Source organism: Empedobacter sp. UBA3475 (assembly GCF_002378465.1).
In the GTDB taxonomy this organism is placed as follows: Bacteria; Bacteroidota; Bacteroidia; order Flavobacteriales; family Weeksellaceae; genus Empedobacter; species Empedobacter falsenii_B.
In genome coordinates this window covers 29,670-85,546 of sequence record NZ_DFRA01000051.1, presented here as the reverse complement: position 1 = coordinate 85,546, position 55,877 = coordinate 29,670, and the positions used below count along the sequence as shown (strand labels likewise).

General features: G+C 32.8%; 70 protein-coding genes, 1 other RNA gene, 1 pseudogene and 1 riboswitch (1 of these 73 only partly in view). Of the genes and pseudogenes, 55 read left to right on the top strand and 17 right to left on the bottom strand.

Translation table 11 applies throughout. From position 1 onward, the window contains the following. A protein-coding gene (locus tag B3I31_RS11705) for a hypothetical protein (protein ID WP_221853947.1) crosses the window boundary here: on the bottom strand, window positions 1-197 show its beginning. Its footprint begins 319 nt before the window's first position; only the first 197 of its 516 coding nucleotides appear in the window; its start codon is at window positions 195-197; its stop codon lies beyond the left edge, outside the window. A 105-nt stretch (window positions 198-302) separates the two neighbouring features. Between B3I31_RS11705 and B3I31_RS11700 the strand changes: the two are divergent. The 3 genes and pseudogenes from B3I31_RS11700 to B3I31_RS11690 form a co-directional block, all read left to right on the top strand. Next, a pseudogene (locus B3I31_RS11700) lies at window positions 303-470 on the top strand (glycosyltransferase); the annotation flags it as partial. Between the two features lie 16 nt (window positions 471-486). Next, on the top strand, window positions 487-1,236 hold the full coding sequence (locus B3I31_RS11695; protein WP_312081786.1) for a CpsD/CapB family tyrosine-protein kinase: 750 nt from the start codon (window positions 487-489) through the stop codon (window positions 1,234-1,236). Window positions 1,237-1,241: 5 nt separating this feature from the next. After that, entirely contained in the window at window positions 1,242-1,817 is a 576-nt protein-coding gene (locus tag B3I31_RS11690; RefSeq protein WP_221853946.1) for a sugar transferase, read from the top strand. A gap of 53 nt (window positions 1,818-1,870) precedes the next feature. Here B3I31_RS11690 and B3I31_RS11685 read toward each other — a convergent pair whose 3' ends face one another. The 4 genes from B3I31_RS11685 to glmM all read right to left on the bottom strand — a co-directional run bounded on the left by B3I31_RS11685 (window position 1,871) and on the right by glmM (window position 7,115). Then, window positions 1,871-3,499, bottom strand: a complete 1,629-nt coding sequence (locus tag B3I31_RS11685) for an acyl-CoA carboxylase subunit beta (protein ID WP_291060046.1) — start codon at window positions 3,497-3,499, stop codon at window positions 1,871-1,873. A gap of 63 nt (window positions 3,500-3,562) precedes the next feature. Further along, the gene (locus B3I31_RS11680) at window positions 3,563-4,156 is read right to left on the bottom strand and encodes an ACP phosphodiesterase (RefSeq protein ID WP_038335367.1); all 594 of its coding nucleotides are present in this window, start codon (window positions 4,154-4,156) and stop codon (window positions 3,563-3,565) included. A gap of 104 nt (window positions 4,157-4,260) precedes the next feature. Beyond that, window positions 4,261-5,640 carry a tetratricopeptide repeat protein gene (locus B3I31_RS11675; RefSeq protein ID WP_291060047.1) on the bottom strand — a complete coding sequence of 460 codons (1,380 nt, stop codon included), beginning with the start codon at window positions 5,638-5,640 and terminating at the stop codon, window positions 4,261-4,263. A gap of 92 nt (window positions 5,641-5,732) precedes the next feature. Then, complete coding sequence (glmM, locus tag B3I31_RS11670) at window positions 5,733-7,115, bottom strand: phosphoglucosamine mutase (RefSeq protein WP_221853943.1); 1,383 nt, start codon at window positions 7,113-7,115, stop codon at window positions 5,733-5,735. Between the two features lie 119 nt (window positions 7,116-7,234). Here glmM and B3I31_RS11665 point away from each other — a divergent pair, with 119 nt between their 5' ends. Beyond that, window positions 7,235-7,549, top strand: a complete 315-nt coding sequence (locus B3I31_RS11665; RefSeq protein ID WP_180905890.1) for a GlsB/YeaQ/YmgE family stress response membrane protein — start codon at window positions 7,235-7,237, stop codon at window positions 7,547-7,549. Window positions 7,550-7,615: 66 nt separating this feature from the next. On the opposite strand, the gene B3I31_RS11660 is transcribed toward B3I31_RS11665, so the two are convergent. The 4 genes from B3I31_RS11660 to ffs form a co-directional block, all read right to left on the bottom strand. Next, window positions 7,616-8,182, bottom strand: a complete 567-nt coding sequence (locus tag B3I31_RS11660; protein ID WP_291060049.1) for an acetate uptake transporter — start codon at window positions 8,180-8,182, stop codon at window positions 7,616-7,618. A 213-nt stretch (window positions 8,183-8,395) separates the two neighbouring features. After that, window positions 8,396-10,240 carry a membrane protein insertase YidC gene (yidC, locus tag B3I31_RS11655; RefSeq protein ID WP_291060051.1) on the bottom strand — a complete coding sequence of 615 codons (1,845 nt, stop codon included), beginning with the start codon at window positions 10,238-10,240 and terminating at the stop codon, window positions 8,396-8,398. Continuing rightward, window positions 10,218-11,870: a CTP synthase gene (locus B3I31_RS11650; RefSeq protein WP_221853939.1), complete on the bottom strand. Its 1,653-nt coding sequence runs from the start codon at window positions 11,868-11,870 to the stop codon at window positions 10,218-10,220. Before B3I31_RS11650 ends, yidC begins: the two co-directional genes overlap by 23 nt. Window positions 11,871-11,951: 81 nt before the next feature. Further along, window positions 11,952-12,050: signal recognition particle sRNA small type (gene ffs, locus B3I31_RS11645), an RNA gene on the bottom strand. A gap of 198 nt (window positions 12,051-12,248) precedes the next feature. Here ffs and B3I31_RS11640 point away from each other — a divergent pair. The 4 genes from B3I31_RS11640 to B3I31_RS11625 are packed head-to-tail and all read left to right on the top strand — an operon-like array spanning window position 12,249 to window position 16,231. Further along, window positions 12,249-12,818, top strand: a complete 570-nt coding sequence (locus B3I31_RS11640) for a DUF4199 family protein (protein WP_038335421.1) — start codon at window positions 12,249-12,251, stop codon at window positions 12,816-12,818. A gap of 3 nt (window positions 12,819-12,821) precedes the next feature. Then, complete coding sequence (locus tag B3I31_RS11635; protein ID WP_280049177.1) at window positions 12,822-13,784, top strand: glycosyltransferase family 2 protein; 963 nt, start codon at window positions 12,822-12,824, stop codon at window positions 13,782-13,784. Window positions 13,785-13,801: 17 nt separating this feature from the next. Next, window positions 13,802-14,506: a GIN domain-containing protein gene (locus B3I31_RS11630; protein WP_291072400.1), complete on the top strand. Its 705-nt coding sequence runs from the start codon at window positions 13,802-13,804 to the stop codon at window positions 14,504-14,506. A 9-nt stretch (window positions 14,507-14,515) separates the two neighbouring features. Beyond that, window positions 14,516-16,231, top strand: a complete 1,716-nt coding sequence (locus B3I31_RS11625) for a phospho-sugar mutase (protein WP_291072399.1) — start codon at window positions 14,516-14,518, stop codon at window positions 16,229-16,231. Between the two features lie 84 nt (window positions 16,232-16,315). On the opposite strand, the gene B3I31_RS11620 is transcribed toward B3I31_RS11625, so the two are convergent. From B3I31_RS11620 to B3I31_RS11610, 3 genes are all read right to left on the bottom strand, one after another. Further along, window positions 16,316-17,413 (bottom strand): inorganic phosphate transporter, encoded by a 1,098-nt coding sequence (locus B3I31_RS11620; RefSeq protein ID WP_114999000.1) that lies wholly within the window; start codon window positions 17,411-17,413, stop codon window positions 16,316-16,318. Between the two features lie 101 nt (window positions 17,414-17,514). Continuing rightward, window positions 17,515-18,621, bottom strand: a complete 1,107-nt coding sequence (locus B3I31_RS11615; protein WP_291058720.1) for an inorganic phosphate transporter — start codon at window positions 18,619-18,621, stop codon at window positions 17,515-17,517. Between the two features lie 22 nt (window positions 18,622-18,643). Then, complete coding sequence (locus B3I31_RS11610; protein ID WP_019974212.1) at window positions 18,644-19,288, bottom strand: DUF47 domain-containing protein; 645 nt, start codon at window positions 19,286-19,288, stop codon at window positions 18,644-18,646. Window positions 19,289-19,654: 366 nt separating this feature from the next. Between B3I31_RS11610 and B3I31_RS11605 the strand changes: the two genes are divergently transcribed. From B3I31_RS11605 to rpsN, 24 genes are all read left to right on the top strand, one after another. Continuing rightward, complete coding sequence (locus B3I31_RS11605; RefSeq protein ID WP_291058716.1) at window positions 19,655-20,314, top strand: hypothetical protein; 660 nt, start codon at window positions 19,655-19,657, stop codon at window positions 20,312-20,314. A gap of 223 nt (window positions 20,315-20,537) precedes the next feature. Further along, window positions 20,538-20,687: a hypothetical protein gene (locus tag B3I31_RS11600; protein WP_291058714.1), complete on the top strand. Its 150-nt coding sequence runs from the start codon at window positions 20,538-20,540 to the stop codon at window positions 20,685-20,687. A 21-nt stretch (window positions 20,688-20,708) separates the two neighbouring features. Beyond that, a complete protein-coding gene (locus tag B3I31_RS11595) occupies window positions 20,709-21,068 on the top strand; it encodes a PAS domain-containing protein (protein WP_291058712.1) in 360 nt (119 codons plus the stop codon). Between the two features lie 23 nt (window positions 21,069-21,091). Further along, the gene (locus B3I31_RS14635) at window positions 21,092-21,301 is read left to right on the top strand and encodes a histidine kinase dimerization/phospho-acceptor domain-containing protein (protein ID WP_312350007.1); all 210 of its coding nucleotides are present in this window, start codon (window positions 21,092-21,094) and stop codon (window positions 21,299-21,301) included. Next, window positions 21,228-21,431: a hypothetical protein gene (locus B3I31_RS11590; protein ID WP_291058710.1), complete on the top strand. Its 204-nt coding sequence runs from the start codon at window positions 21,228-21,230 to the stop codon at window positions 21,429-21,431. The genes B3I31_RS14635 and B3I31_RS11590 overlap by 74 nt, the downstream gene beginning before the upstream one ends. 1 nt (window position 21,432) lies before the next feature. Further along, a complete protein-coding gene (locus B3I31_RS14630) occupies window positions 21,433-21,675 on the top strand; it encodes an ATP-binding protein (protein ID WP_409516648.1) in 243 nt (80 codons plus the stop codon). A gap of 239 nt (window positions 21,676-21,914) precedes the next feature. Further along, window positions 21,915-22,298, top strand: coding sequence for a 30S ribosomal protein S12 (gene rpsL / locus B3I31_RS11585; protein WP_019974211.1), 384 nt, complete (start codon window positions 21,915-21,917; stop codon window positions 22,296-22,298). Window positions 22,299-22,310: 12 nt separating this feature from the next. Then, window positions 22,311-22,787: a 30S ribosomal protein S7 gene (rpsG, locus tag B3I31_RS11580; RefSeq protein WP_019974210.1), complete on the top strand. Its 477-nt coding sequence runs from the start codon at window positions 22,311-22,313 to the stop codon at window positions 22,785-22,787. A gap of 6 nt (window positions 22,788-22,793) precedes the next feature. Beyond that, window positions 22,794-24,917 (top strand): elongation factor G, encoded by a 2,124-nt coding sequence (gene fusA / locus B3I31_RS11575; RefSeq protein ID WP_219034156.1) that lies wholly within the window; start codon window positions 22,794-22,796, stop codon window positions 24,915-24,917. 10 nt (window positions 24,918-24,927) lie between these two features. Next, window positions 24,928-25,233 carry a 30S ribosomal protein S10 gene (gene rpsJ, locus B3I31_RS11570; protein WP_019974208.1) on the top strand — a complete coding sequence of 102 codons (306 nt, stop codon included), beginning with the start codon at window positions 24,928-24,930 and terminating at the stop codon, window positions 25,231-25,233. A gap of 248 nt (window positions 25,234-25,481) precedes the next feature. Next, window positions 25,482-26,111, top strand: coding sequence for a 50S ribosomal protein L3 (rplC, locus tag B3I31_RS11565; RefSeq protein ID WP_038335606.1), 630 nt, complete (start codon window positions 25,482-25,484; stop codon window positions 26,109-26,111). Further along, on the top strand, window positions 26,102-26,731 hold the full coding sequence (gene rplD, locus B3I31_RS11560) for a 50S ribosomal protein L4 (RefSeq protein WP_038335460.1): 630 nt from the start codon (window positions 26,102-26,104) through the stop codon (window positions 26,729-26,731). The genes rplC and rplD overlap by 10 nt, the downstream gene beginning before the upstream one ends. A gap of 10 nt (window positions 26,732-26,741) precedes the next feature. After that, window positions 26,742-27,026 (top strand): 50S ribosomal protein L23, encoded by a 285-nt coding sequence (gene rplW, locus B3I31_RS11555; RefSeq protein WP_038335466.1) that lies wholly within the window; start codon window positions 26,742-26,744, stop codon window positions 27,024-27,026. Between the two features lie 15 nt (window positions 27,027-27,041). Then, window positions 27,042-27,866 (top strand): 50S ribosomal protein L2, encoded by an 825-nt coding sequence (rplB, locus tag B3I31_RS11550; RefSeq protein WP_038335472.1) that lies wholly within the window; start codon window positions 27,042-27,044, stop codon window positions 27,864-27,866. Window positions 27,867-27,869: 3 nt separating this feature from the next. Next, the gene (gene rpsS, locus B3I31_RS11545) at window positions 27,870-28,148 is read left to right on the top strand and encodes a 30S ribosomal protein S19 (RefSeq protein ID WP_019974202.1); all 279 of its coding nucleotides are present in this window, start codon (window positions 27,870-27,872) and stop codon (window positions 28,146-28,148) included. Window positions 28,149-28,157: 9 nt separating this feature from the next. Continuing rightward, window positions 28,158-28,574, top strand: coding sequence for a 50S ribosomal protein L22 (gene rplV / locus B3I31_RS11540; RefSeq protein ID WP_019974201.1), 417 nt, complete (start codon window positions 28,158-28,160; stop codon window positions 28,572-28,574). Between the two features lie 4 nt (window positions 28,575-28,578). Continuing rightward, window positions 28,579-29,301 (top strand): 30S ribosomal protein S3, encoded by a 723-nt coding sequence (gene rpsC, locus B3I31_RS11535; protein WP_019974200.1) that lies wholly within the window; start codon window positions 28,579-28,581, stop codon window positions 29,299-29,301. A 36-nt stretch (window positions 29,302-29,337) separates the two neighbouring features. Beyond that, window positions 29,338-29,757 (top strand): 50S ribosomal protein L16, encoded by a 420-nt coding sequence (rplP, locus tag B3I31_RS11530; protein WP_038335490.1) that lies wholly within the window; start codon window positions 29,338-29,340, stop codon window positions 29,755-29,757. A gap of 22 nt (window positions 29,758-29,779) precedes the next feature. Next, window positions 29,780-29,968: a 50S ribosomal protein L29 gene (rpmC, locus tag B3I31_RS11525; protein ID WP_038335494.1), complete on the top strand. Its 189-nt coding sequence runs from the start codon at window positions 29,780-29,782 to the stop codon at window positions 29,966-29,968. A gap of 16 nt (window positions 29,969-29,984) precedes the next feature. After that, the gene (rpsQ, locus tag B3I31_RS11520) at window positions 29,985-30,239 is read left to right on the top strand and encodes a 30S ribosomal protein S17 (protein ID WP_019974197.1); all 255 of its coding nucleotides are present in this window, start codon (window positions 29,985-29,987) and stop codon (window positions 30,237-30,239) included. 8 nt (window positions 30,240-30,247) lie between these two features. Further along, on the top strand, window positions 30,248-30,616 hold the full coding sequence (gene rplN / locus B3I31_RS11515) for a 50S ribosomal protein L14 (RefSeq protein WP_019974196.1): 369 nt from the start codon (window positions 30,248-30,250) through the stop codon (window positions 30,614-30,616). Between the two features lie 9 nt (window positions 30,617-30,625). Further along, the gene (rplX, locus tag B3I31_RS11510; protein ID WP_038335509.1) at window positions 30,626-30,940 is read left to right on the top strand and encodes a 50S ribosomal protein L24; all 315 of its coding nucleotides are present in this window, start codon (window positions 30,626-30,628) and stop codon (window positions 30,938-30,940) included. 1 nt (window position 30,941) lies between these two features. Continuing rightward, window positions 30,942-31,505: a 50S ribosomal protein L5 gene (gene rplE, locus B3I31_RS11505; RefSeq protein ID WP_038335516.1), complete on the top strand. Its 564-nt coding sequence runs from the start codon at window positions 30,942-30,944 to the stop codon at window positions 31,503-31,505. Between the two features lie 6 nt (window positions 31,506-31,511). Further along, complete coding sequence (rpsN, locus tag B3I31_RS11500) at window positions 31,512-31,781, top strand: 30S ribosomal protein S14 (protein WP_019974193.1); 270 nt, start codon at window positions 31,512-31,514, stop codon at window positions 31,779-31,781. Between the two features lie 71 nt (window positions 31,782-31,852). Here rpsN and B3I31_RS11495 read toward each other — a convergent pair whose 3' ends face one another. The 5 genes from B3I31_RS11495 to thiM are packed head-to-tail and all read right to left on the bottom strand — an operon-like array spanning window position 31,853 to window position 35,382. Further along, on the bottom strand, window positions 31,853-32,488 hold the full coding sequence (locus B3I31_RS11495; protein WP_125349695.1) for an HAD family hydrolase: 636 nt from the start codon (window positions 32,486-32,488) through the stop codon (window positions 31,853-31,855). Next, window positions 32,473-33,135, bottom strand: coding sequence for a thiaminase II (gene tenA / locus B3I31_RS11490; RefSeq protein ID WP_291058707.1), 663 nt, complete (start codon window positions 33,133-33,135; stop codon window positions 32,473-32,475). Before tenA ends, B3I31_RS11495 begins: the two co-directional genes overlap by 16 nt. Beyond that, a complete protein-coding gene (gene thiD / locus B3I31_RS11485) occupies window positions 33,119-33,955 on the bottom strand; it encodes a bifunctional hydroxymethylpyrimidine kinase/phosphomethylpyrimidine kinase (protein ID WP_038335524.1) in 837 nt (278 codons plus the stop codon). Before thiD ends, tenA begins: the two co-directional genes overlap by 17 nt. Continuing rightward, window positions 33,930-34,589 carry a thiamine phosphate synthase gene (thiE, locus tag B3I31_RS11480; RefSeq protein WP_038335526.1) on the bottom strand — a complete coding sequence of 220 codons (660 nt, stop codon included), beginning with the start codon at window positions 34,587-34,589 and terminating at the stop codon, window positions 33,930-33,932. Before thiE ends, thiD begins: the two co-directional genes overlap by 26 nt. Beyond that, window positions 34,579-35,382, bottom strand: a complete 804-nt coding sequence (gene thiM, locus B3I31_RS11475) for a hydroxyethylthiazole kinase (protein WP_221853935.1) — start codon at window positions 35,380-35,382, stop codon at window positions 34,579-34,581. Before thiM ends, thiE begins: the two co-directional genes overlap by 11 nt. Before the next feature lie 82 nt (window positions 35,383-35,464). Then, window positions 35,465-35,557, bottom strand: a riboswitch (TPP riboswitch). A gap of 287 nt (window positions 35,558-35,844) precedes the next feature. Between thiM and rpsH the strand changes: the two genes are divergently transcribed. From rpsH to B3I31_RS11360, 23 genes are all read left to right on the top strand, one after another. Then, a complete protein-coding gene (gene rpsH, locus B3I31_RS11470; protein WP_019974187.1) occupies window positions 35,845-36,246 on the top strand; it encodes a 30S ribosomal protein S8 in 402 nt (133 codons plus the stop codon). 22 nt (window positions 36,247-36,268) lie between these two features. Continuing rightward, window positions 36,269-36,814 carry a 50S ribosomal protein L6 gene (gene rplF, locus B3I31_RS11465; protein ID WP_219034155.1) on the top strand — a complete coding sequence of 182 codons (546 nt, stop codon included), beginning with the start codon at window positions 36,269-36,271 and terminating at the stop codon, window positions 36,812-36,814. Between the two features lie 13 nt (window positions 36,815-36,827). Further along, window positions 36,828-37,181: a 50S ribosomal protein L18 gene (rplR, locus tag B3I31_RS11460; protein ID WP_114999013.1), complete on the top strand. Its 354-nt coding sequence runs from the start codon at window positions 36,828-36,830 to the stop codon at window positions 37,179-37,181. A 16-nt stretch (window positions 37,182-37,197) separates the two neighbouring features. Beyond that, window positions 37,198-37,719: a 30S ribosomal protein S5 gene (gene rpsE, locus B3I31_RS11455; RefSeq protein ID WP_114999014.1), complete on the top strand. Its 522-nt coding sequence runs from the start codon at window positions 37,198-37,200 to the stop codon at window positions 37,717-37,719. Window positions 37,720-37,730: 11 nt separating this feature from the next. Continuing rightward, window positions 37,731-37,910: a 50S ribosomal protein L30 gene (gene rpmD / locus B3I31_RS11450; RefSeq protein WP_038335538.1), complete on the top strand. Its 180-nt coding sequence runs from the start codon at window positions 37,731-37,733 to the stop codon at window positions 37,908-37,910. A 30-nt stretch (window positions 37,911-37,940) separates the two neighbouring features. Next, entirely contained in the window at window positions 37,941-38,396 is a 456-nt protein-coding gene (gene rplO / locus B3I31_RS11445; protein ID WP_114999016.1) for a 50S ribosomal protein L15, read from the top strand. Between the two features lie 15 nt (window positions 38,397-38,411). Beyond that, on the top strand, window positions 38,412-39,782 hold the full coding sequence (gene secY, locus B3I31_RS11440; RefSeq protein WP_038335544.1) for a preprotein translocase subunit SecY: 1,371 nt from the start codon (window positions 38,412-38,414) through the stop codon (window positions 39,780-39,782). Window positions 39,783-39,804: 22 nt separating this feature from the next. After that, window positions 39,805-40,020 (top strand): translation initiation factor IF-1, encoded by a 216-nt coding sequence (gene infA / locus B3I31_RS11435; RefSeq protein WP_019974180.1) that lies wholly within the window; start codon window positions 39,805-39,807, stop codon window positions 40,018-40,020. Window positions 40,021-40,095: 75 nt separating this feature from the next. Beyond that, window positions 40,096-40,212 carry a type B 50S ribosomal protein L36 gene (gene ykgO, locus B3I31_RS11430; RefSeq protein ID WP_013598490.1) on the top strand — a complete coding sequence of 39 codons (117 nt, stop codon included), beginning with the start codon at window positions 40,096-40,098 and terminating at the stop codon, window positions 40,210-40,212. A gap of 12 nt (window positions 40,213-40,224) precedes the next feature. Beyond that, window positions 40,225-40,602, top strand: a complete 378-nt coding sequence (gene rpsM, locus B3I31_RS11425) for a 30S ribosomal protein S13 (protein ID WP_038335547.1) — start codon at window positions 40,225-40,227, stop codon at window positions 40,600-40,602. An 11-nt stretch (window positions 40,603-40,613) separates the two neighbouring features. Further along, window positions 40,614-41,003 (top strand): 30S ribosomal protein S11, encoded by a 390-nt coding sequence (gene rpsK, locus B3I31_RS11420; protein WP_019974178.1) that lies wholly within the window; start codon window positions 40,614-40,616, stop codon window positions 41,001-41,003. A 47-nt stretch (window positions 41,004-41,050) separates the two neighbouring features. Then, window positions 41,051-41,653 (top strand): 30S ribosomal protein S4, encoded by a 603-nt coding sequence (gene rpsD, locus B3I31_RS11415; RefSeq protein ID WP_038335550.1) that lies wholly within the window; start codon window positions 41,051-41,053, stop codon window positions 41,651-41,653. Between the two features lie 22 nt (window positions 41,654-41,675). After that, a complete protein-coding gene (locus tag B3I31_RS11410; protein ID WP_291058705.1) occupies window positions 41,676-42,668 on the top strand; it encodes a DNA-directed RNA polymerase subunit alpha in 993 nt (330 codons plus the stop codon). A 12-nt stretch (window positions 42,669-42,680) separates the two neighbouring features. Next, window positions 42,681-43,154 carry a 50S ribosomal protein L17 gene (gene rplQ / locus B3I31_RS11405; protein WP_038335555.1) on the top strand — a complete coding sequence of 158 codons (474 nt, stop codon included), beginning with the start codon at window positions 42,681-42,683 and terminating at the stop codon, window positions 43,152-43,154. Window positions 43,155-43,384: 230 nt separating this feature from the next. After that, window positions 43,385-44,455, top strand: coding sequence for a DUF6263 family protein (locus B3I31_RS11400; RefSeq protein ID WP_286495357.1), 1,071 nt, complete (start codon window positions 43,385-43,387; stop codon window positions 44,453-44,455). 1 nt (window position 44,456) lies between these two features. Then, entirely contained in the window at window positions 44,457-44,714 is a 258-nt protein-coding gene (locus B3I31_RS11395; RefSeq protein ID WP_286495358.1) for a hypothetical protein, read from the top strand. Further along, window positions 44,704-47,349, top strand: a complete 2,646-nt coding sequence (locus B3I31_RS11390) for a YfhO family protein (RefSeq protein WP_291058702.1) — start codon at window positions 44,704-44,706, stop codon at window positions 47,347-47,349. Before B3I31_RS11395 ends, B3I31_RS11390 begins: the two co-directional genes overlap by 11 nt. Window positions 47,350-47,356: 7 nt before the next feature. Beyond that, window positions 47,357-48,658 carry a glycosyltransferase gene (locus tag B3I31_RS11385; protein ID WP_291058700.1) on the top strand — a complete coding sequence of 434 codons (1,302 nt, stop codon included), beginning with the start codon at window positions 47,357-47,359 and terminating at the stop codon, window positions 48,656-48,658. Between the two features lie 59 nt (window positions 48,659-48,717). Next, complete coding sequence (locus B3I31_RS11380; RefSeq protein ID WP_188319627.1) at window positions 48,718-49,563, top strand: GLPGLI family protein; 846 nt, start codon at window positions 48,718-48,720, stop codon at window positions 49,561-49,563. A gap of 148 nt (window positions 49,564-49,711) precedes the next feature. Next, entirely contained in the window at window positions 49,712-49,936 is a 225-nt protein-coding gene (locus B3I31_RS11375; RefSeq protein ID WP_125349688.1) for a hypothetical protein, read from the top strand. 55 nt (window positions 49,937-49,991) lie between these two features. Then, window positions 49,992-50,813 carry a GLPGLI family protein gene (locus tag B3I31_RS11370; protein WP_185144170.1) on the top strand — a complete coding sequence of 274 codons (822 nt, stop codon included), beginning with the start codon at window positions 49,992-49,994 and terminating at the stop codon, window positions 50,811-50,813. Continuing rightward, window positions 50,810-53,437 carry a carboxypeptidase regulatory-like domain-containing protein gene (locus B3I31_RS11365; RefSeq protein WP_291058695.1) on the top strand — a complete coding sequence of 876 codons (2,628 nt, stop codon included), beginning with the start codon at window positions 50,810-50,812 and terminating at the stop codon, window positions 53,435-53,437. Before B3I31_RS11370 ends, B3I31_RS11365 begins: the two co-directional genes overlap by 4 nt. A 143-nt stretch (window positions 53,438-53,580) precedes the next feature. Beyond that, complete coding sequence (locus B3I31_RS11360) at window positions 53,581-55,845, top strand: NADP-dependent malic enzyme (RefSeq protein ID WP_291049321.1); 2,265 nt, start codon at window positions 53,581-53,583, stop codon at window positions 55,843-55,845. Window positions 55,846-55,877: the final 32 nt, after the last annotated feature.

Here is a 55,877-nt window from a genome sequence, read left to right as displayed (position 1 = left end):
GGTTTCGAAAATTCTTTGATTTTCTCATCTCGATATTCTTCATAGTCAATTTCAATATCTTTGATGATTTCATCTTGGCGATACTCATATTCAAAACCAAACTCATCATTAAAGTAAACAAAATCACCTTTCAATTTGGAAATTGTTCCCGAAATATTATCATCTATCACTTTAACTTTTGTACCAATTTTGAACATTCGACTACTTTTTCTGCAAAATTAAGAATTATTTTATGAGTTTTTAAGTTGTTGTATTATTCAATTCAAACTCAATGTTGTATTTTTGTTTATTAAACTAACCAAATGTCAAATCAACATAGAAAAATAAAAGTACTTTTTAGGCTTCGTTCATTAGAAATGGGTGGAGTTCCAATAGTAGTTTTAGATTTGTTGCGAAACTTACCAAAAGATAAATTCGACTTTACTTTGATGCTTAACTTGTATCAAGGCGAATTGATTAAAGAAATTCCTATAACCTTTAGTTGTAATCAACAATCCAAAATCAGGAATTTCTGAATCGTTTAGATCAATTCGTTCTAATCTGAAATATTTATACAAGAATCCAGGACTTGAAGATGATAACAAAACGATTTTAATGACATCATTTATTGGAGGTGAAGGTAAAATTTTCAATGCGATGAATATTGCGAGTTCACTTGGTTCTATGGATAAGAAAACGGTTCTGATTGGATTAGATTTACGTCAACCAAAAATCTTTGATGATTTTAACATTAATAATAAAACAGGTGTAACAGACTATGTTGCGGATGATTTAGAGTTAAATCAAATTACACAACGTACAATTTTACCAAATTTAGATATTATTTCAGCAGGTCCAATTCCTCCAAATCCTTCAGAATTGATTTTGAGTAATCGAATGGATCAATTATTTGCTGAATTGAAAGAGAAATATGAATTCGTAATTATAGATTCACCGCCAATAGGATTAGTAACAGATTCGTACGATTTGATGCTTAACGCAGATTGCACATTGTATGTAACACGTTACAACTATTCGGAGAAAAACTTTATCCATGCAATTTCGAATAAATATGATGAAGGTGAGGTTTCGAATGTCGGAATTATATTCAACGATTTCCAAATTAAAACTGGCTACGGTTACGGATATGGTTACGGCTACGGCTACGGATATTTTGCTGGAGATGAGAATTTTGATAATTCATCATTCGGAAAAATAAAATGTTTAGCTTCTCGAAATAAAAGTAAATTCTTTTAATTGAAATGATCTTAAAGAACATATTTGATTATATACTTGCATTAATCCTACTAATATTTTTAGTTGGGTTAATTGTTTTGTTAATTATCATAAGTTCTATAGATACCAATCAATTTGGCGTTTTTACACAAAAAAGAGTTGGGAAAGACGGAAGATTTTTCAATATTTATAAAATCAGAACGATTAAAGGGGTTTCTAAATCGACAATAACAACCGATCAACATCAAATTACCAAAATTGGAAAGATTCTTCGAGATTATAAATTAGATGAATTACCTCAATTATTCAATATTCTAATAGGGGAAATGAGTTTTGTTGGACCTCGTCCTGATGTCGCTGGTTATGCAGATAAATTGGTTGGAGAGGATAGATTGGTGTTGAAAGTTAAACCTGGAATTACTGGTCCTGCTCAATTGAAATATTGTAAAGAAGAAGAAATTTTATCCAATGTAAATGATCCAATCAAATATAATGATGAAATTCTTTGGCCAGATAAAGTTAAGATCAATGTAGAATATGTAAAGAATTGGAGTTTTCGACAAGATTTGATTTACATGTTTCAAACAATATTCAAAAAATAAAAAGAGAATCCTAAATTGGATTCTCTTCTATTTTTAAAAATATTTTCGTTTTTCTAAACTTGGATAACACCTAAATTAAATTGTTTTTCAATCGGAGCATGATTCGCAGCTTCAATTCCCATCGAAATCCATTTACGCGTATCCAAAGGATCAATAATTCCATCTGTCCACAAACGTGCCGCAGCATAATAAGGACTTGTTTCATCATTGTATTTTGCTGTAATTTCGTTCAAAAGTTCTTGCTTTTTCACTTCATCAACTTCTACACCTTGCGCTTTCAAAGTCGCTTCTTTTATTTGTAGCAAAACTTTCGCCGCTTGCTCACCTCCCATAACTGCCAATTGAGCCGAAGGCCAAGCCGCAATTAATCTAGGATCATAAGCTTTTCCACACATAGCATAGTTTCCTGCACCATAAGAATTACCAACTATAATCGTGAATTTTGGAACAACAGAATTCGAAACTGCATTTACCATTTTCGCACCATCTTTGATAATACCACCATGTTCAGATTTAGATCCAACCATAAAACCAGTCACATCTTGTAAGAAAACTAACGGAATTTTCTTTTGGTTACAATTCGCAATAAAACGAGTCGCTTTATCCGCAGAATCTGAATAAATCACACCACCGAACTGCATTCCGTCTTTTTTAGACTTCACGATTTTACGTTGATTAGCTACAATTCCAACCGCCCAACCATCAATTCGAGCATAAGTACAAATAATTGATTTTCCATAATCAGGCTTATATTCGTCCAATTCTGAGTTATCAACAATTCTGTTAATAATCTCATACATATCGTACTGCTCAGAACGAGATTCAGGTAAAATACCATAGATTTCTTGCTCATCTAAAGCAGGCTTTGCTGCTTCAATTCGATTAAATCCAGCTTTTTCATAATCACCAATTTTACCAACAATAGATTTTATTCTATCCAACGCATCTTTATCATCTTTTGCTTTATAATCAGTCACGCCAGAGATTTCGCAATGTGTTGTTGCTCCACCTAAAGTTTCGTTGTCAATATCTTCTCCAATTGCTGCTTTTACCAAATAACTTCCTGCCAAGAAAATAGAACCTGTTTTGTCTACAATCATTGCTTCGTCGCTCATAATTGGTAAATATGCTCCACCAGCAACACAACTTCCCATCACAGCAGAAATTTGAGTAATTCCCATTGATGACATGATTGCATTATTGCGGAAAATTCGACCAAACATTTCTTTATCAGGAAAAATCTCATCTTGCATTGGTAAATAAACACCTGCGCTGTCCACCAAATAAATAATTGGCAATTTATTTTCCATCGCAATTTCTTGAGCACGCAAATTCTTTTTACCTGTAATTGGGAACCAAGCACCAGCTTTTACTGTCGCATCATTTGCAACAACAATACACTGTTTACCAGAAATGTAACCAATTTTCACAACAACACCTCCCGAAGGACATCCGCCGTGTTCTTTGTACATTTCATCTCCTGTTAAAGCACCAATCTCTATGTTCGGTTTTTTTTCGTCCAAAAGATAATCAATACGTTCCCTTGCAGACATTTTTCCTTTGCTATGCAACGCATCAATTCTTTTTTGACCTCCGCCAAGGTAAACTTGTTTCAGTTTTTGGCGTAGTTTAGAAAGTAATAATTTGTTATGATCCTCTCTTTTATTAAAAGTTAAATCCATTGTGGTTTTCTGTTTGTTTACAGCCCTAAACTAATGAATTTTATCGAATTCTTAAAATGAAATTTAGACTTGAGAATCAATGAATACAAAGTTCTTGCAATGCGTTTGGATTTGAGGAAAAAATGATAGAAAATCAGTTTCGAGATTAGAATAATTTTTTTCAAATTCGGGAATGATTTGATGTAAATTATTCTCAAATTTTGCTCGACTTCCGATTCCTTTTAATGTTTTTTGAACGCCTTCTATGGTCGAATAATTTTCGAACCAATCATATTTCAACAAATAAAAAATGATTTCTTGTAGTTTTTTTGGAAGCGAATTGTATTCATCCTTAAATAATTGATAACAATCTGATTTGAATTTTTCGAAAGGAGTTTCAGAATAATTATTCCAATATTTAATCAAAAAATAATCATAAATCACATCAATAATAATTGGTGCAAATTTGTGTTGTGTTTCGTGAAAATAACTTGAACTTTGTTTGACAGTTTCGTGAGAATCTGTAAATGTATCAATTGAACGATGCAATAAAATGCCTTTCTGAATATCTTCTGGAAAATCTAAATATTGTTTTCCCTTTACAGTTTCACCAAGCAAATTTCCAATTTGAAGCGATTGATTTCCGAAAGATAAATATTGATGTGCGACAAAGTTCATAAGGCTTGTTTAGTATCATAAAGTTAAGTTTTTTTGAATAAACCTGTGTTATTTTACTGTGAAGAAAAAAGCCATCTAAAAAAGATGGCTTAAGAATTATATTTTTATTCGTTATTTCCAGAAATTTGATTGATTTTTTCTTCTAAAATCGGATAATATTCGATCATAGAATCTTTTAAATTTCGATCCAAACTTAATGCATTTTGCAACGCTTCATTTCCTAATTGATCTTGCTCTGTAATATAATAGACATTACTCAATTGATAGAAAAATTCGGCACGATTAAAATTCTTTAAAGCGCCTGTTAATAAGACTGCAATCGCTTCCTCGTATTCGCCAACAGCAATTAAAGTTTCGACGTAAGCAAACCAAGTATGGAAAACTAAAGGCTTTAATTGAACCAATTTCGAAAGGTTTTTTATAGCTTCTTCAAACTTCATTTGTTTCAGAAAATAGTAAGTTGAATCTGTATAATATTCGTAACTATCGCCATTCAATTCTATTGCACGCTGAATGTAATATTCGGCTTCCTCTATATTTCCTAATTTGTTGTAAAGCGAAGATGTTTTTGCCCAAACTTTATCCAATTGCGGATCTTCTTTTATCGCAATATGATAAGCTTTCAATGCTTTTTGTGGTTTCTCTAACTTTTCGTACAATTCACCAATTTTCATATGCGTAACAGCGGGCGAATCATCAAATTCTAATGTTTCTTCTAGCGTTTCTATTGCTTTATTATATTCTCCTAATTCTTCCAATGAAAGCGCTTTGTTAGCATGACCAACAATAGAGTTAGGATTAATCGCGAGCACGTAATCCAATGCATTTATAGCTTCGTCATACATTTTTTTGTGATTGTACAACAGACCAAGTTGCAACCAAGAAACTTCCGAATATGGATTATCGTCAATAAAATCTTTTAAAAATTCGATGCATTCATCAGGATTATGAATTTCTTCGTAGCATTGAATAATAGAGTAGAAAGTATAATCGTTTTCTGGATTGAATTTCAATGCTTTTTTGAAAGCAATTAACGCAGAATGAACTTCATCTAAATTCAAATATTCATTTCCGATACAATTGCAAATAAAATCAGTTTCTTCTTCGTCTATTTGCAAAGCTTCTTCATAAAAATTTATCGCTTTTCGAGGCATATTTTTCAATCCCCAAAAACGTGCTTGTACAAGAAGGTAATCTAATTCGTTTGCAGCTAAATCTTTTAAATCTTTGATGAGTTTTGCAGCTTTTTTTAAATCCTCAGTTGTAAGAAAATATTCGATTCTCTTGATTTTGATATCTATATTCTCGGGATGCATTTTTTCTGCAAAATCCAACGAACGTTTTGCATATTCGCTATCATTTACTTCAAGATAGAACTCAATAATTTCGACCAAATCCTCCGAATCGTAATACTTATATTCACGATTATCAAGCATTTGCTCAAAACCTTCAATTAGCTCGTTATTAAAAAAATCTTCGTCCATAGTGATAGACTAATTTACAAAATAAAATGTGCAAAAATCATAACGAATTGTTAGAGTTTTGCACATTTGTTAAACAATTAAAATAGATTGTTTTAGATGATATTTTTTATGCTTTCGATCATTTTATCCGCTAATTTATTTGCATTTTCTTCTGAGGTACTTTCAGTATAAATACGAATAATTGGCTCTGTGTTTGATTTTCTTAAATGAACCCATTCTGTAGGGAAATCAATTTTAACTCCATCAACCGTATTGATTTCTTCGTTTTTGTAAACTTCTTGAATTTTCACTAACAATTCGTCAACATTGATTTCTGGTGTTAATTCTATTTTCTTTTTCGCCATAAAATAAGCAGGATAAGAAGCTCTAATTTCAGAAACTGATTTATTTTGTTCAGCCAAATATGTCAAGAATAAAGCAATTCCTACTAAAGAATCGCGTCCGTAGTGCAATTCTGGATAAATAATACCACCGTTTCCTTCTCCACCAATTTTAGCGTCAACTTTTTTCATTTCAACTACAACATTCACTTCTCCAACTGCTGATGGCGAATATTTTTGACCATATTTTTCAGAAATATCGCGTAAAGCACGAGAAGATGATAAGTTAGAAACTGTTGCTGAAGGCGTTTTTGATAATACATAATCTGCGACTGCAACTAATGAGTATTCTTCTCCAAACATTTCACCTTTTTCGTCGATAATTGCTAAACGGTCAACATCTGGATCTACCACAATTCCGAAATCAGCTTCTTCGTCGATTACTTTTTTACAGATATCACCTAAATGTTCTTTTAAAGGCTCTGGATTATGAGGAAAATGTCCGTTTGGCTCGCAATACATATCGTAATGAATTACACCTAAACGTTGTAATAACTTAGGAATTGCAATTCCTCCAGTTGAATTTACTGCGTCAATCGCAACTTTGAAATTTTTCTCTTGAATCGCTTTTGTATTCACTAATGGCAAAGCCAAAATTTTCTCGATATGTAAATCAATTGCATCATCAAAAGTTTCATAAGAACCTAAATCATCAACTTCTGCAAATGTATAATCATCTTTATCTGCGAAAGCTAAAATTTGTGCGCCGTCTGCAGCAGAAACAAATTCTCCTTTTGCATTCAATAATTTCAACGCATTCCATTCTTTTGGATTGTGAGAAGCAGTTAAAATAATTCCTCCATCTGCATGCAAATGTGTCACCATAACTTCTACAGTTGGCGTTGTAGATAAACCTAAATCGACAACATTAATTCCTAATCCTTGTAAAGTTGAACAAACTAATTGAGAAACCATTTGTCCAGAAATACGAGCATCACGCCCTACAATTACTTTATATTCTGATTGATTTGATTGATTCTTAAGCCAAGTTCCGTAAGCAGCTGCGAATTTTACAGCGTCTATAGGAGTTAAATTATCTCCCGGTTTTCCTCCGATTGTTCCACGAAAACCTGAAATAGATTTGATTAGAGACATAAATTTTATTTTATAGTGTTACAAATTTACAAATTACAAAAACTTTTCTTATCTTTTTGGAACGATTTTAGTTAAGATTTACTTAACAATTTTTAAAACCATAAAAAATACTATTAATTATGATGACAACTTCATTTATTATGTTAGGTATTACCGGAGTTTGGAGCTTTTTGGTATACTTAGTGTTCGGTTTAATTTGTGCTGGAATTGCTAAAGCAATAATGCCAGGTAAAGATCCGGGAGGATTTTGGGTAACTGCACTTATAGGTATTGTTGGTGCATATTTAGGAGCTTATATGCGTACAATTTTAGGAATTTCTCATGATGGAGAAGTGAGTTTTTTCAGTCCGTTGGATTGGATTTTTTCAATTTTAGGATCATTAATTTTATTATTTATCTGGAAAAAATTATTAGCACCAATGTTTAATAAATAATTCATTACAATTATAAAAAAAATCCTTTATCAGTCTCTGATAAAGGATTTTTTTTATTCATATTATTTATAAAGGAAGAATTGCTTTTTCGTATTTCTGATTAATCATAATTGCAGAAGCTTCGTAAAAAGCAATAAATCCGCAGATGATTCCTGTCCAACCAGCAAAATGTAAAATACTTTGACTTCCTGTAAAGTTACCTGCTGCTAATAACAAGAATAATAAGGTTAACGAACCAAATAATAATTTTCCGACCAAATTACCTTTTAGTGTTTGGAAAAAGTTGATTAATGTAAATAATCCCCACATTCCTAAATAACATCCCATCGCATTTCCGTCTGGTTTTTCTACGCCAAACATTGGTGCTAACCATGTAAATACAAGTGTTAACCAAAAAGCGCCATAAGACATGAATGCAATACTACCAAAGTTGTTTCCTTTTTTCCATTCCATAACGCCAGCCACAAATTGTGCTCCGCCTCCAAAGAAAACACCCATTCCCATAATCATACTATTAACAGGGAAAAAACCTGCATTGTGTATGTTTAATAAAATAGTTGTCATTGCAAAACCAAATAATCCTAAAGGTCCAGGATTTGCTGTTTGGTCTTTAATTGAGTAAATATTGTTCATGTTATTTATTATTTTAAGACAATAATAATCTGAAAATAATAAATAAAAAAGAATTTATTCATAAAAAGTGTATAACTTACACTGTAAAAATATTTTTAAGTGAATATATTATTGATAATAAGTAAATTGAATACTTAATTCTTTATTGTCTCGAATAAATAAAAAATCCGTTAATTATCATTAACGGATTTTTGAATTTGAAATATAGTTAGATTATTTCTTTTTGTTTTTTTGTTGTTGCTCTTGCATTTCTTGAGCTTGTTTCATCATTTCTTGCATTTTCGAAGCAAACTTACCTGTCTTTTTAGGTTTTGTTTTATTTGTTTCGATGATTTGATGAATCTTCGCTTCGTGAATCATATATTTCTTAATATATAACACGATGAAAATATTAATCGCATTGGATACTAAATAATACCAAGATAGACCAGAAGCATAATTGTTAAGGAATACAAAGAAGAAAACTGGCATTACATACATCATGTATTTCATGAATTGCATATTTGGCATTCCTTCTTGTTGTGGCATTTGGAAATTATCCATAGATCCAGAAACTTTAAAATAAATCATCATTGCAACAATGTATAATAAAGCGAATACACTTAAGTGACCATTAAGGAATGGAACCCATTCTGGTAATTTGATTAAATCATCGAATGCTGTTAAATCGTCTACGAACCAGAAAGGAACACCTCTCAAGTCGATTAAGTTCGGGAAGAAACGGAACAACGCATAGAAAATAGGAATTTGTAATAATGCTGGTAAACATCCCGCTAACGGATTGATTCCTGCATTACGATAAATTGCCATTGTTTCTTGTTGCTTCTTCATCGCATCTTTCGGATCCTTGTATTTTTCGTTAATTTCATTCAACTCTGGACGAACAACTTTCATCAATGCAGATTGACGGTATTGTTTGTACATAATTGGAGATAAAATCAATTTTACAACGATTGTCATCAAGAAGATTACCCATCCGTAAGTGATTCCTACAGAAGCTAACCATTTGAAAACGTTCAAGAAGAAATATTTATTCAACCAACCAAATAATCCCCAACCAAAGTCAATTAAGTTTTGAAATCCTTTGTCGTTGTAATCTTTCAACATTTTATAATCCAATGGAATAAAATCCCACGTGAATTTTGAATTGATTTCACTATTTTTTAACTCTAATTTAGAGTTTAAGTGATAGTGTTTACTATAAGTTAAATCCTCTTTATCAGAGTTTTTAGAACCACCTTTTGTTGTTTTAAACCCTTCATCATTTGATAAAACTGTTGCAAAGAATTGTTGTTTGTTGGCTACCCAAGAAATAGCTTCCTCTTCTTCCCATTCGTCAGAACCAAATAATTCGTATTCGATGTCTTTGTTTCCTTTGAACTGAAAATAAGTATGTGACCAATATTTTTCTTGATCTTTTCCTTTCTCAGTACTGAAACCGTCCATTGTCCACGCTAAATCTACATTTTTATCAGAAGTGATGTTAGATAAACCTTGCGTTTTAACTTCGAAATCGACACCATAAGAATCTCCTAATGTATAGATGTATTGAATTTGACTATTTTGAGCATTTGCTGTAAACGTCACAATTGTATTGTTCGCATTTTTCTGTACTTGAGGCACAAATACCAAATCCGAAACATTAAGAACAGCTCCTTGTTTTGTTTTGAATGATAAGTTGAACTTACTTGATCCATCTTTTACTAAATGTAAAGGATCTTTGTGTCCATCTTTTTTGTCATTGTAAGCTGTATATCCAACGATTTGTACGTCAGAAATTTGAGCTCCTTTTGGCGAAAAAGTAACTTTTAATTTATCATTACTAACTTCAACATCTTTTGCTAATGTAGGATCTACAGTTTGAAAAGCTTGTGTTGTAGCTGTTTTATTTAATTGTTCCTGTTTTTTCGCTTGCTCTTGCTTTTGAACTAATTCTTTTTTCTGTGCTTCGACCTCCGCTTCCGAAGGTTTGTTTAGAAAATAGAATACGCCAAAAAGAATTGCAATTAAAATAAAACCAATCGTTTGGTTAAAATCAAATTTTTTCTCTTGTTGCATTTAATAAATCATTTTGTTTATTCAATAAAGAAGCTTCGATAAAACTTATAAATAAAGGATGTGGCGAAGCAACTGTACTTTTATATTCCGGGTGGAATTGTACACCTATATAATATGGGTGTTGATTATGTTCTAAAATTTCTACTAATTCTGTTTCAGGATTTTTACCAACTGGAATAAAATTGTTTTCAACAAATTCATCGTAAAAATCATTGTTGAATTCATATCTATGGCGATGACGTTCTAAGATTTCGGTTGTGTTGTAAATTTTCTCAATTTTTGAATTAGGAGTTAATTCACATTTCCAATTTCCTAAACGCATTGTTCCTCCTTTGTCCGAAACATCTTTTTGATCTTCCATCAAACTGATAACAGGATAAGGCGTTGTTAAATCCATTTCTGCTGAATCTGCTTTCTCGTAACCTAAAACATTACGCGCAAATTCGATTGCCATAATTTGCATTCCCAAACAAATTCCTAATGTTGGAATATTATTTCTTCGTGCGTAATTTGCAGCAATTATTTTACCTAAAATACCACGATCTCCAAAACCTGGCGCGATCAAAATTCCCGAAACTCCTTTCAATTGCTCTCCAACATTGTCTTCTGTAATATCGCCAGAATATACCCAACGAACTTTTACATTCGTTTCGCAAGTTGCAGCAGCATGTGTAAATGCTTCTGTAATTGATTTATAAGAATCGTGTAACGAAACGTATTTACCAACTAAAGCAATTTCGATTTCGTTTTTAGGATTTTTATGATTTGATAAGAATTTGTTCCAAACTGTAAAATCTGGTTCTTGATCAGTTGGCAAATCTAAGCCTTTTAAAACAACTTCGTCAAAATTTTGTTCATGTAATAAGAATGGAACCTCATAAATTGTGTCTGCATCCATACTTTCGATTACATTTTCTTTGCGAACATTACAGAATAAAGCCAATTTAGCTTTTACATCCTTTGGTAAATGACGCTCCGTACGTGTAACTAAAACATTGGCATGAATACCATTCTCCATTAATGTACGAACAGAATGTTGAGTAGGTTTTGTTTTTAATTCACCTGCAGCAGCTAAATAAGGGACTAATGTTAAGTGAATAACAGAAGAATTATGTTCTCCTAATTCCCAAGTTAACTGACGGATAGATTCGATGTAAGGTAAAGACTCAATATCTCCAACCGTACCTCCAATTTCAGTAATAATTATATCATAATCACCTGTATTACCTAATAATTTGATACGACGTTTGATTTCGTTTGTTATATGAGGAACAACTTGAACTGTTTTTCCTAAATAATCTCCACGACGTTCTTTTTCTATAACTGTTTGATAAATACGACCTGTAGTAACTGAGTTAGCACGAGATGTTGCGCGGTTCAAGAAACGCTCGTAATGTCCTAAATCTAAATCGGTCTCTGCACCGTCTTCCGTAACGTAACATTCACCATGCTCGTAAGGATTAAGTGTTCCTGGGTCTACATTTATATAGGGATCCAATTTCTGAATTGTTACTCTATATCCTCTTGCTTCTAGTAGCATTCCTAATGATGATGCTACGATTCCTTTTCCTAACGACGATGTTACTCCTCCGGTAACGAAAATGTACTTTGGTGCTTTGTTTGTTTCCATTGAATCTTTAAATCAATGGTTGCAAATTTACGAATAAATAATGGGGTAAAAAAAAGAGGGAGTGAAATTTAGAGAAATAAAAATAGGCAAGCGATCTACATCACACCGCTACGACCGTATACCTTTGCTACGTTCCCGTCCTGGAGGATTCAACAGGAGCTGGTTGTGTAGGACTTGCCTGATGCAAAGGTAAGAAAGTTTTGTAAAAATAAAAGGGTTTAGGTGAAAGTTTTTTATATTGACACTTGTTCTTGAAGTTTTTTGTTTCATTATGAATAGATTAAATCTAAAAATATTTTTAGAAATTAGATAAAATCACACCTTTAAATCATATAAAATAATGTATTATAGAATAAAGGATATAATTATCTTTGCAGAATGATTAGTTTTAATAGAATTTTCAAAAACTCTTTGGTGCTTACAGCAATTACATTAGCATTGTTTTTCGCACTTTACTTTTATTTTTCGTTGAACGGAACAGTTTCTGTAAAAGATTATTACACTTACAGCTTTATGATTTGCTGTTTTATTGTATTACCTTTATATGCATTATATTGTTTCTTGACAATTTTCAATTTATCGAAAAATAAAGCAAAAAATCATCAAACTTCAGAAGAATTAATGACTTTCAAAGAAGGTTTCAAAGTTGGTTTCTACACAATTTTCTTCGCAGGAATCATGAGTTTGATTGTTATTTTTGTATTCTTCAATACTTATGGAGAATGGGCACAAGATAGTTTGAAACAAGGATTGTTAGACACTTTTACGTCTAATATGTCTGATCCAAAAGTCGCAAAAGATATCGAAACATTCAGAAATTCGGATGATTATAAAACACTTAATTTATTTACTGTGAAAAACTTCTTCGGATTATTCTCAATTTTCTTATCTTTCTACATCGCAATTGCAGCGATGTTTTCACAATTCTTAAAAAAACGTGTTTTTTAACATATGGATATTTCAGTTGTTGTTCCTTTACTGAACGAACAAGATTCCTTAGAGGAATTATTCTACAGAATCAAAAAAGTCTGTGAACAGAATGATTTTACATTCGAAGTTATTTTCGTTGATGACGGGAGTACAGATGATTCGTGGCAAATTATAGAGTATATTGCCAACTTCAATACAGAAGTGAAAGGAATTAAATTCCGTAAAAATTATGGTAAGTCTCCAGCACTTAGCGCGGCTTTTAAAGAAGTGAAAGGTGATGTTGTGATTACTATGGATGCAGATTTACAAGATTTTCCTGAGGAAATACCGTCGTTATACAAAATGCTGAAAAACCAAAAAGCAGATATTGTTTCGGGTTGGAAAGAAAATCGTCAAGATAATAAATTGACAAAAAATCTTCCTTCGAAATTATTCAATGGTGTTGCCCGTAAAACGTCTGGTGTAAAATTGCATGATTTTAACTGTGGTTTGAAAGCTTATCGTTGGGAAGTAACGCAAAATATCGAATTGTATGGAGATATGCACCGTTATATTCCTGTTTTAGCGAAAAACGCAGGATATTCGAGAATTATTGAGAAAAAAGTAAAACATCAAGCGCGTAAATATGGTGTTTCAAAATTTGGAGCAAATCGTTTTGTAAATGGTTTCTTGGATTTGATTACACTTTTCTTTGCATCAAGATTTGGGAATAAACCAATGCATATTTTCGGTTTATTGGGAACATTGATGTTTATTTTAGGATTTTTCGCTTCATTTTATTTAGGAATTGAGAAATTATACAAAGTTTATATTTCGCATACACCAGCTAGATTAATTACAGATAGTCCTTATTTTTATATCTCGTTAGTTTTTATGATTTTGGGAACGCAATTATTTTTGGCGGGATTTTTGGGCGAGTTAATTGTTCGTAATAATCGCGAAAAACAATTGTATTTAGTTCAAAAAGAATTGAATTTAAACTAATCAAATAACCAACTACTATGAAAAAAATAATTTTATTAGGATTTTTAGGTTTAGTTGCAACTTCGTGTTCATCATCAATTGATGGAGAAGGCACTGCAACGGCTCAAAAAGAATATACGGCTGACAATATCAAAGATTTGAGCGTTTCGTGTAATTGTAATGTTATTTTGGTTCCGGGAAACAAATCTGGAGTTAAAGTAGAATCGCATCAAAATATTATTGATAATTTAGAAGTTGAAGCAAAAAATAATGCGGTTACAATCAAAGAGAAATCAAATGTAGACCATTATAGCGCCTATGATTTGTACGTTTATGTGACACGAGATTTGGAAAAAATCGATGTGAATAAACAAACTTCTTTGACAACTTCTGGAACATTAAATGTAGATGAATTGACAATGAATGCGAAGGATCAAGCGCGAATTAATCAAACTTATTTGATTACAAACAACTTTGATTTGAAAGCAGATGATCAATCAAATATAATGTTAGAAGGAACTGCTGGAACTATGAAAGTGAAAGCTTATGGCGAAGCACAGTTGAATTTGTTCAAATACGAAGTTAACGAAGCTGATTTTACAACAGATGATAACGCTTTGTTAGATATCAATGCGCGCCAAACGCTTTATGGTTCTGCAAAAGGAAACTCAATCGTTAATTTTATGGGCGATCCAAATAAGGATACAAAAATTGCCGACCGTGCCCAAGTACTAAAAAAATAAAAAATAAGAATGACTTCAAGTTTAGACAATGCTAAATTATGGCTTTCTGACGCTTATGATGCGGAAACAAGAAAGGCTGTTCAAGATTTAATTGATAATAATCCAACCGAATTAGACGATTCTTTTTATAAAAACCTTGAGTTTGGAACAGGAGGGATGCGAGGTATAATGGGAGTAGGAACAAATCGTTTAAACAAATATACACTTGGTGCAGCGACGCAAGGTTTAGCAAATTATATCAATCAACAATTTCCGAATAAAGAGAGAAAAGTTGCGATTGCATACGATGTTCGTCACAATTCGGATACGTTTGCAAAAATGGTTGCAGATGTATTGACCGCGAATGGAATCAATGTTTATTTGTTCGAATCTTTTCGTCCAACACCAGAATTGTCTTTTACAGTTCGTCATTTAGGTTGTGATGCTGGAATTGTGTTGACAGCTTCTCATAATCCTCCAATTTACAATGGTTACAAAGTTTATTGGAATGATGGTGCGCAAATTGTTCCGCCTCAAGATGGAGAAATTATCAACGAAGTAAATAATGTAAAGGTTGAAGAAATCAAATTTCAAGGAAACGACGCATTGTTAACGTATATCGGAAAAGAAATTGATGAAGCTTTTATTGATGCTTGCGTAGCGAACGGAAGTTTTACGCAAGAAGGTAAAAAAGATATCAAAATAGTTTTCACTTCTATTCACGGAACTTCGGTTGCAATTACGCCAAAAGCTTTTGAAAAAGCTGGTTTTACTCAAGTTCATCAAGTTGCTGAACAAGCTATTCCAAGTGGAGATTTCCCAACAGTAAAATCGCCAAATCCGGAAGAACCAGAAGCGTTAACTATGGCTGTTGCTTTAGCGAATGAAATTGGTGCTGATGTTGTGATTGGAACAGATCCTGATGCGGATCGTGTAGGTGTTGCAACGCGTAACAATGAAGGCGAAATTGTTTTATTAAATGGTAACCAAATGAATACTGTTTTGACTTATTATTTATTAGAAAAATGGCAAGAAGCAGGTAAATTAGTAGGAAAAGAATTTATCGGTTCGACAATTGTAACGTCTGATATTTTCTATGATATAGCAGCTAAATTTAATGTTGATTGTAAAGTTGGATTAACAGGTTTCAAATGGATTGCTGATATGATTCGCAAATTCGAAGGCAAAGAAAGTTTTGTTGGAGGAGGAGAAGAATCATTCGGATTTATGGTTGGAGATTTTATCCGTGACAAAGATTCAGTTACAACAGCTTTATTGGTTTCTGAAATTGCAGCTGTACAAAAAGCGAAAGGAAGTTCTCTGTACAATAAATTAATGGAAATTTATCTTGAAATCGGAAAAGCGTATCAAGAAGATTTAATTAGTATTGTAAAACCTGGAAAAGAAGGTGCAGAGTTAATTGCTAAAATGATGGTGGAATTTAGATCAAATCCTCCAAAAGAATTAGCAGGTTCTAAAGTTGTTCGTGTAAAAGATTTTCAATCTTCTATCGACAAAGATTTAATTTCTGGTGAAGAAAAAGCGATTGAAATACCAAAGTCAAATGTATTGATTTTCTATACTGAGGATGGAAGTAAAGTTGCTTGTCGACCTTCTGGAACAGAACCAAAGATTAAATATTATTTCTCTGTAAATGCTTCACTTTCTAACAAAGAAGATTATCCAGCTGTTCAACAAGCGTTGTTAGCGAAAATCGATTTATTGAAAGAAGATTTTAGCAAATAATCATTCAAGAATAAATATGATAATAAATAGAAAATGGCTGTCAATTTTGACAGCCATTTTTTTTATATGATTAAATTTTTAATGTTAGAAAAACATCGAAAATAGATAATAAAATCCTGTTGCAATAAGTGCAGAAACTGGAATTGTCAAAATCCAAGCCCATAATAAACTAATTGTAACTCCCCAACGAACAGCAGAAACTCTTTTTACCATTCCAACACCAATAATAGAACCTGTAATTACATGCGTTGTAGAAACTGGCATTTTGATGTGTTCTGTGAAAAATAACGTGATTGCTGAAGCTGTTTGCGCTGTGAAACCTTCGATAGGAGTAATTTTTGTGATTTTATTTCCCATCGTTTTTAAGATTTTCATTCCGCCACCTAAAGTTCCTAAAGCAATTGCAGAGAAACACATAATCGGAACCCAATCGTGAATATCTGTACTACTTGTTGTGATGAACCAATGTTTCCAATTGAAAACATCATTCAAAATCCAATCATTCATATCAGTATTAACAATCGCAGTTTGATTGGCAAGTAAAGCAAACGTGATCACTCCCATTACTTTTTGAGAATCATTCAAACCATGACCAATACTCAACATTGCAGAAGAAACCAATTGCAATTTCTTGAACCAAGCATCTGCTTTATGTGGTTTTGCATTTCGACAAAGATTCAGCGTGATGATGTAAATAACATTACCAGCGACTAAACCAATAATTGGTGCAACCAAAATAAAAGCGATAATCGTTAAGATAATTGTACTGTTAATCGCAGAAAAATCATAACCTGTTGCAGCTAATGCACCTCCAGCTAAACCACCAATCAATGTGTGAGATGAAGAAGAAGGAATTCCTAATTTCCAAGTTAAAATATTCCAAGTGATTGCTGCAGAAAGTGCTGCCATAACAACGACAGATGGATTAGAGCCAAATGCGACGACAACATCTTCTTTGATAATTTTAGCGATTGTGTCTGCAACTCCGAATTCTCCAATGATAAATTTAGCAATGAAGAAAGCAACAAAATTGAAAAATGCAGCCCATATAACGGCTTGAATAGGAGTTAAAACCTTTGTAGTAACAACGGTTGCAATAGAGTTTGCGGCATCGTGAAAACCATTTAAGAAATCAAATAAAATGGCTAAGCCGATAATGATAAATAATACAGTTAATTGCATGGCGCAAATTTAAAACTTTATTAAACTTATCATTTATCAATTCGAAAATTATTTCAAAAATAAAAAAGGAGCTTAATTTAAGCTCCTTTAGAAATGATATTTTAAATAAATAACGTTACAACATAATAGATTAATGCAGCTAATAATGCTGAGACAGGAATAGTAAGTATCCACGCCCAAAGTAAACTAATTGTTACTCCCCAACGAACTGCAGAAACACGTTTCGTTAAACCTACACCAATAATAGAACCAGTAATTGTATGTGTTGTAGAAACTGGAATCCCGAAATGTTCAGAAATATAAAGCGTCATTGCTCCAGATGTTTCAGCAACTACACCTTCTAATGGCGTTACTTTTGTAATTTTAGAACCCATTGTTTTGATGATTTTCCATCCACCACCCATTGTACCTAATGCGATAACGATGAAAGATGTAATGGGAACCCATCCCCAATGTTCTACGAAATATTGAAATTTATCTTCAGCTTTTAAATATTCAGGATCAAAATCTACATTCATATGGTAAAAAATAACCGCAGCACCAATAATTCCCATTACTTTTTGCGCATCATTCATACCGTGTCCTAAAGAGAAAAGAGCAGAAGAAACTAATTGCAATTTCTTGAACCACCATTCTGCTTTTGCAGGTTTGGCTCTTTTACATATATGAAGCGTGATGATGGTTAATATAGAGGCGATAATCATCCCAATTAATGGTGCTAATACGATAAAACAAACAATTGGAATTACTTTTTTGTAAACAATTACATCTTCTCCACCGGCAGAAAAACCACCAGCGTGAGCCAATGCTGCTCCAATAAAACCTCCAATCAATGTATGAGAAGAAGAAGAAGGGATCCCGAACTTCCATGTTAATAAGTTCCAAGAAATGGCAGCGATAATTCCAGCTAATATTACTTCTAGTGTAATAAAATGCTCGTTAACCGATTTTGCAATCGTATTCCCAATCTTAAATTCTCCAATCCAATAGACCGAAATAAAGTAAGCTGCAAAGTTGAATGCTGCAGCCCAAAGTACAGCTTGAAAAGGCGTTAAAACCTTAGTAGCGACAATGGTAGCAATAGAATTTGCTGCGTCGTGAAAACCATTTATATAATCAAAAACAAAAGCTAAGACGATAATAGTAATCAATAAGATTCCTGGCGTTGACGTAAGCATGCTCGAAAACGCTGAAAAAAATTCTGTCATAATCTTTTAGATTAAGTTCTGGTTATGAGTGTTTTACCGCTACTGCTTCCAATACATTTGCAACACTTTTACATTTATCTGTTGCAGATTCTAATGAAGATAAAACTTCCTTGTATTTGATGATGTTTTTGGCATCAGTTTCGTTCTCAAAAATTTCTTGAACCGCTTTATCAAAAATACGGTCCGATTTATTTTCTAATTTATTGATTCGTTCACATATTTCGTAAATACGATTTACGTTTCTCAAATCTTTCAATTGCTCAATTCCTTCACCGATTAATTGACAAGCCTCTAAGTTAACAGCTGTAATTTTGCGGATAGATTTTGTAATTTTATCTACTTGATAAATATTGATACGATTCGCTGCACCATTTAAATTATCTGCAACATAATCGATAGATTTTACTAATTGATAAATATCTTCTCTGTCAAAAGGCGTGATAAAGTTTTTGCTTAACTCTAAATTTGTTTTTTGAGTAAGATATTCAATTTTACTTTCAATTTTAGAAATTTGTGCGATGTAATCTTCGCGTTCCTCAACTGGTGCGTTTACACATTCATGTAACAATTCAGCTAATTTGATTAAACTTTTTGAAGCCTCCTCGAACAAAGGATAGAAAACTTTATCCTTTGGAGTAAATAATTTAAAAAATGAGTTTACCGACATTTAATAATGTTTTGAAGTGCAAAATTAATTTTTCTAATGTAAAATTAACATTAAATAAATGTTTACACGAAATAAACTTGATAATCTTTTCAATTTTAATTGCTTAAAATTAAATTTTTTTTCACTCGATATAAAATGATTAATATTTAATGTTTTATTAATTAAAAATAGGTAAAATTATAACAGTCCATTATTATCGAATGAAACCTCTACGTCCTCAATATAAATCTCATATTCTATCTACAAGTTTTGTGGATCAAAGTCCTATAGGTTTCACTCAATTTTTTGGTAATGAATTGTTATTATCTTATGCAAATTCAAATTTCAATATTTTTTTAGGCTTGCAAAATAATGAAATTGAGATTAATGCAAAATCAATTTTTTGAAAATGATCAGTTTCATGAAATTTATACAATGATTACAAAAGCTTATGATTGTAATGATGTCTCGAAAGAAGTAAAGGTTGTAAATGTAAAACATGGAGATAGAGAAAAATGTAATTTTTTGGAATTTGTTGTTTCATCCGTTATTAATCAAGAAAATAATTGTGTAGAAAGTGTTTCTGTTGTTGTAATGGAAATTATTCAACAAAATTATTACGAGAACCGATTGATGAATATGCTTACAAATTTTGATTACATCGTTTCTAATTCTTTAACGTCTACTATTGTTCTTACAGGAATTGATCCAATTATTGAAGTGGTTAATCAAAAAATGATTGACTTTTTGGGAAGAGGAAACGCTATTTCCGGAAATAGATTTTTTGATGTTTTGTCAGAATTGGAAACTGACAATGTAATTCAATTATATCACCGGGTATTTGAAGAGAAAAAAGAACAAGAAGAAAAAGAATTTAAAGTAGAATATTTTTATAATAACCTTCTTTATACTAAGTTTTTGCATTTGCTACTTCGTCCAAAATTGGATAATAATGGAGAGGTAAGTTCTATTATCGTTTCATCTATTGATATTACAGATTCGATAGAAACACGAGAAAAACTTAAAAAAAAATTGAGAATTTATTAAAAGCATTTTTGGATCATGTACCTGTTTCGATAAATGTTTTAGAAGGAGAAATTTTTAGATATAGATTATCAAATAAATTATCGAATAAAATTTGGGGGCACGATATCAAAATAGATTCTATTCTAGAAGATACGGTTTCATATATAAAAGATCGTCCTATTTACAAAGAATTACAATTAGTTTATAAAACAGGTGTGCAAATTGAAAAAAGAGGGCATCAGTTTTGGATAGAAATGGTGATACAAAATATATCAATTATATTTTGCAACCAATCAAAGATGAAGAAGATAAGGTAGAATATATTTTGACATTAGGCTATGATGTTACCAATGAAATTGAATATAAAAATAAATTAGAAGCTAACGAAAAATGATTCAAAATTTTAGCAGATTTTATGCCTCAATTTGTTTGGACTTCAGATAAAGATGGTGTTGTAACATATTTTAATAAAAATTGGTACGATGCTTTCGGTTTAGGAGTTGATACCGATCCTGACAAAAGTTTTTGGAGTTTAATGCATCCGAATTTTCTTGATAAAGTTAGAAATAGCTGGATGGATGCAGTTCATCAAAATTCTACTTATGAGGTAGAATATCAATTAGTGAATCCAATTACCAATATTAGCAAATGGTATTTAGCACGTGGAAAAAGAGTTTGTAATGATATGACGAAACCGAACTTTGGATTGGAACTTGTACAGATATTGATGATTTCATACAATTACAGAAACAAAAAGACGATTTTATTGGAATAGCTAGTCATGAACTGAAAACGCCTTTGACAAGTTTAAAATTGTATGCACAATCTGTAGAAATAAATCTTCGGAAACAAGGAGATGAAAAAAATGCTGAAGTTGTTAAGAAAATGGAAACACAAATTAATAAACTGAATAAGTTGATTTCAGATTTGTTAGATGTTACCAAAATCCAAAGTGGACGAATGGTTTTACAAGATTCTATTTTTTTTGATGGAAGATTTGGTTGCTGAAATTGTAGAAGAGCAGCAGATGTCTACAAAAACACATACAATTATTTTGACTAAAGAAAGTGCTGGATATATACGTGGTGATAGGGATAGAATAGGGCAAGTTTTGAGAATGTTATTAACAATGCAGTGAAATTTGGCCAAATGCAAAAGTTTCAATAAAAGACAACGGTTTTGGAATTCCTCAAAATAAAATTCACCAAGTTTTTGATCAATATTTCAGAGTAGGTAGCGAATATGAACAAGGAATTAATGGTTTTGGATTAGAATTGTTTATTTGTGCTGAAATCATAAATAAAAGCAATGGTCAAATCTATGTCAAATCAGAATTACATAAAGGTTCTACTTTCTGTTTTGAGTTGGCAATTCTCAAATAATTTTTTCAATTATTCGCGATTATTATCATTTTTCAAATAAAAGATTTTACCATTATTGATTTTCTTGGTGAAATCTTTCTCCTATATTAAAATACTGTAAAAAAATACTTAGCGAATTATAAAATTTTATAAATCAATGCAAAATAAATGTCTAAATATTTTTTTTTGCTAGAATATTTTGTAGTTTTGCATGCCCAAAAAATGGGTTTAATCCAAATTTAAAAGGAAATTTAATTAGTATGCCAACAATTCAACAATTAGTTAGAAAAGGTAGAAAAAAACTAACCAAGAAGAGTAAATCGGCTGCATTGGAATCATGTCCACAACGCCGCGGTGTTTGTACACGTGTTTACACTACAACTCCTAAGAAACCTAACTCAGCAATGCGTAAAGTTGCTCGTGTTAGATTAACAAACGGGAAAGAAGTTAACGCGTACATCGGTGGTGAAGGTCATAATCTTCAAGAGCACTCGATAGTATTGGTTAGAGGAGGTAGAGTTAAAGATTTACCAGGTGTGCGTTACCACATTGTACGTGGAGCGTTAGATACTGCGGGAGTAAACGGACGTACTCAACGTAGAAGTAAGTATGGAGCGAAACGTCCTAAAGATGCTAAAAAATAAATTTAAGGTAAGATGAGAAAGACAAGAGCTAAAAAAAGACCTTTACTTCCAGATCCTAAATTTAATGATCAGTTAGTAACTCGTTTCGTAAACAACTTAATGTACGACGGAAAAAAATCTGTAGCATTCAAAATTTTCTATGATGCGTTAGAAATCGTAGATTCTCGTAAAGAAGATGCAGAAAAAACTTCATTAGACATTTGGAAAGAAGCATTATCTAATGTAATGCCTCACGTAGAAGTACGTTCTCGCCGTGTTGGTGGAGCTACATTCCAAATTCCAATGGAAATTCGTCCAGACCGTAAAATTTCAACAGCAATGAAATGGTTAATCAAATATTCTCGTAACAGAAACGAGAAATCGATGGCTCAAAAATTAGCTGGAGAAATTATTGCAGCTGCTAAAGAGGAAGGATCTGCCGTTAAAAAACGTCAAGATACTCACAAAATGGCAGAAGCTAACAAAGCATTCTCTCACTTTAGATTCTAATACACGATGGCAAGAGATTTAAAATACACAAGAAACATTGGTATTGCTGCTCACATCGATGCAGGAAAAACTACAACGACAGAGCGTATCTTATTCTATTCAGGTAAGAATCACAAAATTGGAGAAACTCACGAAGGATCAGCTACAACTGACTGGATGGAGCAAGAAGCTGAAAGAGGTATTACAATTACTTCTGCAGCTGTAACAGTAGATTGGACATTCCCAACAGAACAAGGTAAACCATTACCAGACGCTAAAGGATACCACTTTAATATTATTGACACTCCTGGTCACGTTGACTTTACAGTAGAGGTAAACCGTTCTTTACGTGTTTTAGATGGTTTAGTTTTCTTATTCTCAGCAGTTGATGGAGTTGAACCTCAGTCTGAAACAAACTGGCGTTTAGCAGATAACTATAAAGTTCCTCGTTTAGGTTTCGTTAATAAAATGGACCGTCAAGGAGCTGATTTCTTAAATGTTTGTCGTCAAGTACGTGAAATGTTAGGATCAAACGCTGTTCCTATCGTTTTACCAATCGGAGACGAAGCAGACTTTAAAGGAGTTGTAGATTTAATTAAAAACCGTGCAATTGTATGGCATGATGAGAATCATGGTTCTACATTTGATGTTGTTGAAATCCCAGCTGATATGGTTGACGATGTAAGACAATTCCGTGGTCAATTAATTGAAGAAGTAGCTGCGTATGACGAGAACTTATTAGAGAAGTACATGGAGGACGAAAACTCTATTACTGAAGAAGAAGTTCACGCTGCATTACGTGCTGCAACATTAGATATGTCTATCATCCCAATGACTTGTGGATCTTCGTTCAAAAACAAAGGTGTACAATTCATGTTAGATGCTGTATGTCGTTACTTACCATCACCAAGTGATAAAGAAGCGATCCCAGGAACTGACCCAAAAACTGACGAGCCTATCTCAAGAAAACCTTCAGTTGATGAGCCATTCGCAGCATTAGCATTCAAAATTGCTACTGACCCATTCGTAGGTCGTTTAGCATTCTTCCGTGCTTATTCAGGTGGATTAGACGCTGGATCTTACGTATTAAATACTCGTTCTGGTAACAAAGAACGTATTTCTCGTATCTTCCAAATGCACGCTAACAAACAAGAGCCTATCGAGAGAATCGAAGCAGGTGATATTGGGGCTGCAGTAGGTTTCAAAGATATCAAAACAGGAGATACTTTATGTGATGAAAAAGCACCTATCGTATTAGAGTCTATGGACTTCCCAGATCCAGTAATTGGTATCGCAGTTGAGCCTAAAACGAAAGCTGACGTTGATAAATTAGGTATGGCTTTAGCTAAATTAGCTGAAGAAGATCCAACATTCCAAGTAAAAACTGATGAGGCTTCTGGTCAAACAGTTATTTCTGGTATGGGTGAGTTACACTTAGATATCATCGTTGACCGTTTAAAACGTGAATTTAAAGTAGAGGTTAACCAAGGTGAGCCTCAAGTAGAGTACAAAGAATCATTCTCTCGTCCAGCTAATCACCGTGAGGTTTACAAAAAACAATCAGGTGGTCGTGGTAAATTTGCTGATATCGTTTTCGAAATGGGACCAGCAGATGAAGGAAAAGTAGGTTTAGAATTCGTTTCAGAAATTAAAGGTGGTAACGTTCCTAAAGAATTTATCCCTTCTATTGAGAAAGGTTTCAAAGCTGCAATGAAGAATGGACCTTTAGCAGGATTCGAAATGGATTCGTTAAAAGTTACTTTAAAAGATGGATCTTTCCACCCTGTGGATTCTGACCAATTATCTTTCGAGTTAGCTGCTCAAATGGGTTACAAAGCTGCTGCAAAAGCTGCTGGTGCTCAAATCTTAGAGCCTATCATGAAGTTAGAGGTTTTAACTCCAGAAGAAAACATGGGTGATATTGTAGGTGACTTAAACCGTCGTCGTGGTCAAGTATCAGGAATGGATGACAGAAATAACGCTAAAGTTATTAAAGCTATGGTTCCATTAGCAGAAATGTTCGGATATGTAACTTCATTACGTACATTATCTTCTGGTCGTGCTACATCTACAATGGAATTCGATCACTACGCTCCAGCACCAACAAACGTGTCTGAAGCTGTAATTGCTAAAGCAAAAGGTAACGCTTAATTCAAGAAAAATGAGTCAAAAAATTAGAATAAAATTAAAATCTTACGATTATTCTTTAGTTGATAAATCAGCTGAAAAAATCGTAAAAACTGTAAAAGCTACAGGAGCTGTTGTTAATGGACCAATTCCATTACCAACTCACAAAAGAATCTTTACAGTTTTAAGATCTCCACACGTTAACAAAAAATCTCGCGAGCAATTTCAATTATCAGCTCACAAAAGATTATTAGACATTTATTCTTCTTCATCTAAAACAGTTGATGCTTTAATGAAGTTAGAATTACCTAGTGGTGTTGAAGTAGAAATTAAAGTATAGTTAGCTGTATTTTAAATAAATATAAACCCTGAGACGTGCACATCTCAGGGTTTTTTTATGAATTGCTATTAAGAATGCTTTGATTGATATTTTTCGCTGTTTGTAAACTTTTGAAAAATAATCAATTGAAAGTTTGTTGTTTACAAATTAATTCATACATTTGCATGCTAATTTTAGAGAAGATCTCTAGTGGTCGAAAGTCCACATTCTCTGAAATATTAAACAAATTATTAACATATTTTAATCAAATGTCAGGTATCATTGGTAAAAAAATCGCGATGACTAGCTTATTTGATGAGAACGGGAAAAATATTCCTGTGACAATCGTAGAGGCTGGGCCATGTGTGGTTACTCAAGTCAGAACCGTAGAGAAAGATGGGTACGTTGCTGCTCAACTTGGTTTCGATGACGCAAAAGAAAAAAACACGACTAATGCTTTAAAAGGTCACTTTAAAAAAGCTGGAACTACTCCAAAGAGAAAGTTAGTTGAGTTTTACGGTGAAGAATTCGTGAACTCTTTAACTCTAGGAGGAGAAGTTAACGTTGAATTATTCAACGAAGGAGAATTTGTAAGTATTACAGGTACTTCAAAAGGAAAAGGTTTCCAAGGTGTTGTTAAACGTCATGGTTTCGGTGGGGTAGGTCAAGCTACACACGGTCAACATAACCGTTTAAGAGCTCCAGGTTCTATCGGTGCTGGTTCAGATCCATCTCGTGTATTCAAAGGAATGCGTATGGCTGGAAGAATGGGTGGTAAACAAGTTACTGTTCAGAACTTAAAAGTACTTAAAGTGGATACTGAGAAAAATCTTTTAATTGTTAAAGGTGCTATCCCAGGTCCTAAAAATTCATACGTAATCGTTAGAAGATGGAAGTAGTAGTATTAAACATCAAAGGTCAAGAAACTGGAAGAACAGTATCTTTAGACGAGGCAGTTTTCGGAATTGAGCCTTCTACACACACAGTGTACTTAGAAGTTAAACAATATTTAGCAGCTCAACGCCAAGGAACGCACAAAGCAAAAGAAAGAGCTGAGATTGCGGGATCAACTCGTAAAATCAAAAAGCAAAAAGGAACAGGTACAGCTCGTGCTGGTTCTATCAAATCTCCAGTGTTTAGAGGAGGAGGTAGAGTTTTCGGACCACGTCCAAGAAACTACTCTTTCAAATTAAACAAAGCACAAAAGAGATTAGCTAAAAAATCAGTTTTATCACAAAAGTTAGCTGAGAATGAAATCAAAGTTGTTGAAAACTTTTCTTTCGAAGCTCCAAGAACTAAAGAGTTCAAAACTGTTTTAACTGATTTAGGATTAGAGAACACAAAATCATTATTCGTATTAGGTGAATCTAATAGCAATGTATATTTATCTTCTCGTAACTTACAAAAAGTTAAAGTTGTTACAACTGAGGAATTAAATGTATTTGATTTAATCAATGCTTCTCAAATCGTATTTTTAGAAGGTTCTTTAGCAACAGTTCAAGAAAATTTAACAAAATAAGACGAAGAAAATGGGAATCATAATTAAACCAGTAATTTCAGAAAAAGCAACTAATAACAGTGAGTTGTTAGGGCAATATTCGTTTTATGTAGACACAAAAGCTAACAAAATTCAAATTAAAGAAGCTGTAGAAAAAACTTACGGTGTATCTGTAGTTTCTGTTAGTACTTTAGTATCTGCTCCAAAAGTAAAAACTCGTTACACAAAAACAGGTTTTCAAACTGGAAAAACAAATAAGTTGAAAAAAGCGATCGTTAGCTTAGCTGAAGGTCAAGAAATAGAGTTGTTCGGATAATTTAAGAATTAAAAAATGTCAGTAAGAAAATTAAAACCTATCACCCCGGGACAACGTTTTAGAGTGGTTAATGAATTTGCGGCAGTAGATAAAAATGCTAAGCCAGAAAAGACATTAGTTGAAGGAAAATCTAAATCGGGTGGACGTAACAACACTGGTAAAATGACAATGCGTTATATCGGTGGTGGACACAAACAAAAATATCGTATCATCGACTTCAAACGTGATAAAGAAGGTGCTGCAACTGTAGAATCTGTACAATACGATCCAAACAGAACTGCATTCATCGCTTTATTATCTTACGAAGATGGTGAAAAACGTTACATTATTGCTCAAAATGGTTTGAAAGCTGGACAAGTAATTGTTTCAGGTGAAAACGTAGAACCAGAAGTAGGTAATGCTATGAAGCTTAAAAATATGCCATTAGGTACAGTAATCTCTTGTATTGAATTACGTCCAGGGCAAGGAGCAGTTATGGCAAGAAGTGCAGGTACTTATGCTCAATTAGTTGCGCGTGATGGTAAATATGCTATCGTTAAGTTACCAAGTGGTGAATCAAGAATGATTTTAGTGGAGTGTAAAGCAACAGTAGGTGTTGTTTCTAACACAGACCATCAGTTAGAAGTTTCTGGTAAAGCTGGTCGTTCTAGATGGCAAGGTCGTCGTCCAAGAACTCGTCCAATGGTTATGAACCCTGTAGATCACCCAATGGGTGGTGGTGAAGGTCGTGCGACAGGAGGTATCCCTCGTTCTCGTAACGGTATTCCAGCGAAAGGTTACAAAACTCGTGACAAGAAGAAAGCGTCTAACAAATATATTGTTGAAAGAAGAAAAAAATAATTTATGGCACGTTCATTAAAAAAAGGACCATTCATCCACTATAAATTAGAAAAGAAAGTTCTTGCTAACGTAGAAAGCGGTAGCAAAAACGTGATCAAAACATGGTCAAGAGCATCAATGATTTCTCCTGATTTTGTTGGTCAAACAATCGCAGTACACAACGGAAAGCAATTTATTCCTGTTTATGTTACTGAGAATATGGTAGGTCATAAATTAGGTGAGTTCGCTCCTACACGTACTTTTAGAGGTCATGCCGGAGCTAAAAACAAAGGAAAAAAATAGTAAAGGGCCATGGGATCTAGAAAAAGATTAAGTAACGAAAGAATCAAAGAAGCTAACAAGCAGGTAGCTTTTGCGAAATTAAATAATGTTCCTACTTCTCCTCGTAAGATGAGATTAGTAGTAGATATTATCCGTGGAGTTGAAATTCAAAAAGCTTTAGGTATTTTAAAATATACTAAAAACCACGCTTCAATCCGTTTAGAGAAATTGTTATTAAGCGCTATCGCTAACTGGCAAATCAAAAATGAAGGAGCTGATGTTGAAGAAGCTGGATTATATGTTAAAGAAATCTCTGTTGATAGTGCACGTCAATTAAAAAGAATTCGTACTGCACCTCAAGGTAGAGCACATAGAATCAGAAAACGTTCAAACCATGTAACTTTGGTTTTAGGAACTAAAGAAGATAAACAAAAAGTACAAGATTAAGAATATGGGACAAAAAACTAATCCAATCGGAAATCGTTTAGGAATCATCAGAGGATGGGATTCTAACTGGTACGGTGGAAATGATTACGGTGATAAAATTGCAGAAGATGCAAAAATTCGTACTTATTTAAGAGCACGTTTGTCTAAAGCCGGAGTTTCTCGTATTTACATCGATCGTACTTTAAAATTAGTTACAGTAACTGTAACTACTGCTCGTCCAGGTATCATTATTGGTAAAGGTGGACAAGAAGTTGACAAATTAAAAGAAGAGTTAAAGAAAATCACTGGTAAAGAGGTTCAAATTAACATCTTCGAAATTAAGAGACCAGAATTAGATGCAATCTTAGTAGGGGATAGTATCGCTCGTCAAATTGAGAATCGTATTTCTTACCGTCGTGCTATTAAAATGGCAATTCAATCAGCAATGAGAATGAACGCAGAAGGAATCAAAGTTCAAATCTCTGGTCGTTTAAACGGTGCAGAGATGGCACGTTCTGAAACTTATAAAGATGGACGTATTCCTTTGTCTACATTCCGTGCAGACATTGATTACCACATTTCAGAAGCTCATACAACTTATGGTCGTTTAGGGATCAAAGTATGGATCATGAAAGGTGAGGTATATGGTAAGAGAGAATTATCTCCTTTAGTTGGATTACAGAAAAAACAAAAAAAGTCTGACAACAACAGAAAGGGAGGTGAAAGATCTAATAATAGAAAGCGATAATTTAGTTTAACAACTAACATAAAGAATTAAGTAGATATGTTATCACCGAGAAGAGTAAAGTTTAGAAAAACCCAAAAAGGTAAGATGAAAGGTGTTTCTCACAGAGGAACTCAATTAGCTTACGGGACTTTCGGGATCAAATCTTTAGACGAAGCGTTTATTACAGCACGTCAAATCGAGGCAGCTCGTATTGCTGCAACTCGTTTCATGAAGAGAGAGGGTCAATTATGGATTAAAATATTTCCAGATAAACCAATTACTAAGAAACCAGCAGAGGTACGTATGGGTAAAGGTAAAGGTGCACCAGAATATTGGGTAGCTCCTGTACAACCAGGTCGTATCTTATTCGAAGTAGGAGGTGTGCCAGTAGAGGTTGCAACTGAAGCATTGCGTTTAGCAGCTCAGAAGTTACCTGTTAAGACTAAGTTTATCGTTGCACGTGATTTCCAAAATTAATAATTTCAAAAATTAAGAAAAAATGAAAGCAGCAGATATTAGAAATCTAAGTGTTGAGGAGTTACAAGCTAAAATAGCTGAAGAACAAGCGAACTACGATCAATTAAAATTGACAAACGCTGTTTCTCCTGTAGCAAATCCAATCGGTATTAGAGACTTACGCAGAACAATTGCTCGTTTGAATACCGTGTTAAACGAAAAACAATCATAACAGTAATCTGTAACTGATGGAAAGAAAATTAAGAAAAGAAAGAGTAGGTTTAGTTACATCAAACAAAATGGAAAAAACCATTGTTGTAGCTGAAACTAAGAAGCAAAAGCACCCATTCTATGGGAAATTCGTTTTAAAAACGAAGAAATATACAGCGCACGACGAAAATAACGAGTGTAACGAAGGTGACACAGTGCGTATCATGGAGACTCGTCCTTTGTCTAAAAACAAAAGATGGAGATTAGTAGAAATCATTGAAAGAGCTAAATAAGATAAGTTATGTTACAACAAGAATCTAGATTAAAAGTTGCAGATAACACAGGAGCTCGTGAAGCATTAGTAATCCGCGTTTTAGGTGGTACTAAAAGAAGATACGCATCAGTAGGTGACAAAATCGTAGTTGCGATCAAAGAAGCTACACCTTCAGGAAACGTTAAAAAAGGTGCTGTATCAAAAGCTGTTGTAGTTAGAACTAAAAAAGAAGTTCGTAGAAAAGACGGTTCATATATCCGTTTCGACGATAATGCATGTGTATTATTGAACACTCAAGGAGAAATGCGTGGTACTCGTGTATTCGGTCCAGTTGCTCGTGAGTTACGTGATAAAGAATATATGAAAATTGTATCATTAGCCCCAGAGGTATTATAATAGAACAACATGGCAAAGTTAAAAATTAAAAAAGGAGACAAAGTAGTCGTTTTATCAGGATCTAACAAAGGTCAAACTGGTACTGTGTTACGCGTATTCCCTGACAAAGCTAAAGCTATCGTTGAAGGGGTTAATATTGCAAAAAAACGTGTAAAGCCAAGCGCACAAAATCCACAAGGTGGAGTTGTTGAAAAAGAAGCTCAAATCTATTTATGTAAATTGGCTTTAGTAGATCCAGAAACTGGGAAAGCAACGAAAGTAGCGATCAAAGAAGAAGGAGGGAAAAAAGTAAGAATTGCTAAAAAATCAGGAAAAGCTATCTAAGATGAGTACAACAACATACACACCTCGTCCGCAGGTTAAATATAAAGAAGAGATTGTAGCTGCTCTTAAAGAAGAGTTCGGATACAAATCTATTATGCAAGTTCCTAAATTAGAGAAAATTGTTTTATCTCAAGGTTTAGGTGCGGCTACAGCTGACAAAAAAATCGTTGATTACGCTATCGAAGAGTTAGAATTAATCACTGGTCAAAAAGCAGTAGGAACAATTTCTAAGAAAGATGAAGCAGCTTTCAAATTACGTAAAGGAATGCCAATTGGTGCTAAAGTAACTTTACGTGGTGAGAAAATGTACGAATTCTTAGATCGTTTAGTATCTGCAGCTTTACCACGTGTACGTGACTTTAGCGGTATTTCTTCTACAGGTTTCGACGGTAGAGGTAACTATAACTTAGGTATCAAAGAGCAAATTATCTTCCCAGAAATTAATATTGATAAAATCAAGAAAATTCAAGGTTTAGATATTACCTTTGTAACTTCAGCGAACACAGATAAAGAAGCAAAAGCTTTATTATCTAAATTCGGATTACCATTTACTAAAGAAAAATAAGAAGTCATGGCTAAAGAATCAATGAAAGCGCGTGAGCGCAAAAGAGAAGCATTAGTTGCTAAATATGCTGCGAAACGTCAAGCTTTATTAGAAGCTGGTGACTACGAAGCATTACAAAAATTACCTAAAAACGCTTCTCCTGTACGTTTACACAACCGTTGTAAATTAACAGGTCGTCCAAGAGGATACATGAGAACTTTCGGGATCTCTCGTGTAACTTTCCGCGAAATGGCGAACGAAGGGTTAATCCCAGGTGTTAAAAAAGCGTCTTGGTAATTTACCAATAGCTTTAGAAATATTAAATCCTTACTCTTTATTGAGTAAGGATTTTTTTGTTTTTGTAAGGTTTATATTTCTTTGATCAATTCCCTAAAATCAGCTATGTAATTTGGCTGAAGACAAAAATCTGAATTGTTGTAAATTTTATAATTTAAACCAGCATCTTTTGCTGAATTAATTCCGGTGAGTGAATCTTCGATAACTAAAACTTCTTCCTTTTGCTTTTCGCATAATGATAAAGCTTTTAAATAAGGTTCTGCATTTGGTTTGCCTTTTGAAACATCATCTGCTGAAATAGTGTGATCAAAATAGGAATGAAGTTTTAATTGTTGAAAAGCATACTTAATTTGTCTTCTAGAGGAATTGGAAACAAGAACAATTTGAATTTGATTGGCTTTTAAATGTTCCAACATCTCAGCAACGTGGTCATTTAATTGTACAAACTGATGAAAGTTTTCGACATAAAATTTTTCTGTCCAATCGATTATTTCCTCGTACAAATGATTTGTAAAGCGTTGCTGATTTTCTAACATCAATTGGATTGCTTCATTTGTTGTGAAATTCATTCCGTCATTTTCTACCAAACATATCGTATCCAACCGATATATTTTAATGACTTCATCAAACATCAGCTCCCATAATTGTTGACTATTTACGATTACCCCATCAAAATCAAAAAAGATGGCATTTATTTTCTTTCCCATGTGATATTTTCATAAGATGCATTCCAAAACTGAAATTCTAATTCGCTTGCTTTGACAAAAGCTTCTAGCATTTGTTCTTTTATTTTTTCAGTTGCTCCTTCTGCAATCTTATCAACATAACTTTTCGCTTTTTTTACACTTTCACCAAATTCATCTCCACTATAGGTCTCAATCCATTTTTGATATGGATTATTTTCTTTTGTTTGATTTTTGATGATTTCATCACCAACTTCTTTATAAATCCAAAAGCAAGGCAAAACAGCAGCTAATGCAATTTCAATAGGTTCGAATGCAGCTGTACTTTTTAAGAAATGTGAATAATGGTGACAAACAGGTTGTGTTTCGATGATGATGTTTTGCGATAATCCAAAATCCTCAAAATAGGATTCGTGTAAAGCACGTTCAACAATTAATGCATTTTTTCCGAATTCGAAAAAGTCAATGGCTTGTTGATTGTCTTCAGATTTTGATCCAATGGCAGCTAATACTCGCCCAAAATGTTCCAAATATTTTGCATCTTGTAACATGTAAAACTGAAATTTCTCTATTGGTAATGACCCATTTTGCAATTCAATTATAAAAGGCATATTTAGAATATCATTGTAAATAGGCGCGATGGTTTCCCAAGCTTTAGTTGTGAATGTCATAGGTTTTTAATTTTTGTGGATTAAATAAATGATTAAGAGGTCCATTTCCTTTTCCAATTGTTAGGTCTTTACTTCCTAATATTGCTTGTTCAACATATTCTTGTGCTAGTTGTACACTTTGTGTGAGTGAAACCCCCAAAGCTAAATTACACGCAATTGCAGAAGATAGTGTGCAGCCTGAACCATGCGTATTTTTTGTCTCTATTTTTTGAGAGGTATAACTTTGTACAGGTTGTTCTTTTTGAAATAAATAACTGATAATTTTTTCTTGCTGAAGATGTCCGCCTTTTAATAAAAGATTCTGACAACCTAAATTTAAAATCGTTTCTCCATAAGAAAGCATCAATTCAGCAGAATCAATTTTATGATTTACCAAAATACTTGCTTCATCAAGATTTGGCGTGATAAGCGTGGCCAAAGGAAAAAGCTTTTCTATGCAAGCTTCAAGTGTTTCTTCTTTGATTAACCGATGTCCACTTGTCGCAACCATGACAGGGTCATAAACAATCGGTCTATTGTAATTTTTTAATTCCTCTGAAATGATATGAACCAATTCAACACTATGAACCATTCCAATTTTTATTGCATCAGGATAAATATCCTCTAATATGGATTGAATTTGTTCACGAATTGCTTGTGCAGGAATTTCGTAAATATTTTGTACGCCTTGTGTATTTTGAACAGGCAAGGCTGTCAATACATTTGTTGCATAACAGCCATGAGCGGAAATTGTTTTGGTATCAGCTTGTATGCCAGCGCCACCGCTTCCGTCAAATCCGGCAATTGTTAAGACACTATATGCTTTTTGGATGGTATTCATTTTCGTTAATAATTTGTTTTAAAATTTGGGCAGATTTTTTTGGATTTTTGCTTCCGCAAATTGCAGAAACAATTGCAACACTATCTGCACCGGCTTGTATGATTTTAGCAATATTACTTTCATTAATTCCGCCAATTGCAATCAATGGTTTTGATGTTTTAGTTTTCAAAAATTTTAATCCTTCAAAACCCCATTCAGTAATCGTATTGGTTTTTGTTGGAGTCGAAAATATTGGACTTACCCCTAAATGATGTACATATTTCATTTCATCATCATTCAACTGTTTGATAATTTCTAAAGACCAACCAATATTTTTTAGAGCTTGTGCATTTTTGTGAATTTCAGAAGGTAATATATCTGACTGCCCGACATGTATTCCCCAAGGATTAACAGCGGTTGCGACTTCTAATGAATCGTTAATAATCAAAGGGATATTGTAGTGGTCCGTAATTTTTTTTAATATTGTAGCTTTTGAAATATACTCGCTGACAGTGCAATTTTTTTCCCGAAGCTGAATGATATCAACCCCACCTATAATTGCTTGCTCTGCAACATCTAACCAATGAAGATGCGTACAATCTTTTTCAGAAATGACTAAATACAAAGGATAAGGAAAAGTTGGATTAATCTTCATAAACTGAGATTTTCAAATTTGTTTGAATTTCTTCTGCAGATATATGGTATAACGTGTCATACAAATTCATTTGTAAGGTTCCTGGGCCATTACTTTTTTTCTGTGCCAATTCACCTGCTAAACTAAATATGGCCATGCCGCTAACCGTTTCGAGGAAAGGATTTTTATTAAGGCCAATAAAAGCACCGATGCTAGCTGTTGCTGAACAACCTAAACCAGTAACTTTAGTCATCAATTCATGACCATTTTTAATTTCAATTATCGGATTGTTGGATACAATAAAATCTGAAGCACCTGAAATGCAAACAACAGATCCAATTTTCTGGTTTAAATTGTGTGCTGCTTTTATCGCTTGATTACTTTGATGTGTACTGTCGACTCCTTTTCCCTGAACAGCTTCGAAGGTATCTAAAGCTAAAATTTCTGAAGCATTTCCTCTTATGACAGTAGGATGATAGCGAAGCAGTTCTTTTATAAGTTCATTTCTGAAAGTTGAAATTCCAGCTCCAACAGGGTCTAATACCCAAGGTTTATTCAGTTGATCTGCTTTTTTTGCTGCAATTAGCATGCTTTCTGCCCAATAATCATCAAGAGTTCCGATATTGATGACTAATGCATTTGAGATTTTGACGATATTTTCCACTTCTTTGTGTGCATGTATCATAACAGGCGATGCTCCAATTGCCAAAAGAGCATTTGCAGTATTGTTCATCACCACAAAATTGGTGATGTTGTGAACAAGCGGATTTTTTGTCCGGACAGCATGTAAATTTTGAATAATTAGATTTTCCATTAATTGATAATTTTTTAGATGAAACAATTAATGGCTAAAGAGGATTTTCTTTGAAAATAAAGCGTTGCAAATATTAAATAATTGCATAGATATTGCTTTTCCCTACGTCGGTGTTAACCGTATCAGGTTCAAAGGGACTCTCTCAATTCTTTTCAGAATACCCCTAAAGCCAAATCAAATTTATATAAATTGTTTTGACTTTCAGCTATTTTTTAAGAATAAAAATAGAAGATTACATCAAGAATTAATTGTTGAGATCGATTAAAAAGATAAATAAATATAAAGATTGAGTTTCATGTTTTGTCTTAATCCCTAGTTATAAAACGATTAAAAATAAATTATTTAGATTAATAGTTTGTAATTAAAAAATATGCAATATATTTGCAACCCAAATGCATAGTGCATTTTGGTAAAAGTTTAATTTTAAAAGTAGTGCTTACGCGCTATACTATAGAATTATTTATGTATACAGATCCAATTTCAGATTTTCTAACTCGCGTTAGAAATGCAATGATGGCAGGACACAAAGTAGTGGAAATTCCTGCATCTAAAATTAAAAAAGAGATCACTAAGATCTTATTTGAACAAGGTTACATCTTGAACTACAAATTCGAAGGACAAGATCAACCTCAAGGAACAATTAAAATCGCTTTAAAGTACGACAAAGTTACTAAAGAGCCAGCTATCCGTAAAATCAAAAGAGCTTCAACTCCAGGTTTACGTCAATACGCAGGATCTAAAGAATTACCTCGTGTATTAAACGGTTTAGGTGTTGCTATCATCTCAACTTCTAAAGGTGTGATGACAGATAAACAAGCTCGTCAAGAGAATGTAGGTGGTGAAGTTTTATGTTTTGTTTATTAATCTTTTAAAAAATTAAGAAATTATGTCAAGAATAGGACACGCACATATCAACATCCCTGCAGCAGCAACTGTTGAATTTAAAGATAACGTAGTTACTGTAAAAGGTAACAACATTACAATGACAAGAGAGTTAAAAGAAGGATTTGATTTAACAATCGAAGACGGAGTTTTAACTGTAGTTCGTCCAAACGATTCTAAAGATAACAAAGCTTTACATGGTTTATACCGTTCATTAATCAATAACATGATTACTGGTGTAACAGAAGGTTTTAAAAAACAATTAGAATTAGTTGGTGTTGGTTATAGAGCATCTAACAACGGACAAAAATTAGATTTGTCATTAGGTTTCTCTCACAATATCGTTATTGAATTACCTGTTGAAATTAAAGTTGAAACTTTAACAGAAAAAGGTAAAAATCCTATTATTACATTATCATCTCATGATAATCAATTATTAGGAATGATTGTAGCGAAAATTCGTTCTTACCGTAAGCCAGAGCCTTACAAAGGAAAAGGAATTAAATTCGTAGGAGAAATTATTAGAAGAAAAGCAGGTAAATCTGCATAAAAATCATTGAAAAATGGCATTATCTAAAGTAGAAAAAAGACAAAAAATAAAAAGACGCGTGCGTCGAAATATTTTTGGAACAGAAACTAAACCTCGTTTATCAGTTTACCGTTCTAACAAAGAAATTTACGCTCAAATTATTGACGATAACAATGGAGTAACTTTAGCTTCTGCATCATCTCGTGAAAAAGGTGTTGCTGTAGAAGGTACAAAATCTGAAGTTTCTGTATCAGTTGGTAAAGCATTAGCTGCTAAAGCTATTGCAAAAGGAATTGAAACTGTAGTTTTTGATCGTAACGGTTTCGTATATCATGGTAGAATCAAAGCTTTAGCAGATGGTGCTAGAGAAGGTGGATTAAAATTCTAAAAAAGAGAAAGAAATTATGTTAGGATTTAAAAACGTAGAAAGAGTAAAACCAACAGGTTTAGATTTAAAAGATCGTTTAGTTGGAGTACAACGTGTTACTAAAGTAACAAAAGGAGGTAGAGCATTTGGTTTCTCTGCAATCGTAGTAGTAGGTGACGGAAACGGAGTAGTAGGTTACGGATTAGGGAAATCTAAAGACGTAGCTTCTGCAATCGCTAAAGCTATCGAAGACGCTAAGAAAAACTTAGTACGTATCCCGTTATTTAACAACACAATTCCTCACGAACAAGAAGCTCGTTTCGGTGGTGCGCAAGTATTCATCCGTCCAGCATCTAAAGGTACAGGGGTAATTGCAGGTGGTACAGTACGTGCGGTATTAGAATCAGTTGGTGTACATGATGTATTATCAAAATCAAAAGGTTCTTCTAACCCTCATAACGCAGTAAAAGCTACATTCCGCGCTTTATTAAGCTTACGTTCTGTAGAGACTATTGCTCGTCAAAGAGGTATTTCTGTAACTAAAGTATTCAACGGTTAAAAAAAAGTAAAATGAGCAAAGTAAGAGTAAAACAAACACGTAGTGCAATCAACCGTGATAAATCTCAAAAAGCTACATTAGTTGCTTTAGGTTTAAAAAAGTTGAATCAAGTTGTTGAGCACGAATCAACTCCTCAAATTGAAGGAATGATCCGTAAAATCTCACACTTAGTAGTAGTAGAAAGAGCTTAATCGCTTTTAACCTTTTAAAAATTATTAAAAATGAATTTAAGTAATTTAAAACCAGCTGCTGGTTCAGTACAAAATAAATTCCGTAAAGGTAGAGGTGAAGGTAGTGGAAACGGTTTGACAGCAGGTCGTGGACACAAAGGTGCTAAATCTCGTTCTGGTTATTCAAGAAAAATCGGTTTCGAAGGTGGACAAATGCCTTTACAAAGACGTTTACCTAAATTTGGTTTCAAAAACATCAACAGAGTTGAGTACACAGGAATCAATTTAGATACAATTCAACAATTAGTTGATAACAACAAAATTACAGATACTTTAAATAAAGAAACATTAGTTCAGTTAGGATTAGCTCACAAAAATGACTTAGTGAAAATTTTAGGTCGTGGAGAGTTAAAAGCAACTGTTAATGTTACTGCTGATAAATTCACTCAAACAGCTCAAGAAGCTATTGTGAATGCAGGAGGTAAAGTAGAATTAGTTAACGCTTAAGAATATATTTTATAGATGAAAGGGTTTATACAGACCATAAAAAATATCTGGAGCATAAAAGAATTGAAGGATAAGTTACTTGTAACTATCCTTCTATTGTTGGTTTATAGATTCGGTTCTCATATTCCACTTCCAGGTGTCGATATTAACGAGGTTAATCGTTTTGTTGCAGACCAAGAAAATGCAAATTCAGGAATTTTAGGATTATTAAACTCTTTTACCGGAGGTTCTTTTAAGAGAGCTTCCGTATTTGCGTTAGGAATTATGCCTTATATCTCTGCTTCGATTGTTATACAATTGATGGGATTAGCAGTACCTTACATCCAAAAACTACAAAAAGAAGGAGAAAGCGGACGTAACAAAGTAAACCAAATTACGAGATGGTTAACAATCGGGATTTGTTTGGTGCAAGCACCAGCATACCTTACATTAGTAACTTCTCAAATTTTACCTTACGATCCAACTTCATCATATGCTATCTATGTAATTCCTCCAACCAACTTTTGGTTCTGGTTCCCTTCAACAATCATTTTGATTACAGGGACAATCTTTGCCATGTGGATGGGAGAAAAAATTACTGACAAAGGTATAGGTAACGGTATTTCAATCTTAATTATGGTTGGTATCCTAGCCGACTTACCAAAAGCAATATTTAATGCATTTGAAGTTGACCCTTCAAACGGTATTTTCTTCTTGATAGAAATGTTAGGGTTAATCCTAGTTATTGCAATGTGTATTATGATTGTTGCAGCGGTGCGTAAAGTACCAGTACAATATGTAAGAAGAGCGCAAACTTCAAGTAGTTCATATATGAGATCAGTTACAGACTCTGTACGTTCATATATTCCACTTAAAGTAAATGCAGCAGGTGTAATGCCTATTATCTTCGCACAAGCAATTATGTTTTTACCAGGAACATTGGCAAACTATTTCTTAGACGAAGGAAGTCCAGTAAAAGCATTCTTCGCGAAAATGGCAGATCCATTTACGTGGGAATACAATTTGATCTTCGGATTACTAATTATTATCTTCACATATTTCTATACTGCAATCACAATCCCAGTAAACCAAATGGCAGAAGATCTTAAACGTAACGGAGGAATCATCCCTGGAATCCGTCCTGGAAAAGAAACTGCAAATTTTTTAGACGAAATTTTATCAAAAATTACGTTACCTGGAGCAATTTTACTAACTTTGCTTGCTGTTTTGCCAGCGATTGTAAAATTATTAGGTGTAGAACAGAGCTTAGCAATGTTCTTTGGAGGTACATCAATGTTAATTATGGTGGGAGTTATCTTAGATACTGTACAACAAATTAATACATATTTATTAAATCACCGTTACGATGGTTTAATGTCTTCAGGTAGAACTTCAAGAGATATCTAATAAGATTTTATTAAAAAGATTTATGGCTAAACAAAAACATATTGAACAAGACGGTACGATTACAGAAGCATTATCAAATGCAATGTTCCGTGTCGAATTAGAAAATGGACATGTTGTAACATGTAACATATCTGGTAAAATGCGTATGCACTATATCAAATTATTACCAGGTGATAGAGTTAAAATAGAGATGTCTCCTTACGATTTAACGAAAGGTAGAATATCTTACAGATACTAAAAGAAATAATAACGACTGGTGATAGAGTTAATGTAGATACGTTAACTCTATCGGATTATAAATAAATTTACAAAGATGAAAATTAGAGCATCCATTAAAAAGAGAAGTGCTGACTGTAAAATTGTGCGTCGTAAAGGACGTTTGTATGTGATCAACAAAAAGAATCCTAAGTTTAAACAAAGACAAGGTTAATTATTTAGAATTATGGCAAGAATTTCAGGTGTAGATTTACCTAAAAACAAAAGAGGGGTAATCGGACTTACATACATTTACGGGATCGGAAGAAGCAGTGCTTCTAAAATCTTAGCTGAAAATAATATTTCAGAAGATACAAAAGTTAGCGAATGGACTGATGAAGAAATCAACGCAATCCGTGCATCGATCAATGAAACTTTCAAAGTAGAAGGTGAATTAAGATCAGAAATCCAATTAAACATTAAACGTTTAATGGATATCGGATGTCAAAGAGGTATTCGTCACAGATTAGGTTTACCATTACGTGGTCAAAGAACAAAAAATAACTCACGTACAAGAAAAGGTAAAAAGAAAACAGTTGCTAACAAGAAAAAAGCCACTAAATAATAAATAGGATCATGGCAAAAAATCAGAAAGTAGTAAAGAAAAGAAAAGTAGTTATTGAAGCTACTGGACAAGCTCATATTCAAGCATCGTTTAACAATGTTATCGTTACTTTAACAAACAAAAACGGTGAAGTTATCTCTTGGTCTTCAGCAGGTAAAATGGGATTCCGTGGATCTAAAAAGAACACTCCTTACGCTGCTCAAGTAGCTGCTCAAGATGCAACAACAGTTGCATACGAAGCAGGATTAAGAAGAGTAAAAGTATTCGTGAAAGGACCAGGTCAAGGTCGTGAATCTGCTATTAGAACAATTCATAACGGTGGTATCGAGGTTTCTGAAATCGTTGATGTTACTCCATTACCACACAATGGATGTCGTCCACCTAAAAAGAGAAGAGTATAATCATTTTTCTCAATTTAATTATTTAATATATTTAATAGTAACAAATCATGGCAAGATATACAGGACCAAAAACTAAAATTGCAAGAAAATTTGGACAACCAATTTTCGGTGACGATAAATCTTTTGAGAAAAAGAAATATCCTCCAGGGCAACACGGACCTAACAAAAGAAGAGCTAAAAAATCAGAATACGCTATTCAGTTAACTGAAAAACAAAAAGCAAAATATACTTACGGTATTTTAGAGCGTCAATTTGCTAACTTATACAAAAAAGCAAATGCTTCTAAAGGAATTACAGGTGAAGTATTATTACAATTATGTGAATCTCGTTTAGATAACGTAGTTTACCGTTTAGGTATCGCAAACTCACGTAGTGCTGCACGTCAATTAGTATCTCACAAACACGTAACTGTAAACGGAGAAATCGTGAACATCCCTTCTTACCAATTAAAAGCTGGTGATGTAATCGCTGTTAGAGAAAAATCTAAATCTTTAGCTGCAATCACAAACTCTTTACACGCACGTAGCGAGTACGATTGGTTAATTTGGAACGACGAACAAAAATCAGGAACTTTCACAAAAGCTCCAGAAAGAGTTCAAATTCCAGAAGATATTAAAGAGCAATTAATCGTCGAGTTATATTCTAAATAAACCTTAAAATCAGACTAATAAAATGACTATTTTAAATTTCATCAAACCTGACAAAGTAATCTTAGTAGAGTCTGACTCTAAATTCGGACAATTTGAGTTCCGTCCATTAGAGCCAGGATACGGGATTACAGTTGGAAATGCTCTACGTAGAGTGTTACTTTCTTCATTAGAAGGATATGCGATCACTTCAATCAAAATTGAAGGAGTTGAGCACGAATTTTCAACTATTCCAGGAGTAGTGGAAGATGTTACAGAGATCATTTTAAATCTGAAAAAGGTTCGTTTTAAGAAACAAATTGATGAATCAGATGCTGAAACTGTAACTGCTACTATCTTAGGGCAAGATCAATTAACAGCAGGTGATTTAGGGAAATTTATTTCTGGATTCCAAGTTTTAAACCCTGAATTAGTTATCGCTAACTTAGACGCTAAAGTAAACGTAACAATTACATTTACAATCGAAAAAGGTAGAGGATACGTACCAGCTGATGAGAATAAAAAGGCTTCTGCGCCAATCGGTACTATAGCAATTGACTCAATTTACACTCCAATTAAGAATGTAAAATACGCAATTGAAAACTATCGTGTAGAACAAAAAACTGACTACGAAAAATTAGTTTTTGAAATTACAACAGATGGTTCTATAACACCTCAAGATGCTTTAACTGAAGCAGCTAAAATCTTAATTCACCACTTTATGTTATTCTCAGATGAGAGAATAACATTAGAAGCGGAAGAAGTTGCATCTGGTGAAACTTATGATGAAGAAGCATTACATATGCGCCAATTATTGAAAACAAAATTGGTAGATATGGATTTATCAGTAAGAGCATTAAATTGTTTAAAAGCAGCTGAAGTTGAAACATTAGGCGAATTAGTTTCTTTCGCTAAGTCTGACTTAATGAAATTCAGAAACTTTGGTAAGAAATCTCTTACAGAGTTAGAAGAATTGGTGGACAGCAAAGGTCTTAACTTTGGAATGGACATCGTAAAATATAAGTTAGACGTAGAATAATTTTATTAAAAAATGAGACACGGAAAAAAATTTAACCATTTAGGTAGAACTGCCTCTCATAGAAGAGCTTTATTATCTAATTTAGCTATAGCGTTGATTACTCACAAGAGAATTAACACAACAGTAGCAAAGGCTAAAGCATTACAAACATATGTTGAGCCTTTATTGACAAAGTCTAAAACAGACGATACTAACAACCGTCGCGTTGTATTTTCATACTTACAAGATAAAGAAGCTGTAACTGAATTATTCAGAACTGTAGCTCCTAAAATTGCAAATCGCCCAGGAGGATACACTCGTATCATCAAAACTGGATTCCGTTTAGGTGACGGTGCTGATACTGCAATGATCGAGTTAGTAGATTTCAATGATATCTACACTAACGCGAAAGTAGAGAAAAAAGCAACTACACGTCGTAGTAAAAAAAGTACTAAAACAGAAGAAGCTGCACCAGCTGCTGAAACTGAAAGTACAGAAGAAGCATAATCTATTCGATTATATAGTAAAAAGCCTCCCAAATTGGGAGGCTTTTTTTGTATTTATTAATTATGACAATTTGTAATACTTTATAATTTTCTAGATTGACAATAAATTCTTTTCAATCATCTAATTTTCTAGATATGATTGTTTTAAAATCTTAATGTTAAAAAATCAACTAAAATCCTTATTTTTGGATTGATTTTGGCAATAAACCAATTATCAAACATAAAATTGATATGAAAAAATTACTATTCATGATGGCTGTCGCAATGGCAGTTGTTTCATGTAAAAAAGATGATAAAGTCGTAGGAAAAGATAAAGATGGAAAAGAATTAATTGTGAACGAAAAAGGTGATACAGTTGCCAAAATAGAAACAACAGATTCTTTGAAAATCGCTGAAACGCCTGCTGAAACAGAAGTTGTTGCAATAACAAAAGGTGCAGATGACAAATATGCATACAAATACAATTTGGAGATAGGAAAGACTTATCCAATGACGTTGGGAATTAAAACAACTCACACGGCTTCGGACGGGAAACAATCTCAAAAAATGTCAAGTGAAAGTAAAAAACAAATTGATTATACGGTAAAAGATTTCAAAGATGGTGTGTATACATTAGAAGTGAAATCTAAACAATATAGCGAGAAAATGACAGATCCTTCGGGAAAATCAATTTCGTATGACACAAATGCTGCAAAACCAGCGAACAAAGATATTGCGGTTTCTTGGTCGATTTACAAAGCTATGACAGGAAAAACGTATACAATGAAAGTTGATCAGAAAGGAAAAGTTGTAAGCGTTGATGGATTAGAAGGAATCAAAACTTCAATTCTTAACTCTGTGAAGAAACAAGTTTCAGCAGAAGAGTTTAAATTCTTTACACAGATTATCGACAATTCATTAAACAAACAAGCAATTTCTTCTCAATTTGAAGAAACGATGAATATTTTCCCTAACAAAACTTTAGCGCTTAAAGAATCTTGGAGCGATAGTCAAAAAATTGATCAAGGTCCAATGAAAGGAAATATTTCGATGAAAAGAACTTTAGCAAGTGTTGAGCCTGCAAATACGACAATTACTGTAAATGGAACGCAAAGTTTGAAAGGTAATGAGTCGCAACAAGGTGTTACAATGTCTGCGAATAGTAGTGCGAATGTAGATGGAAAAATTTTGTTGGACACTAAATCTGGTTGGATCAACAAAGTTAATTTAACGAAAAAGGAAACATTAAAACGTACAGTAGAAGCGCAAGGTCAAAAACAAACGATGACTGAGTCGGTTACAACTGTCACAACAGTTAACTAAAATGAAAACAATTATTTGGATTATAATTTTAAGTATTATTTTCTTAACTATTTTTAGATTTTTAAGAAAAGTATTTGCAGTGAAAAAAGTTTTTCAAGAAGCAATTAATCAGCAAAGAAATGCTTATAATCAGAACCAAAACTCAAATGATTCGTACAACGAATCGAAACCAAACACATCTTTCGACAAACCGAAATATAATATAGACGCCGAAACGGTGGATTACGAAATAATCGAAGAAAAAAAGGATGAAAAATAAAAAGAATTTACTCTACGTTCTTATCTCATTGCTGCTTTTTGCAGTGATTGCATTGGTGTATTGTTCACCAGTTTTATCGGGAAAATCTGTTATTCAACCTGATATTATCAACTACAGGGGTAGTGCGCAAGAAATGTTGACGTATCAAGACAAAACAGGAGAAAATGTCTATTGGTCTGATGCGATGTTTGGTGGAATGCCAACCTATCAAACTGGAGCAAAATATGATTTTGATATTATCAAAACGATAGATGGTGTTTTCAGATTTTTACCACGTCCAGCAGATTATATTTTCTTGTTATTTACAGGATTTTTTATTCTTGGCTTAACGCTTTTCAAAAAATGGCAATATGCTTTAGTTGGTGCAATTTTCTTTGCTTTTAGTTCGTATTATTTTGAGCTGATTGCAGCAGGGCATAACGGAAAGCTCCATACAATTGGTTATTTCGCGCCTTTTGTTGCCGGAATTCTTTTATTGTATCGTAAAAAATACATTGCAGGTTTTGTACTTACAACCTTGTTTATGGGATTGCAATTACAAGCCAATCACATTCAAATGACGTTCTATTTGTTTTTAGCGATGTTGGTTTTTGCAATTGTTCAATTTATTGATAGTTTAAAGAAAAAAGAATTACCAGATTTCTTAAAATCATCTGCATTAGTAGTTGTCGCTTTAATTATTGCAGCAGGATTGAATGCAAATCGACTATTGTCAACTTACGAATACAGTAAAGAAACAACGCGTGGAAAGTCTGAAATGACGTTGTTGAAAAAGAATTCAAACGGATTAGATCACGATTATATCACACAATGGAGTTATGGAAAATTAGAAACATTAAATCTTTTTATTCCAAACTTGATGGGTGGTGGTTCGCAAACGAATCCAGAAGATTTAAAGAATTATACATCCGAATTACAAAATACACAATATAGTCTTGGTGAAGACGAGTTCAATCAGCAAGTTTTTCAAGCTGTGGCAAGTCAACCGAGAAGTGCATATTGGGGAGATCAGCCAGGAACTTCTGGTCCAGCTTATCAGGGAGCTGTAGTCGTTTTCTTGTTTATTATCGGAATGTTTATGGTACGTGGAAAATACGCGACCTATAAAAAATGGTTAGTTGGAGCAACGATTCTAAGTTTCATTTTGGCTTGGGGTAAAAATTTACCATTCGTTACCAACTTATTCATTGATTATTTCCCGATGTATGATAAGTTCCGCGCTGTATCATCAATCTTGGTAATTGCCGAATTTACAATGCCTTTCTTAGCAATTTTGACGCTATATTATTTCTTTAATTTAGATGAATCTGACGACTTCAAAAAGAAAGTACTTTATATAGCTGGTGGTTCTACAATCGGAATTTTGATTATTTTCTTCTTATTTGGTGGAATGATTTTTCCATTTACATCAGAGAATGAAAAGTTCATGACTGAGCAATTAATCGGACAAATTCAACAAGCTAATCCAAATGCAGTTGGACTATGGGATGGCTTAATGAAACGTTTAGATGAAGCATTAATTCAGGATAGAATTTCAATGTTTAAAGCAGATACGTTACGAACACTAATTTTTGTGTTGTGTACAATGGGATTATTGTTAGCTTATTTATTCAAGTTGATCAAAAAACCAATTGTTGTGATATTAACGATAGGTGCTTTGGCATTTATTGATGGATTTACAGTGAACAAAAGATATTTGAACGAAGATAATTTTGTGTCAAAATATATTGTTGACAACCCTTTCCCAACGGAAATGTCACCACGTTTACAAACCGAAGCAGAAAATAACAATAATGTTGCACAAATAGCTTACAAGGTTCCGTTGAATAACTTATTGTCGAATATAGCAAAACAAGATCAATCACATTTCCGTGTGTACAATACGGTTTTGAGTACGTTTAACGAAGCTGGAACTTCATATTTTGTTCCTTCAATTGGTGGTTATCATGCCGCTAAATTAGGGAAATACCAAGACGTTGTGGATATCTATTTTTCGCAAGATCCGCAATTAAAAAAATACGGAATCAAAGATGAAACAGGTTTGATTAATGTATTGAATATGATGAATACGAAATATATTATTCATGGAAGTCCTACAGAACCGCAGGTTCAACAAAATCCAACTGCTTTAGGTAGTGCTTGGTTAGCATCGAATATTAAATGGACAGAAAATGCCAATGACGAAATCCTAGCGATAAATTCTACACCAGTTGATCATACCGTTATTTTACGTAAAGATTTGGTTGAGAATAAAAACTTAAATGTTTCGGCAGATGCTAATTCTAAAATTGAATTGGTTGATTATTCACCGATGAAAATGACGTACAAATCTTCTTCTAACACAGATCAAATTGCTGTTTTCTCAGAAGTTTATTATCCGCACGGTTGGATTGTAACGGTTGATGGAAAGGAAGTTCCGATCGAAAAAGCGAATTACGTATTGCGTGCAGTTCCTGTACAAAAGGGAAATCATACAATCGTGATGGAATTTAAACCACAAGTTATTTCTACTGGAAATATGATTGTGATAGTTTCGAATATTTTACTTTTAATCGTTGTGGCTGGAGGTATTTATTTGGGATATAAAAAATGTTCTATAAAAGAGAATTTAAACTTAGCCGCAGAAAAGGCTTAATTTTAGAATGAAAAAAATATTAATCATCACCTATTACTGGCCTCCTGCGGGAGGTCCTGGTGTTCAAAGATGGTTGAAATTCACAAAATATCTTCCTGAATTTGGATATGAAACCTATGTTTATATTCCAGAAAATCCTTCTTATCCAATTCTTGATGAAACATTAGCCAAGGATATTAATCCAAAAGTTAAAATCGTCAAGAATAAAATTTGGGAACCTTATCAGCTAGCAGAAAAACTGAATCCAAAAAATAAAGCTTATAAAGGTGGACATTTCGAGAAAAAAGAAAATCAATCTTTTATGTCGAAGTTGTCGGTTTTTGTAAGAGGGAATTTCTTTATTCCAGATGCACGTAAGTTTTGGGTAAATCCTTCTGCTGAATATTTAAAAAACTTTTTACAAAAAGAAAATATCGATACGATTGTAACTTCTGGTCCGCCTCATAGTCTTCATTTAATTGGCTTGAAGCTGAAAAAACAATTCCCAAATCTCAAATGGTTAGCAGATTTTCGTGATCCTTGGACACAAATTAGTTACCACAAAGAATTGAAATTAACTTCTTGGGCCGCACAAAAACACGAAAATTTAGAACGTGAAGTGATGCAAAAAGCTGATGTTGTTTTGGCAACAAGCTATGCAGATGCTGAAAACTTCAAGAAAATTGGAGCAAAACATGTCGAAGTAATTACCAATGGTTTTGAAGAAGTAAAACAAACGATTACAAAAGATCAAAAACATTTTCAACTTACTTATTCAGGTGGATTAGAGATGCTTCGAAATCCTGTTGCATTGTGGAAAGCTTTAGCTGAATTAACTTCCGAAAATCAATCATTCAAAGAAGATTTAAAACTTAATTTTTATGGTTCTTTAGCTGATGACGTCAAACAAACAGTGATTGATGCAGGTTTAGAGAAAAACTTGGTTGCACATGGTTACGTTTCACATCAAGAGTCATTGAACGCTATTAATACAGCAAATGTTTTGATTTTGACCAACTTTGATAATGTTGCATCTAAAGGAATTATTCCTGGAAAGTTATTTGAATATATGGCGACTGGAAATCCTATTTTAGCAATTGGACCAGCTGAGGCTGATGTTCAAAAAATACTGCATAAAACGAAAGCTGGCGATTATTTTAGCCATCAAGATGTTACTGAAATAAAATCTTTCATCCTTTCTATTTATAACCAATGGTTAAGAAATCCTCTTCAAAAATTTGAAACAAACGAAGAGGAAGTTCAACAATTCAACCGTAAAAACTTGACTAAAAAGTTGGTTGACGTGATAAATAATTTAAAAATAAATTAATACTATATTTGTAGAATAAAAATATTTATAGTAATTTCATCATAATTAATAACCTTATAATGAAATTACTATACTATTTTATCATTTTTATTGGTTGCATTGTATATGCACAGCCACAAATAAAAACTGATATATCCTTTGCGCCTATTAAATATTCGCAAACGAATTACGAGTTGTCCAATTACAACATTATTTATGACTACAAAATTGTTCGTAATGTAAAAAAACCTGAAAAAACAAAAACTGGTTTAGCACTTTTACAAATTGGTAAACGTTACAATAAATTCGTCGATTACAATCAAATCGGTACGGATTCTATTCTTGAAAGTTTTAGTCATTTACCTACAATTAAGACGAATGAATTTAATCAAATAATGTCTCAAAGTTTTAAATCTGCTTTTAAATATCAACTTATTCTAAAGAAAGAAAATGATGAACTTACATTTGTTGATAGAATCTCTCCGAATGATTTTCTTTACAAAGAAACGTTACCAAAATTAGATTGGAAACTACTGAATGACACCAAACAAATCTTGAATTATACTGCAAAAAAAGCGACTGTAAACTACGGTGGTAGAAAATGGACGGCTTGGTACACTGACGAAATCCCAATGAATGCTGGTCCGTATAAATTTTATGGTTTGCCTGGTCTTATTTTAGAGATTTATGATGATAAAGAACATTATCATTTTACAGCAAACGCTATCAACCAAAATCCTAAACAAATCTATTTAGCACAAGGTGAAAAAACACCTATAAAAGTTAAGAAAACAGAATTCTATAAAGCCGAAAAAGATTACCACGAAAATCCAGGTGAAAGACTAAAAGGAGTTGCACTTGACGAAAATAAAAAACCTATAACCAATTTGGGTGGTATGCCTTATAACCCTATTGAATTAGAATAAACCAAATATTAAATTATTTGTTTTTATATACTTAAGTTGCAAAAAGATTTGTGTATTATTATTATTATTATTGATGTAATTAACGTTAATGAGGCAATTGTAGGTTGCAAACTATGATTGATTATTAAAAAACTAAATTACTTAAAAAATGAAGAAAATGTTATTAGCAAGTGCTTTTGCACTTATCGGAACTTTTGCAATGGCAAATGAAACAGAAACTGAAGATAAACAAGATGTAACTTCAGTAGAATGCTGGGATGTATCTGTTGAAAGATGTGGAGTTGGATTTGTATATGAAGATTGTGGTCCTTTAGGAGATGTTATAGATTTTGCTGTAGAACTTTATGAAGAAATGGAAGTTTATTGTAATTAAATAATAAGAGGTATAGCATTAAACTTAGTTAATGCTATACTTTATAAATAGAGTTATGAAAAAAATATTCATATTATTTATTTTATCCTCTTTTTTTATTCAAGCACAAACATATAAAGTTGTATATGACGTGAAATTTGTAACTGATTCTGTAAAAAAAGAAGTAAAATATGAAGAAATGGATTTGTATATTGCAAAAGATAGTACAATTTATATAAGTCCAAAAAAGGTAAACTACGATAATTATCTTCAAGGATTAAATGCTAAAAATACTCAAGAATTTATAACAAATAACACACTAAATATAGCTGCTATAAAAGAAAAATACCCATCCCCAATCATTAATCATACTATAATAAGAAATAATGGAACAAATAAAATATTAAGTAAAGTAAATAGAAATATTTACCTATTAAATCAGCCTATTGAGGAAATAAATTGGAAAATAGAAAATGAGCAAAAAACTCAGCTGGATTTAATTATAAAAAAAGCAACAACAACATATTTAGGGCGAAAATGGACAGCTTGGTACACAGAAGAAATACCAAACAGTGTTGGTCCATACAAATTTGGAGGATTACCAGGGCTTATTTTAGAAATCTATGATGACAATAATTATTTCCATTTTTCTGCAATTGAGATTAATCAAAATAATACAAAACCTGATTTAACAAAAGATTTTACAAAATCAAAAAAAGTGAATTTAGAGGATTACAAAAAAATATATGAAAATAGGGGAGTTGAAATTATACAAAACTTAAAAAGTCTTAATATAACAAGCTCTAATATTTCACCAGCTGAAATGGAAAAAAAGATAGATAATAAATTAAAAAGCGAAAATGTTTTTTTAGAAAAAAGTAATCATATTAATTTTTGAAAGCCCAATTAACACTATTATTTGCTTTATTTTTTCACTTTATTTTTGCACAACTTACCATTTCTGGTGTTGTAAAAAATGAGGAAGGAAAACCTATATCTGGTGCTAACGTTACCATTTCTCCAAGTACTTCGGACGAAACGTTGGCATACTTTATTACAAAATCGGACGGTAAATATTCTATCAAAATAGATAGTCCATCGCATGAAACCTATGAAATAAAAGTTCGTGCGATGAATTATGCTTTTACTTCAGATTTGGTAAATGAATCGTCTACAAACTTTGATTTCATTTTACAAGAAAAAGCTATCGAGTTAAAAGAAGTTAAATTAAAAGAATCTCCAATTCGCAAAAAAGGCGACACAATTGCCTATGATGTCAGTAATTTTAAAGATATAAAAGACCGTTCTATAGCAGATGTGATCAAAAAAATGCCTGGAATAGAAATCGAAAATTCTGGTAGAATCTTGTATCAAGGCGAACCAATTAATAAATATTACATCGAAGGAATGGATTTGTTGGGCGGAAAATATGCATTAGCAAACGAAAATCTTTCTGCAGACGCTGTGGATAAAGTACAAATTTTAGAGAATCATCAGCCTATCAAGATTTTAGACAGTTTGGTTTATAGCTCTAAAGCCGCATTAAATATCAAATTAAAAAGCAAAATTACCTATTCTGGTAAAGCAGAAGTTGGTCTTGGCGCTTCACCATTGTTGTATCAGGCGAATATTACACCAATGTTGTTCACAAAAAAGCAACAAATGATAGGTTCTTATCAAGGAAATAATCGTGGAAATGATGTTTCTCGTCAATTAAAAACCTTAAGTCTTGAAGATTTTTTAAATGACTCTGAAAAATTTTCGAACGAAAGTTGGTTATCAATTGCAGGTGTACAAACTCCCAATTTTGATGGCGAACGTTGGTTAGATAATGCAATAAATATTGGTTCTTGGAATCATCTTTTTAAATTAAAAAAAGAGCTAGATTTACGAATTAACTTGTCTTATCACAACGATTTTCAAAAGCGATTCGGAGAAACAAACACACAATATTTTTTACCAACAGGTGATATATTTCTCAACGAAATCAAAAAAAATTATTTGCAAATAGAAAGTCTTAATCTAAAAGCAACATTATCTCAAAATAGTTCTAAAAATTATCTTGAAAATGTCTTGGAATTTAAAGGAGACTGGAACAGTTCGAGAGGAGATCTCAATCAAAATAATAATTTTATTACACAACGATTAACACAACCAAATCGGCAGTTTACCAATCAGTTTAATACAATCAAGAAAGTTGGTAAACAATTGATCACATTTAAATCCAATATTGCATACAGAAATTATAACGAGAATTTAAGTGTTTTTCCTGGAGTTTTTACTGATTTTATAAACAACGGAAATGATTATCAAAATGTGTTTCAACAAATTAATTTTGAGAAATTTTCGACAAATAATTTCGCTGAATTTTCAAAAGGAATAAAAGCGTTTGTCTTACAGTCTAAAATTGGAATTAAGTACATCAATCATACGATGAAAAGTAATTTGTTGGCAGATGAGCAAACGATAAATTCTTCTTTTGAGAACAATACACGCTGGTCAACTTTAAATCCGTATGTAGAAAATAACTTTTCGTACAGAAAGAATCGACTTAATTTTTCTTTTGGAATTCCTTTTCAGTGGTATAATTTAGAGAATAATTCTTTTGGAAATAAAACTTCATACAATTGTTTTTACATCGAACCAAAATTTAATATAGGTTTAGAATTTTCAAAATTCTGGAAAGTATCAACCTCGCATAATTTCTCTAATGATTTAGGCAGTTTAACACGTTTGCACGAAGGATTTATATTGTATCGTTACAATTCTATTCAGCAAAATGATGGAGATTTTAATGAAGTGAAAAAATGGAATTCTTCTTTACGTTTCGAGTATAAAAATCCGATAAAATCTAGGTTTATCAATTTTGGATATTCGTACAATTGGACAGAAAATAACTTAATCTACAATTATAACTATAGTGCGGATGCAAGTACTGTTTTAGAAGCTTTGTACTTAAAAAATCATCAAAAAACACATTCTGTTAATGCTAAAATAAGTCAATATTTTTCTAAAATTAAGACAACATTTAATTTAGCTGGAGGTTATAATTTTACAACCTACGATCAATTATTAAATGATGATTTAATCGAAATTCACAATACCATTTTAACTTCTAATTTTGATGCATCTTTCAGATTATTAAGTTGGATGACTTTTGAATATAAATACGGTTTAACAAATTATAAAAATAAGTTTTCAAAGGAATCTGAATCACGTTCAATCACCAATCAAATCCACCAAATAGGATTACATTTTTTTCCTGCAGATCAGCATTATATAAAACTTAATTTTGATTTGTATGTTAATGATGATTCAAGATTAAATCCAAATTCTACTTTCGGAGATTTAATGTATCGTTATTCATTAAAAAAGAAGAAAATAGATTTTGAATTGTCTGCTTATAATCTTTTTAATGAAAAATATTTTTCTCAAAACAGTTTTTCTTCCAATTTCGAACAACGATTTATCTATAAGTTGAGACCAACACAAATTATGTTAACAACGAGATTCAATTTTTAATTTATCAACCTCATAATTATTAACTTCAAAATTATATAACTCGATAATTTATTTTAATAAAATATTAAAATCTAACATCTGTCATAAGTGGGTTGAATATATTTTACCTAAATTTATTTTGAAAAAATATAAACCACAGAGAAATGAATGACAATCGTAAGAAAGATGCATTGAATTACCATTCGATGGGTCAACCAGGAAAGATTGCAGTAGTGCCTACAAAACCTACGAATACACAACGTGATTTATCGCTTGCTTATTCGCCAGGTGTTGCGGAACCTTGTTTAGAGATTGAAAAAGATCCAGAAAATGCTTATAAGTACACAGCAAAAGGAAATTTGGTTGCTGTAATTAGTAACGGTACAGCCGTTTTAGGTTTGGGAGATATTGGTGCGGTAGCTTCAAAACCGGTGATGGAAGGTAAAGGTCTTCTATTCAAAATTTTTGCTGATATTGATGTTTTCGATATCGAATTGGATACAAAAAATGTTGATGAATTTATCAATACGGTAAAAGCTTTAGAGCCGACTTTTGGAGGAATCAATTTAGAGGATATTAAAGCGCCTGAGTGTTTCGAAATTGAGAAACGTTTGAAGGCTGAAATGAATATCCCAGTTATGCACGACGATCAACACGGAACAGCTATTATTTCTGGTGCAGCGTTGATTAATGCATGTGAATTACAAGGAAAAAATATTTCTAAAGTTAAAATTGTAGTAAACGGAGCTGGTGCTGCGGCAATTTCGTGTACAGGAATGTATATTTCTGTTGGTGCAACGAAAGAAAATATCGTGATGTTAGACAGTAAAGGCGTAATCCGTTCTGACCGTGATAATCTTGATCCTTCTAAGTCTGAATGGGCAACAGATCGTGATATTTCGACATTGGCAGATGCTGTTAAAGATGCAGATGTTTTTATCGGTTTATCGGCTGCAGATGTTTTATCAGCAGATATGTTGAATACAATGGCAGAAAACCCAATTGTGTTAGCAATGGCAAATCCAAATCCAGAGATTGCATACGATTTAGCAGTTGCGACGCGTCAAGATATTATTATGGGAACTGGGCGTTCTGATTATCCAAACCAGGTGAATAATGTACTGGGGTTTCCGTATATTTTTAGAGGAGCGTTAGATGTTCGTTCGACGACAATTAATGAGGAAATGAAAATTGCTGCTGTTCGAGCAATTGCAGAATTAGCAAAAGAACCAGTTCCTGAAGTTGTGACGCAAGCATACAATAATCATTCGATCAAATTTGGAAAAGATTATATAATTCCAAAACCTAATGATCCCCGTTTGTTACCAGAAGTTTCGGCTGCGGTTGCAAAAGCGGCGATCGAAACTGGTGTTGCTAAAAATATCATTACAGATTTCGAAGCATATAAATTGTCTTTGATTAAGCGAATCGGAAAAGAAAGTACGATTATGCGTAATTTGACACAAACGGCAAAATCAAATCCAAAACGTGTTGTTTTTGCTGAAGGAGATCGTTTCGAAATTCTTCGTGCAGCGCAAATTGTAAAGGAAGAAAAAATCGCTATTCCAATTATTTTAGGAAAGAAAAATAAAATTCAACAAATGATTAAAGATTATATGTTGGATTTGGAAGATGTTGAAATTGTTGATACAAATGCTGAAGAAGATTCGGATAGATACAATCAATTCGTTGATTTTATTTATTCGAAACGTCAACGAAAAGGAATCTCAAAATCTGATGCGAAAAAATTATTGAGAGATCGTAATTATTTTGGATCATGTATGGTTGAGTTTGGTTATGCAGATGCAATGATTTCGGGAATGACGAAAAATTATTCGCAAGCGATTCGTCCAGCTTTAGAATTAATTGGAGCGGAACAAGGTCAAAAAGTTGCGAGTATGTATATGATGTTGACAGAAAAAGGACCAGTTTTCTTAGGTGATACAACGGTTAATTTAGATCCAACTTCAGAGGATTTAGTTAACATTACATTGCAATTTAACGAAACAATTAAGAAATTTAAAATTGAACCAAAGATTGCATTATTATCTTATTCAAACTTCGGATCAAATAAAGGAGAAACGGTTTCTAAAGTTCAGAATGCAGTGAATTATCTACATCAAAATCATCCAGATGTTTTAGTTGATGGCGATATTCAGGCAAATTTTGCAGTAAACAGAGAGAAATTACAAAGTAATTTTCCATTTTCTAAATTAGCAGGAACGCATGCGAATACATTAGTTTTTCCAAATCTTGAATCAGCGAATATTTCGTATAAATTATTACAAGAATTAGGAAATATAGAAGCGGTTGGACCAATTTTGATCGGAATGAAAAAACCAATTCATTTGTTACAATTGGATAGTACTGTTCGCGAAATTGTGAATATGGTTACCATTGCTGTAATTGATGCACAACAACATCAGTAAAATATAAAATTTATAATACAAAAAATCCACTT

Coding starts and splice junctions, on each gene's coding strand:
- rplV (WP_019974201.1), top strand. CDS start 28,158: ATGGGATCTAGAAAAAGATTAAGTAACGAAAGAATCAAAGAAGCTAAC.
- B3I31_RS11630 (WP_291072400.1), top strand. CDS start 13,802: ATGAAAAAAATAATTTTATTAGGATTTTTAGGTTTAGTTGCAACTTCG.
- rplX (WP_038335509.1), top strand. CDS start 30,626: ATGGCAAAGTTAAAAATTAAAAAAGGAGACAAAGTAGTCGTTTTATCA.
- B3I31_RS11640 (WP_038335421.1), top strand. CDS start 12,249: ATGATTAGTTTTAATAGAATTTTCAAAAACTCTTTGGTGCTTACAGCA.
- rpsJ (WP_019974208.1), top strand. CDS start 24,928: ATGAGTCAAAAAATTAGAATAAAATTAAAATCTTACGATTATTCTTTA.
- B3I31_RS11675 (WP_291060047.1), bottom strand. CDS start 5,640: ATGGACGAAGATTTTTTTAATAACGAGCTAATTGAAGGTTTTGAGCAA.
- rplF (WP_219034155.1), top strand. CDS start 36,269: ATGTCAAGAATAGGACACGCACATATCAACATCCCTGCAGCAGCAACT.
- B3I31_RS11625 (WP_291072399.1), top strand. CDS start 14,516: ATGACTTCAAGTTTAGACAATGCTAAATTATGGCTTTCTGACGCTTAT.
- rplP (WP_038335490.1), top strand. CDS start 29,338: ATGTTATCACCGAGAAGAGTAAAGTTTAGAAAAACCCAAAAAGGTAAG.
- B3I31_RS11590 (WP_291058710.1), top strand. CDS start 21,228: ATGTTACCAAAATCCAAAGTGGACGAATGGTTTTACAAGATTCTATTT.
- tenA (WP_291058707.1), bottom strand. CDS start 33,135: ATGACATTCACAACTAAAGCTTGGGAAACCATCGCGCCTATTTACAAT.
- rpsM (WP_038335547.1), top strand. CDS start 40,225: ATGGCAAGAATTTCAGGTGTAGATTTACCTAAAAACAAAAGAGGGGTA.
- rplB (WP_038335472.1), top strand. CDS start 27,042: ATGTCAGTAAGAAAATTAAAACCTATCACCCCGGGACAACGTTTTAGA.
- secY (WP_038335544.1), top strand. CDS start 38,412: ATGAAAGGGTTTATACAGACCATAAAAAATATCTGGAGCATAAAAGAA.
- rpsD (WP_038335550.1), top strand. CDS start 41,051: ATGGCAAGATATACAGGACCAAAAACTAAAATTGCAAGAAAATTTGGA.
- rpsN (WP_019974193.1), top strand. CDS start 31,512: ATGGCTAAAGAATCAATGAAAGCGCGTGAGCGCAAAAGAGAAGCATTA.
- B3I31_RS11390 (WP_291058702.1), top strand. CDS start 44,704: ATGAAAAATAAAAAGAATTTACTCTACGTTCTTATCTCATTGCTGCTT.
- B3I31_RS11615 (WP_291058720.1), bottom strand. CDS start 18,621: ATGACAGAATTTTTTTCAGCGTTTTCGAGCATGCTTACGTCAACGCCA.
- rpsH (WP_019974187.1), top strand. CDS start 35,845: ATGTATACAGATCCAATTTCAGATTTTCTAACTCGCGTTAGAAATGCA.
- B3I31_RS11660 (WP_291060049.1), bottom strand. CDS start 8,182: ATGAACAATATTTACTCAATTAAAGACCAAACAGCAAATCCTGGACCT.
- rplD (WP_038335460.1), top strand. CDS start 26,102: ATGGAAGTAGTAGTATTAAACATCAAAGGTCAAGAAACTGGAAGAACA.
- B3I31_RS11595 (WP_291058712.1), top strand. CDS start 20,709: ATGCCTCAATTTGTTTGGACTTCAGATAAAGATGGTGTTGTAACATAT.
- B3I31_RS11690 (WP_221853946.1), top strand. CDS start 1,242: ATGATCTTAAAGAACATATTTGATTATATACTTGCATTAATCCTACTA.
- B3I31_RS11385 (WP_291058700.1), top strand. CDS start 47,357: ATGAAAAAAATATTAATCATCACCTATTACTGGCCTCCTGCGGGAGGT.
- rpsE (WP_114999014.1), top strand. CDS start 37,198: ATGTTAGGATTTAAAAACGTAGAAAGAGTAAAACCAACAGGTTTAGAT.
- ykgO (WP_013598490.1), top strand. CDS start 40,096: ATGAAAATTAGAGCATCCATTAAAAAGAGAAGTGCTGACTGTAAAATT.
- thiD (WP_038335524.1), bottom strand. CDS start 33,955: ATGAATACCATCCAAAAAGCATATAGTGTCTTAACAATTGCCGGATTT.
- B3I31_RS11650 (WP_221853939.1), bottom strand. CDS start 11,870: ATGGAAACAAACAAAGCACCAAAGTACATTTTCGTTACCGGAGGAGTA.
- rpsG (WP_019974210.1), top strand. CDS start 22,311: ATGAGAAAGACAAGAGCTAAAAAAAGACCTTTACTTCCAGATCCTAAA.
- thiE (WP_038335526.1), bottom strand. CDS start 34,589: ATGAAGATTAATCCAACTTTTCCTTATCCTTTGTATTTAGTCATTTCT.
- B3I31_RS11495 (WP_125349695.1), bottom strand. CDS start 32,488: ATGGGAAAGAAAATAAATGCCATCTTTTTTGATTTTGATGGGGTAATC.
- B3I31_RS11685 (WP_291060046.1), bottom strand. CDS start 3,499: ATGGATTTAACTTTTAATAAAAGAGAGGATCATAACAAATTATTACTT.
- rplQ (WP_038335555.1), top strand. CDS start 42,681: ATGAGACACGGAAAAAAATTTAACCATTTAGGTAGAACTGCCTCTCAT.
- rpsC (WP_019974200.1), top strand. CDS start 28,579: ATGGGACAAAAAACTAATCCAATCGGAAATCGTTTAGGAATCATCAGA.
- B3I31_RS11605 (WP_291058716.1), top strand. CDS start 19,655: ATGCAAAATCAATTTTTTGAAAATGATCAGTTTCATGAAATTTATACA.
- rpmD (WP_038335538.1), top strand. CDS start 37,731: ATGAGCAAAGTAAGAGTAAAACAAACACGTAGTGCAATCAACCGTGAT.
- rpsS (WP_019974202.1), top strand. CDS start 27,870: ATGGCACGTTCATTAAAAAAAGGACCATTCATCCACTATAAATTAGAA.
- fusA (WP_219034156.1), top strand. CDS start 22,794: ATGGCAAGAGATTTAAAATACACAAGAAACATTGGTATTGCTGCTCAC.
- B3I31_RS11375 (WP_125349688.1), top strand. CDS start 49,712: ATGAAGAAAATGTTATTAGCAAGTGCTTTTGCACTTATCGGAACTTTT.
- B3I31_RS11680 (WP_038335367.1), bottom strand. CDS start 4,156: ATGAACTTTGTCGCACATCAATATTTATCTTTCGGAAATCAATCGCTT.
- rplC (WP_038335606.1), top strand. CDS start 25,482: ATGTCAGGTATCATTGGTAAAAAAATCGCGATGACTAGCTTATTTGAT.
- rpsL (WP_019974211.1), top strand. CDS start 21,915: ATGCCAACAATTCAACAATTAGTTAGAAAAGGTAGAAAAAAACTAACC.
- B3I31_RS11400 (WP_286495357.1), top strand. CDS start 43,385: ATGAAAAAATTACTATTCATGATGGCTGTCGCAATGGCAGTTGTTTCA.
- rpmC (WP_038335494.1), top strand. CDS start 29,780: ATGAAAGCAGCAGATATTAGAAATCTAAGTGTTGAGGAGTTACAAGCT.
- rplO (WP_114999016.1), top strand. CDS start 37,941: ATGAATTTAAGTAATTTAAAACCAGCTGCTGGTTCAGTACAAAATAAA.
- B3I31_RS11380 (WP_188319627.1), top strand. CDS start 48,718: ATGAAATTACTATACTATTTTATCATTTTTATTGGTTGCATTGTATAT.
- rplR (WP_114999013.1), top strand. CDS start 36,828: ATGGCATTATCTAAAGTAGAAAAAAGACAAAAAATAAAAAGACGCGTG.
- yidC (WP_291060051.1), bottom strand. CDS start 10,240: ATGCAACAAGAGAAAAAATTTGATTTTAACCAAACGATTGGTTTTATT.
- infA (WP_019974180.1), top strand. CDS start 39,805: ATGGCTAAACAAAAACATATTGAACAAGACGGTACGATTACAGAAGCA.
- B3I31_RS11360 (WP_291049321.1), top strand. CDS start 53,581: ATGAATGACAATCGTAAGAAAGATGCATTGAATTACCATTCGATGGGT.
- B3I31_RS11410 (WP_291058705.1), top strand. CDS start 41,676: ATGACTATTTTAAATTTCATCAAACCTGACAAAGTAATCTTAGTAGAG.
- glmM (WP_221853943.1), bottom strand. CDS start 7,115: ATGTCTCTAATCAAATCTATTTCAGGTTTTCGTGGAACAATCGGAGGA.
- B3I31_RS11610 (WP_019974212.1), bottom strand. CDS start 19,288: ATGTCGGTAAACTCATTTTTTAAATTATTTACTCCAAAGGATAAAGTT.
- rpsK (WP_019974178.1), top strand. CDS start 40,614: ATGGCAAAAAATCAGAAAGTAGTAAAGAAAAGAAAAGTAGTTATTGAA.
- B3I31_RS11370 (WP_185144170.1), top strand. CDS start 49,992: ATGAAAAAAATATTCATATTATTTATTTTATCCTCTTTTTTTATTCAA.
- B3I31_RS11395 (WP_286495358.1), top strand. CDS start 44,457: ATGAAAACAATTATTTGGATTATAATTTTAAGTATTATTTTCTTAACT.
- rpsQ (WP_019974197.1), top strand. CDS start 29,985: ATGGAAAGAAAATTAAGAAAAGAAAGAGTAGGTTTAGTTACATCAAAC.
- thiM (WP_221853935.1), bottom strand. CDS start 35,382: ATGGAAAATCTAATTATTCAAAATTTACATGCTGTCCGGACAAAAAAT.
- B3I31_RS11620 (WP_114999000.1), bottom strand. CDS start 17,413: ATGCAATTAACTGTATTATTTATCATTATCGGCTTAGCCATTTTATTT.
- B3I31_RS11665 (WP_180905890.1), top strand. CDS start 7,235: ATGATGACAACTTCATTTATTATGTTAGGTATTACCGGAGTTTGGAGC.
- rplN (WP_019974196.1), top strand. CDS start 30,248: ATGTTACAACAAGAATCTAGATTAAAAGTTGCAGATAACACAGGAGCT.
- rplW (WP_038335466.1), top strand. CDS start 26,742: ATGGGAATCATAATTAAACCAGTAATTTCAGAAAAAGCAACTAATAAC.
- B3I31_RS11635 (WP_280049177.1), top strand. CDS start 12,822: ATGGATATTTCAGTTGTTGTTCCTTTACTGAACGAACAAGATTCCTTA.
- rplE (WP_038335516.1), top strand. CDS start 30,942: ATGAGTACAACAACATACACACCTCGTCCGCAGGTTAAATATAAAGAA.